We start from the raw sequence: 57,671 nt of genomic DNA, 5'->3' as shown, positions 1-57,671 counted from the left end.
ATGATCAAGGAAATGACATTGACATAGATCACGATGGTATCAAAGATAGATTTTGAGAATTTTTTATACCTTATTATACTCAAGATAAAGTTATTGCCTATACAATAGGAGACTATCAAAAAGATGAAAAAATAGTCAATTTACGTCAATTTATGAACAATTGAACTACTAAACAAAAAGATGAAATTCAAAATCAAGGTATTAAATTTGATGATCAAAGTTTGAAAGGAATTGGTCAGTCATTGCGAAACAATGGTTATAGTTTTTTCGAATGAACTGAAGCCATGCGTGATAATTTGCTAGTTGGACAAGAAAATTTTGGTAACTATGGTGATGTAATTGACGAAAATAATTATCAAAAAATTGTTGACAGTTTTGTTAATTATATTAGTGAAATTAGTGGCTATCCTTATACAAATTTAAAGCATAATGTCTTTAAAACTTCAGGTCTCGATCTTGCTAATTCCTTAATTGATCCAAGTCTTAATCAAGATGTTGGTTATTTATACAATGGCGATGCTCTTGATGCTAATTATTCCAAAGATAATTATGAAATTTTAGAAGAAGAAAAAACCATTAGAATTATTAGACCAAAAAATAATTTAACTTTATTAGATGGTTGAATAATTTTGCAATCTACTCCACAAGAAACTACTGATAAATTTTATACTACTTTATATAATAGTATCTTCAAAGGTGAAGAATATAGTCTAGATGAAAAGCTCAAAGAATTATTAGTCGATGTTGAATACAATTATCTTTTAAACAATGAGAGTGAAAAGTATGAACAAAAACAAGGAAAAGGCTACACTTTTGATTTTGATACCATCCCTTTTGCTGCCAATTTTAATTTTATTAATTACACCCCTACTTTTCAAAAAAGTTTTGAATTTTTTAAAAAATTCTATTTTAACGATGAAACAGCTACTGTGAAAAAAGCAAAAGATGATGAAGAAATTAGCATAATTTTAAATCAAGATGGCAATATCATTAATGATATTGAAAATTTAAAATATGATCAAGTTGCTGGTAAAACCACAGATGTCAAGACATTGAGATCACTCAATATTTATTTAACACAACAAGAACAACAAACCCTTTATGGTAATATGCCAACTGAGGATAATATTGATGAAGGTAGATATAATATTAATTATACTTTTATCAAACCTTTTAGTGAACGATTAGAATCACTTATTCGAACATATTATAATTTAAAAACTAAAAGCTAAAAATGTATAAATTTATAGACTTTTTGCAAAGTTTGTACAATTTAAAAATACAAAAAAGTGTTTATTTTTAAACACTTTTTTGTATTTTAAGAGCTTTATTTCTATTATTCTGGTCAGTAAGATCTTTTGACTGGAAATTCTTTGGTAAGAGCTAATACTTTTTGTCTATAATCTTGAATTTGTTTTTTGTTTAAATCTTTAATTTTGAGTACTTCATCAATAATTTGAGCAATAATTTTAAACTCTTTTGTTGTAAAACCACGTGAAGTCATTGCTGCAGTACCTAATCTAAGACCTGAAGTTACAAAAGGACTTGCTGTATCATTAGGAATAGTGTTTTTATTGGTAGTAATATTGATTTGTTCTAAAATATTTTGTGCTAGTTTGCCACTTATTTGATAAGATTTTTGCACATCAATTACAAAAAGGTGATTATCAGTTCCTCCTGATACAACTCGGGCACCTTTTTTGATAAATTCTTTTGCAAAAAAATCGCAGTTTTCTACAATTGCTCTTGCATAATCTTTAAACCAAGGTTGCTCTGCTTCGTAAAAACCGACAGCTTTGCCGGCTATGCTGTGAAATAAAGGTCCGCCTTGAGTTCCTGGAAAGACAACTTTGTTAATTTTTGTTATCATTTGCTCATCATTTGTCATAATTAGACCACCACGAGCAGAACGCAGCGTTTTTTGGGTAGTTGCTGTCATGACATGAGCAAAATTAACAGGTGATGGATGCACACCTCCTGCAATTAAACCAGCAATATGGGCGATATCTGCTAATAAATAAGCTCCGACCTTATCAGCAATTTTGCGAAAACGTGCAAAATCAATAAATCTTGAATAAGCTGAGTAACCACAAATAATTAAATTTGGCTTTACCTCTAAAGCTATTTTTTCAATTTCGTCATAATCTAGTAAATCATTTTCATCAAGTTTGTAAGTAAAACCTTTGTAAAACATTCCACTAAAATTGACTTTATAACCATGAGTGAGATGACCACCACTTGCTAAATCTAGGCCTAAAATTTTGTCACCGGGTTTTAAAAGTGCGGCAAAAACAGCTGCATTTGCACTTGAGCCTGAATATGGTTGAACATTTGCATATTTTACTTTAAAAAGATTTTGTACACGCTGAATTGCCAAATTTTCTATTTGGTCAATAAATTCACATCCACCATAATATCTTTTACCAGGATAACCTTCGCCGTATTTATTGGTAAGGCAACTCCCAGTTGCTTTTAAAACATCTTCAGAGACATAATTTTCACTAGCTATTAGTTCAATGTGATCTTCTTGTCGCTTGGTCTCACCATTAATTGCTTTTTGAATTAGTTTATCACGAAGAACGATTTTCTTATTCATTATTGGATTTGTTGCCTATCTTTTAAATTTGTTAAAAAGTTGCTTAAAAGAAGCACTTTTGTCAACTTGTAATTTTAGAACTATTTGTCAAAATAAACTAACTGAAATTGGTATTAAAAAAGCAATTAAGAAGATTAGAATATCTAAAATTATAATAAGAGCTAAGTTAGATCCATTGTAAAAAAATGGTCTTTTAAAATTAATAAAGTTATAAACAACAGCACCGTCATAGATAGTTTGTCCACTAGGATAGTGTTTACCTTCTGGATATGTATAAAGTTTGTATGTCGAAAAATAAAGGATTAAAAGCGCGAAAAAGTAACCAAAAATATATAAACTTAATTTTAAATATAATTGTTGACTTACTATAAATTCTCTTCTAAAAACAATGAGTGCTAGAAAGCCTATAACTGGGTGAATTAGATGTAAAAAAATAGATTCAAAAGCTGCTGCTACATGTGATCAGGCAGAAGTATTTCAAGATATTAGTGCCCAATAAATTACAAAAGTGATAGAGATTCATATGATTGATGAAAAAAAGAAGTTTCTTGCAACCCTTTTATTTGGTCATATTCCTAAAACTAGAAAAGCTAAAGCTAGAATGATGTTTGACTGATTTGTAAAGTATGTGATAAGGCTAAAACCCTTTAAAATATGTTTAAAACTAACATATGTCCCAGAAAATGTCTTTTCAATTTCATTGGGTAATTTTACAATAGCATCCATAATTAAAAATGCTAATGTAGTAATTAGAATTATTATACCTATTACAATAAAAATGTTTTTAATATTTTTATCTTCAAGATTTTTACTAGGGTTTAAAAATTTCTTCATAATAATTCCTTTCAAGTTTATAAAATTTTAACAAAATATAAATTTTTTTATTAAAATATTAAATGTTTATTAACTAAAAAGTGCCTAATAAATTTTCTAATTTTGAAAATTAAACAGTTAATAAATATAAAAAAATTAAAAATTTTAGTATAATTATTTTTTTATTTAATAAGAAGGAGGTATAACAATGAAAATTCGTAATTTTTTTAAATCAATTTTTAGATTAAATACCTGAAAAAAAATTTTTGTTGCCCTCTTTAGTGCATCATTACTTTCAATAGGCATAGGTTTTGTTGCTAATTATTACATTGCACAAAATATAAATCGTTCTATAGAATACGGTGGTGGAGCAGAAGTTTTAGTTCAAGTTAAAACACTTGATGAAAAAGTTCCAAATAACAATATTGTTAAACAAGCTGATTCAGCAATTTTTCAACGTTTAACAGGTGGAGCTAGCTTAAATGGTACCTCTGTTTTTACAGAAGGTGGGGGAAGAATTAGAATTTCTAGGAATAAAATTTCTGATAATAGAGAATTAAATGATTTTATTAACGAAATTGTAACTAAACCACTTTTAGTTGTAACTGATACAAATAATAAACCACTTTTTTATGATGGTGTTTTTAATCCAAATATATCATTAAAAGATGGCGATGAAACTAATTGATTGGTTCCTTTTGCACCTGATTCTGCTGTTTCACAAACAGATCCAAATCAACCCCAAGCTAATCAAGTACGTATTAGTCTTAAAGACAAACAAGCTCAACTTGAGTGAACTAAAGCCACAGAATATGTTTCTAAAAAACCTTTTGGTCAAAATCGCATTCGAATTTGATCAAATATTTCTGAATTAATTAATTTAGCAAAAACTAAATTTCCAAATGAATGACAAAATTCTGGAGAAAATATTTACAACTTTATACATGTTGGTGAAAGTGTTCAACCTACACCACTAGGTCAAAATAGATTTTTGCAACCTAAATTGAAGGAATTTCAATTTGATGCTAAAAAGTATTTAATTTCTGAGGCCACTGTTTCTAGCCCTCTAAATGGGTCTTCTTTTGTAATTAGTGGTAATTTTTCCTCACAAGAAGCTAAACAATTAGCACTTAATATTAATTATGGAATAGCTGACTATAAATTAGATTTTCTTTCTGCTTCATTTGTTAGTAAATCTAAATCTGATTACGCATTTCTTGCAGGGTGGATAGCTATTGGAATATCATTAGTTATGATTGCTATTTTTATGATTGTTAATTATGGGGTTTTAGGAGTTGTATCTACAATTTCTTTAGCTTTGTATGTTTTTTTAACTTTACTTTTTTTCACAATAGTTCGTGGCGAATATTCACCTATCACCATTTCGGCCTTAGTCATAGGGATTGGGATGAATGTCGATGCTAATGTTATTAGTTTTGAAATTTTTAAAAACAAAGTTTATAGTGGTCAGAGTGTTTTAAAAGCTAATAATCAGGCTAATAAATTATCTTTGAAAACTATTATTGACTCTAATGTAACTACATTGATAGCCGCACTTGTTTTATTCTATTTTGGTACAAAAAGTATAAAAGGTTTTTCTATAACACTTATTTTTTCAATCATTTTTACACTAATTGTAACAGTTGCATTTACTAAATTTTTTGTTAATTTTATTTTAAAAATTCCTTTTTTACAAACAAAACCACAATTATTAGGTGTTAAATCAAAATATATTCAAAAATATAGCCGTGGTTATCAATCAATTTTTAGTAAGACTGATTATTTTAAAATATATAAATATAGCAAATGAGCACCATTGATAATTTTAGGAGCAGCAATTATAGTTTTCATTGCCTTTGCAGCTAGTTATAAAAATCCAGCTTCAGGTCTTAATTTATCAATTGATTTTAGCTCAGGAACTAGTCTAACAATATCAAATAATGATCAAAATTTTGATCTTATTGATGCTAAAAAAGGACAAAAAATCATTGATTATTTAAATACTCAAGGATTAAATTCTTCAAATTCACAGATTTTATTAAAACCACTAAACGAGCAATCAAGTCTTTATAACATCGAAGTTCGAACCCAAAGTGATATTACAAACCAATTGAGGCAAATCACTAATAATTTAACAAATAATTTTTCTAATTTAGAAATAACTACTTATAGTATTTCTAATGAAGAAGCCAAAAAACTAGTTGAAAATGCTGTGGTTTCAATAGCAATTGCACTTCTCTTTGTAACTATATTTACTTTATTAAGATTCAAATGATCTTATTCATTATCTATTATTTTATCTTTACTTTTTAACATTGCTATGATTTTCCTTTTGATGATTATTGCTAGAATTCAATTTTCACCAACAGCAATTATTGCATTCTTAACATTAATAGGTTATACAGTTAATGATACTATTGTTATTTTTGATAAAATCAAAAATATTTTTAAAGAAATTCCACATAACGATATTTATACCCCAGAAAAAATTAGACAAGTAGCACACAAAGCTATTAAAGATGCTATAAAACGTTCACTTTTAACTTCACTTACCACTTTATTTACCATTATTATTCTTTTAATTTTCTATCAATCAATTGATATCATCTTTAGTATTACAATGTTGATTGGTGTATTAATTGGTTCTTATTCATCACTATTTATTGCAACTAATTTATGAATTCGTTTTGAAATAATTAGAAACAGAAGAAAACAAAAAAGGATTGATAGCCGTTTTTGAGGTGTTCAAAAAGTTTATGAACAAACTTTTGCAAACATAAATGATTTTGAAAAATAAGGCTTAGTAATGAAAAATATTAATATTAGACCCAAAGGAACATATGATTTATATGGGCAGCGTGCAAATTTATTTTTAGAAATCAGAGATAAAATTTTCTTAGTTTCTAACTTATTTAACTATAAATATATAGAGACACCTATTTTTGAATTTAGTGAAGTTTTTTTTACATCAGGCGATGAATCTGATTTAGTAAGTAAGGAACTCTATGAATTCAAAGACAAATCAAATCGAAGTTTGTCATTAAGAGCAGAAGGAACAGCTCCTGTAATGCGGGCACTTGTTGAAAATAAAATTTACCTTGAAAATAAAAAATATTTTTATTTTGGTCCAATGTTCCGCTATGAAAATCCGCAAAAAGGTCGTAATCGTCAGTTCTATCAAGCAGGTTTTGAATTTATTAATTTAAGTGAAGATTTTCGCAGTTCAGCATATGAAAAAATTGAAGTACTACTTTTAGCTATCAAAATGCTAAAAGAACTTAATTTTTCTAATTATAAAATTAAAATTAACTTCTTAGCAAGTCGAAGCACAAGAAAACAATACATTTTAGCACTTAAGCAATATTTTTTAAAATACAGTTCGCAATTAAGTTCTACCTCACAACAAAGATTAGCTAAAAATCCATTACGAATTTTAGATGATAAAATTGATGCTGAGAAAGAATTTGTTAAAAATGCACCAAAAATTAATGCATTTTATACACCTGAAGAACAAGAAGAATTTAATTTTATTAACAAATTATTAAAAAGTAATCAAATTCAATTTGAAATTGATTATAATCTTGTTCGTGGATTAGATTATTATGATAATTTAGTCTTTGAATTTATTGCTGATTCACCATTTTTAGGTACAAAGTCCACTATTTTAGGTGGTGGCTGTTACAATAATTTGATTGCTAATTTTGGTATGCCAGCTGCCAAAGGCATAGGTTTTGGCTTTGGTGTTGATCGTTTTTTAGAAATTCAACTTCCTAACTATAAAAAAGAACATCAAATAGATTTTTATTGCCTTTCATTTAACTTTGCTGAACTTGAAAAACTAAATGAAATTGCCCGAATCCTTCGGGATAACAATTATGTTGTTGAATTCAATAAAAAACCCACTTCTTTTACAAAAGGCTTTAAAAAAGCTTTAAAAACAAAGACAAAATATTTATTATTTTTTGAAAAAAACCAACTAGAAAACACTATTACATGTAAGAAAATTGAAACTAATGAAAATAAAGTTTTCAATATTAGTGATCTTTCTAATTTAAAAAACTTTAATTTCTAGGAGAAAAATGGTAATCACTAACCAATCGTTAAGTCAATATTATATAAACCAAAAAGTTAGAATTTTTGGATGAGCTTCAAATTTTCGTAAGTTTAAAGATAAAACTTTTATTGAATTAAGAGATTATTGAGGTATTGTTCAAGTTGTTGTGCCCAAAGACATTGCTCATTCTGAAATTAAAAAAGAATCTGTCATTTCTGTTTATGGTACAGTTGTTATTCGCAGTAATATCAACAATAAAATACCAAATGGTAATCTTGAAATCATTGCCGAAAAAATAGAATTAATTTCTCCAGCAAATGAACTACCCTTTGAAATTCAAGATGATATAAATGCTAATGAAGATTTACGTCTTGAATATCGATTTTTAGATTTAAGACGTAACGAAATGAAGCAAAATCTAATTTTTAGATACAAATTTATACACCAGATTCGTCAATTTCTCTATGAAAATGATTTTGTCGAAATTGAAACCCCAATTTTATCCAAATCAACACCTGAAGGAGCAAGAAGTTTTATTGTACCAACTCGTAAACAAAATCATTTTTTTGCTTTACCACAATCACCACAATTGTATAAGCAATTATTAATGGTTTCAGGTTTTAATCGCTATTTTCAATTTGCACGCGCTTTTCGTGATGAAGATCTTCGAAAAGATCGTCAATTTGAGTTTACTCAATTAGATATGGAATTTGCTTTTCCAACAATTGAGAGCATCCAAAAAAATATTGAGCAACTTGTAAAACACAGTCTTAGAAAATTTGATTTTCAATTTAATGAGGATTTTCCCCAAATTAGTTACAAGGAAGCCATTGATAAATACGGTTCAGACAAACCTGATCTTCGTTTTAAAAATTACCTAATCGATGCTAGCGAATTAGATGATGATCAAGAATTTTTGTTTAGTGGTAAAACTAAAGTTGTTTTCTTAGAAAACAAACACATTTCTAAACAAGATTACAAGATTTTATCTGAAATTATTGTTCAAAATAAAGCAAATAGACTCTTATATATCCATATAAAAAATGCAAATGTTGATTTTTATTCATTTAAAACTCAACCTAGTTTGGTTGACAAAATAAGCAACTTTGTAAGCAAACACCAATTTCAAAATGGAACACTTTTCATTGTCTCAGATAGTTATGAAAAAACCACTCAATCACTTGGTGCTCTCAGAAATAAAATTGCACAAATGTATGACTTAATTGATACAAGTTCTTTAAAATTTGCTTGAATTATTGACTGACCAATGTTTGAAAAAGATGAAGAAACTCAAAAAATATCAGCTGCCCACCATCCTTTTACAATGGTTGACAAAGAATCTGTTTATCTTTTAGATTCTAATCCTTTAGCGGCACGCGCACAAGCCTATGATCTTGTTCTAAATGGTTTTGAAATAGGTGGAGGTTCTATTAGAATTGTTGACAAGAAAATTCAAGAAAAAATTTTTAAGATTATAGGTCTAAGTGAGCAAGAAGCAAAACAACAATTTGGTTTTTTACTAAAAGCTTTTTCATATGGAGTACCGCCACATGGTGGTTTTGCTTTTGGTCTAGATCGATTCATTATGATTCTACGAAATGCTAGTTCGATTCGAGATGTAATCGCATTTCCTGTCAATTCTAAAGGTCAAGATATGCTTTTATCTTCACCTACTAATTTAACAAATCAACAATTACAAGAATATTTTATTCAAAATATCAAGGAGAAAATAGATGAATAAAACATCAAAAAGCACTCATGCTTTAACCGAAAAACAATTCATTCTTTATGGTCTAAATTATGTTATCGGTTTTGGTTTTATTGCAACAATTTCAAAGGTAATTAACATTGGTGTCTGAGGTATCTTAGTTTTTGTTTTAACCTCTCTTATTACCCTAGCAGTTATTTTTGCTTTTGCGCGAGCAGGCAATCGCTATAAAAATGAAGTTGGTGGCTCATATGCTTATGCCAAAAAAACTTTTGGTAAACACATGTCATTTTTTCAAGGTTGAAACCAAGCTAGTCAAATGATTTTATTTTCAGCTACTACCCCACTTTTTCTTTCTAGATTACTAACAAATATTGATCCAAATCGTAGTGTGCTATATATAATTTTGTCTTTAGTTTTATACATAGGTTTTATTTTACTTGGTACTTTTGGACTTAAGTCATCAAAGAAATTTATTTTGCTAACTGCTATTATAAAATGACTAACTTTAGGTGGTGGTTTTGCTTTAATTATCTATATAATTGCCACTTCAGGAAGTTATGGAGATACTTTTAGAAATATTGCCCCAATTAGTGTTAGTGCCCTTGCCTCAACAGTTTTGAGCTTTATTTATGCATATGGTGGTTTTGAAGCACTTGCAACAATTTCTAAAGAAGTTGGAACCACAAGATTTAAAAAAACTATGATTTTTATGTTTTTAATAGTCATTTTTTCATATTTTATTTTCTATATTATTTTTATAGGTATCAGTCAAAAAGAGCTTGGTTCATTTAACCTTGAATTTGTTTATAAATTTGTTTGAGGAATTACCGGTTTTGCTATTTTTTCAGTTGGAATTACCTTCAATCGTATCTCAGGTATATTGGGTAATATTGCACCCCAAGCTCGAATTATTGCCGCACTTTCAAACGATGGTTTTCTACCTCACAAATTAGCATATCTTAACAAACACAACGAATATTCTCGCGCCGTTATTACTTATGCTCTTGTTGGAACAATTTCTAGTTTGGTTTTTACTATCATCCCAACCGCTCTTGGTGTCAAAGATACTTTTGGAAAAATTTTAGATAGTGGAAATATTGCTTTTTTGATTCAGTACTTTTTAACAATTATTACTGTTTTAACTTGAGCTTATCGCAAAGAAGAGAAAATTCCCCTTTGAGAACAAATTATTTACTATATTGGTCTAATTGCCATTGCTTTTACTTTGATATTTTCGCAAATTATTATCGTTGGTCAACAAAAGCTGTCTATAGAACAATTTTTACCACTAATTGCCTACATTTCTGTAATGCTGCTAGGTTATATAGTTTGATTCCTAGTTAATTTATTTGATCACAAAAGCAAAGAGCTAAATAATCAATTAAATAAAAAAGTAAAAAAGTAAACTCAAAATAAAGGAAAATTAATGTCAAAATTCATCTTCATAACTGGTGGTGTGCTCTCTGGAGTTGGCAAAGGTGTTGCAGTTGCTTCACTTGCTAATTTGCTCAAATCTTGTTCTTTTTCCGTCTTTATTGTTAAGTTGGATCCTTATTTAAATGTTGATCCGGGAGTACTCTCACCTTATGAACATGGTGAGGTTTATGTCACAGAAGATGGAGGTGAAACTGACTTAGACTTAGGTCATTATGAACGTTTTGTAAATCAAAATTTTTGAAAAGATTCCAATCATACTAGTGGTAAAATATTGCTTTCAATTATTGAAAAAGAGCGTCAAGGCTACTACAATGGTAAGACAGTTCAATATATTCCCCATGTAACTGATGAAATTATTTTAAGACTAAAAAATATTGAAACTAAATATCAACCTGATTTTATTTTAGTAGAAATTGGTGGCACAGTTGGCGATATTGAATCTAATCCTTTTTATTATGCAGCAAGTCAATTATCAGTTGAATCTGAATTTGAATCTAAAGAACAAAAAGTCTTCTTTATTCATACAACTTATGTTCCTTTTTTGGCCACTTCAGGAGATTTTAAGACTAAACCAACACAATTTTCAATTGCTAATTTGTCTTCCATGGGTATCAAACCCAATGCAGTTTTCTTGCGTTTGGATAGCAAAAATATTGACGAAAATGTTACCAAAAAAGTTGCCAATTCTTCATTTTTAAACACAAATCAAGTCATTGCTATCCCTAATTTAGATACCATTTATAAATTACCACTGATGTTAAGTGAGACAAAAATTTTAGATTTAATTTTTGATCACTTTAAACTTGATTACAGAAAACCTAACTTAGCTTCTTGGCAAACTTTTTACCAAAAAGTTGTTGCCAAGAAGCAATTTCATGTTAAAATAGCTGCTTTGGGTAAATATACACAATTTTTAGATGCCTACAAATCAATTATTGAAGCTTTTAAAATCAGTGGTGCCTACCAATCAACTGAAGTGCAATTAGAATTTTTTGACACCTCAGATGACAATACTGAATTTAATATCACTGATTTGAACAATTATGATGGGGTAGTTATCTTACCAGGTTTTGGTGCTCGCGGCTTTGAAAATAAAGTAAAATCGGCTCAATTTTGTCATGAAAATAACATCCCTACCTTCGGAATTTGTTTAGGAATGCAAGCAATGAGCGTTGCACAAGCACGCCGTCGTGGAATTAAAAATGCAAATTCTGCTGAATTTATTCAAGAATTTCCCAATCAAGTGAGCATATTAGATTTTAATCGCAAAGATGGAGCTAATTTATCAATAGGTGGAACCCTTCGTTTAGGTGGACACCGAATAAAATTTGCTAATAATAGTAAAATTAGACAAATTTATGGTAGAGAAGAAACAATTGAGCGCCATCGTCATCGTTTTGAAATTGTGAGAAAGTTTATTGATCAAATTGAAGATCAAAACTTTAAATTTAGCGGTCTAGAAGCTGAGCAAAACCTAGTTGAAGCTTGTGAAGACAACTCAAAATCCTTCTATATAGGTGTTCAATATCATCCTGAATTTGTAGCTCGTCCTTTAAAATCACATCCACTTTTTGATGCCTTTATTAAAGCTGCAATTAGTAAAAAATATAAACAAAATTAGTAAAAATAAAAAGACTATTACCATTTTTTGTATAATTTATAAATATAATATTTCAATACATATTTTAAAATTAACAAAATTTGAGGTGATATGAAAATAAAGAAAGTAAAATGATTTTTCAAACTTTTTACATTTGCCACTATTGCCACGCTATCATCAACATATATTATTTTTAATGTAAATAGCACAAATTTTAGGCAAACTTTGACTCCCTTACAATCTGCATTTTTAGATTTTAAAAAAACTAATAACAAAGTGATTATTCGTAATAATAGCTCACTTTATAGTAGTTCTTCGATAAACAGTTCTACTCAACCAACAAAAGATGTAAGAAATAGTTTAAAAATATTTTTAGATTATTCAATTCCATCCGCCAAAAGTACAATCCATGAAGATGACATATTATTTAGTAAGCAAAATCAGTATTATATGAATTTGATTAAGCACAAGATTTATGAAAATGACATAGTTTTGTCAGATTTCTATTTGAGTCGTTTGTCACCAATTATATGGTTAGAAATTGAGCCAAAATTTTTAGATAAGGCATTGAAAATTTTGAACAATTTGGATTTTATTTCTTTAATTATTCAAGATCAAAGGACAACACAACCTATTAAACTCCAATATAAAAGTGTTCAAAACCAAACTACAAATATTAGGGATCAATTTTTAAAATTAGAAAAAGAAATTGTTGATTACAACGAAAATAACAATAAAAGTAGTACTAAAATTGGTATATTAGAAACAGATATGAAGTTAAAATTGAGTGATGACGATATCAAACAAGCTGAAATTGACAAAGAAAATATCACTCAATATGACTTTTCTGAATATAATAATCTACCACTAAATCGCAAGAAAAATCTAAACAATGATCATGCAATTTTAGTGTCTTCAATAATAGGTGGAAAAAGAGGTTTTGCTAGTTCTTCACCCATATTTTTGGCAAATATATCAGGCTTAAGTGATTCTGCATGATGAATGAAATTGTTTGAATCGCTTATTATCGATAAAAATTTTAATGTCATTAACCATAGTTATGGTTTCAATCTTGTTTTGGAAGAATTAATAAATCTCGGTTCTACAGATTTTTTTCAAAATAATGATAAGAAAAGTTCACTAAAAAATGTTTATGGTTATTATACTGATTATATTTTTTATTTAGATTATTTATCTAGAAAATATGGAGTTATCAACATTTTTGCAGCAGGAAATGGTCACAATAAAGACAATTCAACAAATAGTAATTTTGTATCAGGATATATAACAGGCAATCAATCATCAATAAATTCAATCATTGTTGGTTCTTCATATGGAAGCAAAGATAGTTTTATTCCTTCATATTTTAGTAATAGAAAACTACCAAATGCACTAGCTAGTTTGCTCAAACCAACAATTGTAGCTCCTGGTGAAAATATAGTAGATATATCAAAAAATTATGTAAGTTTTAATAGCGGAACTAGTTTTTCTGCACCAATAGTTACAGGTATTATTGCAAAAATACTTGATAAATACCCGCAATTAAACGACAGGAAGAATATTATTTCCTCTATCATGTCATTAATTACGTCATCTGCTATTGATAGTAAATTAGATTGAAATAAAATATCTAATTATTCAAAAAAATTAGATGAAAAGTATAATAAAATTTCAAGTTCACAAGTATTAACAGAATATAATAAAGATTCAGCCTATTGAAATGAACTATTAAAAGGTGAAGAAACTAAATCTAGTGGCTTTAAAAATGCAACTGGTGCTGGTTTAATTAACTACAAAAATATTGAAAAAGCTATTAAAAATTTAAAAACTATCAACGTTAGTCCTAAGAATAGTGATGACACTGTTTATACAACTCAGGAAATTAAACTTAAAAAAGGTGATCGAATTAAAGCTTCATTAGCTTGATTATTTAATGCAGGTATTCAAAAAAATTTACAAAATGACAAAAGATTTAACAATTGATATTTTAAACTTTTTCAATTTTGATATTTTGCTTTTTCTGGAAATGATATTTTAGAATTTCTAAATAAAACACCTGATAAAGTTGATGCATTTTCAAAGCAAAAAAATCGGTTATTTAGTGATTATGATTTATTTTTGGAGTACAAACAAAATGGCAGTGAGTACCTATCCATAATTTAACTGGTAAATCTGTAAATTCAAATATTGAGTTGATACAATATACTGCAACTAAAGATGGAAATTATAGATTAAAAGTTAAACAGTATAGTTCAGCATTATTTAATAATTCTATTGATGATAATTTAGCATTATCTTTTACTATTAATAATTAGGAAAACACTATGAAAATCAACAACAAATTTAAATTATTGTTTTGAATTTTTACTCCAATAACAATCATAACTACTATTGGACTTGTTATCAGTCTTAAAATAAATAAAAAAATAATCTCACCAACAAATAAAAAAATAATCTCACCAACAAATTCTATGATTTACGATTTTAATCAAAAATATGGCGATCTTAATAAATCAATTAAAAATATTATTAATAAAGAATCACAAACCCAAAACCGGCCATGACCCTTTAATTTTGAAGATTATTACTGATTTAAAAACCCAAAATGAACAAATATTTTCTTACAACATCCTGGTAAAGTTGAAAAACTTTTAAAACAATTTCCTTATTTAACATCTGATGTTTATTTTAAAAATTTTTTTTGAAATTTTTATGCTTCAAATTGGTATTTTAATAAAAATGTGTATGAACTCAATTTTGGTAATGACATGTTTGTTACAAAAGTGGATGCTAATTTAATTACAAATAAACTGCGAGATAATTTTTTTGTAGTACAAAATATTGATGAATATAATGCAATTTTTGAAGATAAAAATTTAAAATTTTTCCAACTTAATGGTGCAGTTTATAACTCAAAAATAGATGCTAATAAATTTAAGACAAATGATTTAATTGTATATATTAAAGAAGGTGATGGATTTTGAGAATCAATATTTGCAAACAGAACCACAGTTGACCAATCATTGTGACCTTTTAATATAGTAGAAAAAAATGGAGCTATTGTTTTTTACTCATTTAACAAGGATTTTAACAATTATTTTGAGTGAAATATAAATCCAATACCTCATCAAGTTCCTTTTAGCTATGAAAATATCCAAGAACTTAAAAATGAGAAAAAAATTCCAAAAGTACCTAATTTTCCAGAAGCATATCAATCCAATAAACAAGAGATATTTTTAGTTGCAAAGTGAGTACCAAAACTCAACACTAAAACACCTAAAATTGAGCAAATACATTTTAAAAATTCTGATGATTTAATTTTAAATAATGCACTTTTTTCAACAAATCGCTATGATGATTTTACTAATTTTATTTCTAAAAAAAATAAAATTCAATCATTATTAAATCAAAATTATACTCATCTTTATATAGATTCTGGCTACGAAAATATTAACCCTTCTTTATTCGAAGATAAAATTATTAAAAATTATGAAGATGCTAAGCAAATAGTTGATAATACTGCTGGAAATATTTGGTGAGCTCAAGCTTTTCATATAGCCAATTTATTTACACCAGATTCTAACTTTTTAGTCAACGATAAAGTTGAATTTAATGATTTTGTTTTGTATAACCAACATACCGAACAAATTTACAATGATGAATTTTTGTACTGAAAACTTGATGAAAAAAATAATAAAGTCATAATTTATACTTACAATTATCGAGATTTATTTAGTGGTGATTTAGCAAATTCTCCTCTCTATCGAGATATTGACCGTTTGCACATATATGTAAAAATTAATTTACAACCTAGTATAAAAGCTAATAATTTTGAGTTTAAAAAAATTAAGACCTTAGATGAGTTTGAAAAAATTTATCAAGAAATTACAAATTCTTAAAATTTTTTTTGAAAAATATTTTTTGTTTTAATTTTCTATAAGTAAAAATGCTGTATTTATTGCTAAAATACAGTCATTTTTTTCTTTGATTAATCTATAAATTTATATATTTTCTTTATTTAAATAGTATAATTATATAATCACAAATTAGGTAGATTTACTATGAAGTTAATAAAAATTGAAATAGAAGGTTTTAAATCTTTTGCAGATCCTGTAAGCATAGCTTTTGATGGTTCTGTCGTTGGAATTGTTGGTCCAAATGGATCAGGGAAATCTAACATCAATGATGCTATAAGATGGGTTTTGGGTGAAAAATCAGTTAAACAACTTCGTGGTTCTAACATGGATGACGTTATTTTTGCTGGTTCAAAAACTGTTAAACCTCTTGATAAAGCAATGGTGCGCTTAACTTTTGAAGACAAATCACTTGAAGATGAATCTTCACGTGTTTTTACAGTTGCAAGGGTTTTAAAACGAGGTCAAGGAAGTAATGAATATCTCTACAATGACCAACCAGTTCGTTACAAAGACATTCGTAATTTAGCAGTTAATGCAGGTATTTCTAAGTCATCACTTGCTATTATTTCTCAAGGTACTATAAGTGAAATTGCAGAGGCAACTCCAGAGCAAAGAAAGGCTGTTATTGAAGAGGTTGCCGGTACTGCTAAATATAAATTAGACAAACAAGAAGCACTAACTAAATTAGAGCAAACAAAAACAGCAATTGAAAAAATTGAAATTAAAGTTCGTGAATTAGAACGTCAAAGTAAAAATCTTGAAAAACAAGCAGAAAACGCTAAAATTTATCTTGAAAAATCAAGTGCACTTGAATCAGTCGAAGTTGCTCTTATTGTAAACGATTTAAACGATTATAATGCTAAATTAACAAGTTTAAAACAAGAAATTAGTGTTCTTTCTCAAGATGATAATAGCAATAATCTTGAATATGAAAAAAATCAGCAAGTTATTGTTGAAAACACTAATATTAAACAAGATTTAGAAAAGAAAATCAGTAATATTAAAAGCGAAATTTACGAAATTAAAAAAGAATTAGATAACATCAATATTGAAGAAGCTAAAGCACAAAAATTTCGAGAAATGGTTCTCTCAGGTGAGATCGAAGTTAATTTTGAACAAAAAATTGCGGCACTTAAAAGAGAATATGTGCAAATTGAAGAACGAATTAAGAATACAAATAGCCAAATTTTAACAATAAATGATCAAAAAACCAGACAACAATCACAATATAAAATATATAATGATAAACGTATTGAAATTGAAAGTACAATTCGAAGATTAATTTCTGAGCGTTCAAAAAATGAAGCTCAAATTTTACAATTGCAAAAAGTTCTTGAAACTAAAGCCTTTTTGTCAAAAGGTACTAAAACAATTATCGATAATAGTTTTTTATTTTCTGGTTTTTGTGGTTTAGTTACTGACTTAATTAAGTATGATTCGCAATATGCAAACGCTGTTGAAGCAGCTATAGGTCCTGCTCTCAAACAAATTGTAGTTGAAAAACCTGAAGATGCTGTTGAAGCTGTTAATTTTTTAAAGAAAAACATGAGTGGAACTGCTACTTTTATTCCTCTTACATCTATTAAACCACGCTACGTTCACGAGACTCATATGTTAGTTTTAAGAGGCCAAAAAGGCTTTATAAATATAGCTTATAATTTAATATCTAGCGAACCAAAATATACAAATTTAGTAGATTTTTTGCTAGCAACTATTATCGTTGTTGATAATATTGAAAATGCTAATCGTATTGCTAAAATTATCGATTTTAAGTATGTAATTGTAACTTTAGAAGGTGATATTGTTCGCCCAAGTGGAACAATTACAGGTGGTCATCGCCAAAAAGTAGAATCAAGCACAAACATTGAATTTCAAATTGATGAATTAAAGAGCAAAATTGAATTTTACAATAAAAAAGAACAAGAATTAGATCTTATTAAGCACAAAAATGAAACTGAAATTTCCGAGCTTGCTACTAATATTAATAATTTAGATATTAAGTTAAGCAATTTAAATTTTAGCCTTTCTGAATTAAAAGATAAACTTTATAAAATTCAAATAGAAAATAAAGAATATTTAAATATTCAATCACAGCACAATGATTCTGATTCCATCATTGAAAAAAGTTTTGAAGCTAAATTACAACTAGAAAATAAAATTTCTTTTTTAGAAATTGATCTAAAAACACAAAATGAAAAATTAGATCGCATTAATGAACAAATTAATCAATTATCTATTTTAAATCAGCAACTTGGTAATCAACAACGTAAGACCAATAATGCTTTAAATGAGAAGAAAAACGATCTAAATAAAGTTGAGCTTATCCTTGATAACCTTAATATTCGTCTTACTCAAAAATATAATCTTACATTTGAGGCAGCTTCCCAAAATTACATTTTAGATATTGAAATTAGTGATGCTCGAAAATTTGTTAAACAGTTAAATGATGAAATTAAAGCTCTTGGTAATGTTAATTTAGATGCTATTGATGATTTTCAAGAAACACAACAACGTTTTGAAAAACTCCAAGCTCATCATGAAGAACTTGAAACCGCTAAGAGTAAGATTTTGGAAGCTATTAGTGATTTAGATAAAATTATTATTAACAAAACTGTTGAGGTAGTAGATTTAGTTAATTCTGAGTTCAACCTAGTATTTCAAAATATGTTCGGTGGTGGATCAGCGAAAATTTTCTTTAGTGACAAAAATGATATTTTAAATTCTGGAATTGAAATAAGTGCGCAGCCTCCTGGAAAAACTATTAAGAATTTAAAACTATTTTCTGGTGGTGAAAAAGCAATTATTGCAATTTCATTGCTCTTTTCGATCATCAAAGCTAAACCAATTCCACTCTGTATTTTAGATGAGGTTGAAGCAGCTCTTGATGAGGCTAATGTTATTCGTTATGTTGAATTTCTAAAGCAACTCAAAGAAAATACCCAGTTTTTAATTATTACACACCGTCATGGAACAATGTCTCGTGTGGAACAATTATTAGGTGTAACTATGCAAAAACGTGGTGTTACCTCTATTTTCTCTATCGAGTTGTCAAAAGCTAAATCACTGCTAAAAGATGAAATGCAATAATTTAGGCCAACAGTTTTACAAATATTAAAAAAAGAGATTTAAAAGATCTCTTTTTTTAATATTTAATTTTTATAAGTTAGCTATTTTTCTTCAAGACATATATTTTGTTAATATCGTCTTGAGATCAAACATTTAACTTTTGTTTTTTAGCGTTTTCTTCAGCGCTTTTAAAGGTATTATAAAGTTTTTTGTAATTTGGTTGGTAGTATTTACTTTTCTTATTATCGATATCAAAGTAACGCATGATTGCTAGTCCGCGCGCTAATAAAATGAGGTTAATTATTTGGTCATTTTTTCTAATAATTGCAACATTTCTTCCATAATCATCTTTGGCTACAACTTCAATTTCTACAGTTGAGTTTTCAATATAATCTCTGAGAATCTTTTTTGCTTTTTCAGCATACAATCTAGCTAATTTTGGATCTAATTTTCTACTTTTCTTAGTATTTTTGATTTCTGGAGTATCAATACCAAAGAGTCTAATCTTGTTTCCAACATAATCGGTAAAAGTATCACCATCGTAAACACTTTTTACTTTTGTTAAATATTTATTACCAACTTGAATTCGAGTTGCTTTGTAAACAAAGGGTAAATTCTGATTATTAATAAAATCTACTTTTTCTTCATTTTTACAGACTTTTTGCTGATTTACAGAGTTTAGTGGACTACAACTAGCTAGTGATAAACTAAATAAAAACATTAATGGAGCTAATAATTTTTTCATAGTTTTTCAATCTTTCTTTTTTCATCTTTTTCTTTAATAGATTGGCGCTTATCATATTTAGTTTTTCCTTTTGCAAGTGCAATTGTTAGTTTAATTTTTCCATTTTTTCAACCAATATTTAAAGGAATAATAGTTAATTTTTGTTGAGTTTTTTGTTTTAGCAATTTATTCAATTGGCTTCTTTTTAAAAGTAATTTTCGCGATCTTGTAGGATCACCTTTGACATTCATATATTCACTGACGTGCATATTAGTGACAAAGAGTTCATTATCTTTAAAATAACAAAAAGAGTTTCTTAAATTAACTTGTCCTGCCCGAATTGATTTTACTTCTCAACCTAAAAGTGAAATTCCGGCAACGTAGTCATCAAGAATTTGGTAATCAAACTTGGCAATTTTATTATTACTAATAATTTTCATTGTTGACCTTTCAAAATTAAACTATTTTAATCAAGTGTGATTTTTGCATTTTTTATGTAGTTGACAAACCAATTCATAGCTCTATTATAATCATAGTCTTCTTTTGCTGTGCTAAAATTTTTACTTTTGGCCAATTTTTTTAGATTTAAATCAATTTCATTGTCATCTTGACTAGGTCTAAGAGCTAAATCGCTAATCAAGTTTGGATATTCATTTGATATTAGTTTGTAGGTCCTATTAAACAAGAATTTTAAAGGAAAAATTTCTTGTTTAATTGCCGAAATTACTACTAATTTAAAGGCATCTTCTTGGTTTTCTAGTTTTGGTAATAAAATACCTGGGGTATCTAAAAACATAAATCTACCACTGCTAATTCATTGATTAGTTTTTGTAATTCCAGGGCTATTGGCAGCTTTTAATTTTGCACCGGTTAATAAATTAATAAGGGTAGATTTTCCACTATTTGGCATGCCAACAACAAAAACTCTTAAATCTGAGTTTACATAACCTTTGTGTGCTTGTTTTTTTTGTTTTTGGTAAAAAAACATATCAAGTTTTTTCATTATTAATTTTTTACTACTATTTAACTTTAGATTTACAAGCAGAACATCAGTATTTTCATTAGCTAATTGCTTTGCTATTCTATTTAATTTAAGATGATCACTAACATCTATTTTGCTAATTAGTATTAACCTTGGTTTGTGAGGTGCAATTTTATCAAAATCCTTATTATAAGTTAAAAGCGGTGCCCTACCATCGAGAATTACTACAAAAAGATCTGCTAGAATGGCTTTTTCTTTAATTTGGTTTAAACCTTTGGCCATATGACCAGGAAATCAATTAATTATCATACTTAAATTATATATAAATGTTATAATATTGTGTTATGAATTTAAAAACTATTTTTGAAAAGCAAAAACAATTGGATTTAGCTTTTACAGAATATACTAGCAAACATGGTAGAATAAATCAGGAAAATGCTGTTTGAGAAGATCAAGTCATCATTGCTGCAATTGTTGAAATTGCCGAGTTTGCAAATGAAATAGAAAGTTTTAAATATTGAAAAATTAATAAAAAAAATAACACTGATAAGATCATCGAAGAATATGCCGATGCTATTCATTTTCTAACATCAGCATCACTGCATTTTCAGCTGGGTCATAATTTTCAACCCAAACAAGTTGAAAACTATGACATTAATAATCAATTTAAAAAGGTTTTTGTGTTGTCATCTGAGTTTTTATTGCACAAAGACAAGGATATTTTAAAAGAATTAATTAATTACTTTTTAGGTTTTATTAAGATATTAAATTGGGATGAAGAGATTATTTTTGATGCCTATGACAAAAAATATCGCACAAATTTAGAGAGAATTAAAAACAATTATTAAAAAAATTATATTTTTTATTTTGAAAAATTAAAAATCATATATAATTAACTATTGCAAATTACTTAAAAGCCAATCAAGCTCGAGTGGCGGAATGGTAGACGCAAGGGACTTAAAATCCCTCGGGAGCAATCCCGTGCTGGTTCAAGTCCAGTCTCGAGCACCAAGTGCGCCCTTAGCTCAGCAGGTAGAGCAAATGACTTTTAATCATTGGGTCAGAGGTTCAAATCCTCTAGGGCGTACCATTTCATTAAATGACCAGCTTTTAATTAGTTTGCTTTTTTTATAGTTTATAGTTAAATTTTAAGGACAATCATGGTTAGAAAAATTGGTATTTTAACTTCTGGTGGGGACTCACCCGGAATGAATAGTGCTTTAAAAGCGGTTGCCAAAGCTGCAATTAGCTATAATATTGAGCCTTATTTCATTTTTAACGGGTACAGTGGGATTATTAATAAAAATATTAAGTCAGCAAAAGAATTTGGTTATGACACCATTGGATCATTAGGTGGAACAGTGATTGGTTCTACTCGTTTTGTGGAATTTCGCGAGCTTGAAGTACAAAAAAAAGCAAAAGAAATTCTTGATGAGTTAGGAATTGAATCTTTAGTTGTCATTGGTGGTGATGGAACATACAAAGGTGGCTATAAATTACATAAACTAGGGGTTAAAGTTATTGGTTTACCAGGAACTATTGACAATGATATTCAATTTACAGATTACACAATTGGTTTTGACACTGCACTAAATACAATTGTAGAATCTATTGATAAATTAAGAGATACAGCAGCTTCTCATAAAAGAGTTTTTTTGGTAGAAGTTATGGGTCGACATTGTCAGGATTTAGCTCTTTATTCTGGAATTGCAACTGGTTCTGAAATTATTATTACAAATACTTTTAGACCTTCAGATGAAGAAATAGTAGAAATTGTTAAACAACAATTTGCAAAAGGTAAATCTAATGTCATTATTAATGTAAGTGAATATGTAATTGATGATTTAAAAGCACTAGCCAAATATATTGAAAGCTCAACAGGTTTTGTTACTAAACATGTTGAGTTAGCACACTTGCAAAGAGGAGGAAGGCCATCAGCTTTTGAACGTATCCTTGCTGCTCAAATGGGTGTATATGCAGTTGAGTTAATAGTTAATGGTGAATCTGGTTTTGCAGTTGGCCACTTAAATGGTAAAATAGAAAAGGTTCCACTCAAAGAAGTTTTTACAACTAAAAATGCAAATAGCAGTTTTCTAGTAGAAAAATATAATAAAATTAATCAAACATAACAAAAAGGATTTAAAATGCGTAAAATTAGAAGATTAGAAATGGCTAAAAAAAGAGAAGCTAGAAGATTAAAAACTTCTAAAGCTGCTAAAAAAGCTAATGCAAAATTGCTTCAAATGCAAAGCATTTCCAAATAACAATTCTATTTGAGGGTACTTATCTAAACTTTTTGATGAGTGCTTTTTATTTAAAATTTATAGTTTGAGTCATCAAAGTCAAAATAAATAATTAGAAATCTAGTAACTGGAAGTTTATAAAGACTTTTTATTAATAATTTTTAGGTTGTATAAAAAGTTGCTGTACTTTATTTGATGATTTTTACTTTGCAATCTTAGTTAGTATGCCCAAAAATAACTAATTAAAAGGATTATGATGGAGAAAAGTTTAAAACCAAAAATTCGTTTTAGAAACCATTTTGGTCTTTGAAGACATAGGAAATTATTTGAAATTGGCACAATAATAGCTGGCAATACACCTTCGACTAAAATTGCTGAATACTATGCCAAAAAAGGCTTGATGTGAGTTAACATTTTAGATATTAAAAGTGATATCACAATAGATACTCAGAAAAAACTTTCAACAAAAGGAGTAGCAGTTGCAAAGGTGGTGCCAGCAAATTCTATTTTGTGTAGTGTTGTTGCCATTTTGGGTAGAAATACTTTAATTTTAGAAAAAAGCGCACTAAATCAAGCACTTACAGCGCTGACCCCAAGCAAATTTTATGATCCTTATTTTTTATATATAGACAGTTTTAATTGAACAAAATCTATGCAAAATTTAGGTGCAGGCTCCTTATTTCAAATAGTAAATAAAACTGATTTTTCCAACATTACAACACTAGTTCCTGATTTGGAAGAACAGCAACTTATTGGTAACTTTTTTCGAAAATTAAATAGGATTTTAAACACTTATCAAGCAAAAATTACTAAGCTGGAATCAATCAAAAATATTTTGTTAAACAAAATGTTTGTCCAACCAACCAACCAACCACTAATTCGCTTTAAAGATTACAACTCTTTGTGAAAAATAAACATTTTAGCAGAATTAGCTAGTATCAAAAAAGGTGAGCAAGTCAATCGAAATGATTTTGTAAAAAATGGAAAATATCCTGTTTGAAATGGTGGTATTGAACCTTCAGGTTATTACAACAAGTTTAATACCGAAGAAAATACAATTTTAATTGCAGAGGGTGGCTCAACTGGTTTTGTTAATTTTAGTAAGCAAAAATTTTGATCTGGTGGTCACAATTATACGTTGCAAAATGTTAAATTAGATACTTATTTTTTGTTTTATAATTTAAAAAATCAGCAAGATTTTATAACTTCCTTAAAACTTGGAACAGCACTAACTAACCTTCAAAAACATCGACTTTCTAGAGTATTTATAAGCTTTTCTAGAGACTTTGAAGAACAACAAAAAATAGCCAAATTATTTAAAAACATCGACAATTTGCTAAATTTATATGAATTAAAATTGCAAAAAATTGAAATTATTAAAACATCATTGCTAGATAAAATGTTTATAATATATTAATATTTATCATTTTTAATTAACAAAATATAATAAATAATTTGTAGTAACTCTTAGAAAAAAAATTAAAATATAGCAAAAAATGGTAAAATTTTATAAATAAAAATATTTATAACTTTAAAAATCGTTTTGGTTTATAAATTTTCGCAAAATAAAATAAGAAAGGAGTTATTTATGAAATTGATAAATTTTTTTAATTTATTTAGTTCTGTAATAAAAGAAAAAGCTAAAAAATTTGTTAATTTATTTAATACTAATAAAAATAGCTCCATTAAAACAAATTTATTAATTAAACAATTTATATCTCATTTAGTTTTATTTCATTTAAAATGAATTTATTTTACCAATAAATTTTTAGTTAATACAAGTTTTTTAAAACATAATTCATATCTTTATTTTCAATATAATTACATTCAATTCTAACGTTAAAATTATTAATTTTTACTTTTTAAAAAATAAATTTTATCTTTAGAATTTTATGTAATTTTTTTGTTTATCAAACAAAAAAGATAAGGAGAAAATATGGCTAAAAAAGCTTTTATTTTTAATAATTCATTAAAATCATTTACCGTTTCAACTATTGTGGGAATTACATCACTAACACTTGCAGCTTGTTCTCCTGAATTAGCTAAAAATCCACTTCAATCTACTAACCACAATCTTGCAAAATCCAAAAGAAAAACAACACTTTTATCCAAAGTTAAATATTTAGCAATTGGTGATTCTGTAACCGCTGGTTTCAACTTTGATTATTTTTTAGATCTTCGTGGGAAATTAGAAAGTGGTAAAATTAGCGGGCTTTCATACCCAGCGTTTTTTGCTCACTTTTTACAACAAGTAAATCCTAATTCTTTAGTTTCCTTTGACAATTTAGCTCTTTCAGGTACAACAATTGAAGATTGATTGTATCTTTTAGATGCAAGTAATCCAAAATATGCAAGTTTAGATAAATCATTTTTTAAATTTAATACTAATTTAAATCAGGTTACTAATTCACCTTTTGGACAACAAATTAGTGATACCTTTGGCGACTTTAGTGCTACTAGTTACCCTAAATTTATTGCAAAAATCAAAGATGCTAATTTGCTAACTTTAACCTTGGGAGCAAACGATTTTATTCAAAGTCTTGATTTTAGTTTGCTTTCAAAAACACTAGGGGCAAGCCAAGCAGAAAAACAACAACTTGGTAAATTGTTTGTCAAAAATATCGAGCTTTCGCTCATCAAAATCAAAGATAATCTAGCACAATTAGTTGGTAAATTATTAGAAATTAATCCTAATTTACACATTAATTTACTTGGTTATAATCATTTAGGAAGCACAACTGTTAAATTTTTAGAGCATCTTTTAGTTAATGAATTAGCACTGGAAGACAATTTTAGCTCAAAAACAATTGATCAACTAAATCAAATTATTCAAGAAACCGCTCTAAATTATGGATTAAATTATGTCAATGTTTTCAATGATGAGCTTTGATTAGATGCAAAAAATAGCTTTGCCAAAAATGAGTTTGATATTCACCCTTCAACTAAAGGTTACAAAAAAATGGCACAAGATCTTTTGTTAAAATTAGCTCTTGATCAAGATAATTTAGGACAAAAAACTTTCAAAGACATTTTGCCAACTTGAAACAGCAAGTACATCAATAAAGATCTAGATAGCTATTCTCGTGATTTAAATGTTGCAACAAATGAACAACTTTTGGCATTTTTAACCAACCAACAAAAGAATGATTTTGTAGCTAAAAACTCAAAATATGAACAAGAAAATGAGAAAAACTTGCAACCTTTTGCAGCTTCTAATAAAGATGCCATTCTCTCATTTGTTGACAATGGAAATTTCTTATTACAACGTTTTGTAAGCATTTTAGGTCAAAACAAGCAAATTAATGAAATTTTAAAGCAATTAATTACTAATTTTTTCAAAAAAGAAAATCATGGTAATACCAATTTTGTAGAATTTCTAAAAACATTTGTTAACTCAAATTTTTTTAGCAAATCTTTATCAAATATTGCTACTTATATAAAAAAAGTTGTTGACAATCAAGACTGAAGTGAGGCAACTATTTCCAAGTTGTTATCATATATTCAAGAAAATTTACTCACTGAAGAAAATCTAGTTGAGGCTTATAAAGAATTTATTAAAAGTGATGTTATTCAAAAAAATGAAACAGAAGTGAGATCAATTTTATTTGCTAGCTTATTTGGTCAAAGTGCTATCCAAGATCTCTTAATCGATAATCTTTTTAACCTCGAAGATCAAGACAAATCTAAACTATCAGTAATTTTTAATTTCCCTTCACTACGTAAATTTGTCAATGAAGTTTTTACAGAATTTATTCTTAATTATCAAAAATACAACGATGCTAGCACTTTCGGTGAGATTATTTCAATTTTTTTAAGCCGCGAAGACAATCAACGCAATGTTATTAATTTTACCCAAAATTTCGCCTCTGAAGCCCTAAGACAGCCAATTTTTACCTCATTTTTAGTCGAGGGAATCAACAAAAGATTAGAACTTAATTTATCAACTGAAGATAAAAAGTTAGCTTCTGATTTTCTTTTTGGAATTTCTGATACACTGGTGCGTAGTCAAACAATTAGTCAATTTATTCGCTCCGCGAGCATCTCCCTTGCTAATAGGTTAAAAACTATCAAGTTTGATAAGCAAAACATTGCTGCTTTTAGTAAAATTTTTATAACTAAATTTGAAGAATCATTTAAAACTTTCTTTAGTGAAAAAGATCATATTTTCCTTGTAATTCAAGATTTATTAGATTTAAACTTGGATGAAAATCAAGTAAATATTATTGAAAATCTTATTCAAAAAGGTTATCCTTTATTAAAAACTATTGATTTTAACTCAATTATTTCAGGTAACCAAGATCTAGAAAATTACCAACCAATTTTTGAAGCTGCAAAAGAATTTTTAACAAAAGAAGACTATAAAAATATAGACTTTTTGGTTAAAAATATTCTCAATGATTTTTTTATAACTCATAAAAATGAGTACCAAGCTTCTCACAATATTGATAGTTTTCTTTTTGAATTATTAGGCTACAATGTTGAAAAATTTAAATCACTTTTGTATGATTTTATATCTACTAATGGGCGCAATGAACAAGTCTTGTCAGCAATTGGTAAAATTATTGCAAGTTTTTTCAAAAATAATAATTTATCAGATAGATCTATTACAACAACTTCTAAAATTATAAGAGAAATTCTTCAAGATTTTGCAACCAAGTGAGTCGCAGAAACTAATAAATCATCAACAAAAGCACAAGAAATATTAAAAGGTAATATTTTAGCAACTTTTATTGAAAAAAGTGCTCAAGCTCTAAAAGAATTTGTTGCCAACAATGCCCAAATTTTAAAACAAGAATACCAAAATTACCAACAAGCATTAAAGGATAACAATTCTACCGCAGCACAACAAGCTCAGCAAAAATGAGTTACTGCTAAAAATGAATTAAGCTTTAGTGCTTTTCAAAAAGCATATAAAACTAACTTATTAACGTTAGATAATGCATACCAATTCTTAAAAGATTTTACAACCGTTTTTCAAACTATTGATCAAAAAGATAAAGCTGAACCTAATGAATTAAAAAATGTAAGTATTGCTGATTTGAGCTTATTATTACAAGATATATTAAAATCACCTTCTATTGCTAACAAAATAATTTCAGCACTTAATTTAGATAAATTATTTAAAAATCCAACCACTAAAGAATATATCAAACAACTATATAGCAAATTTATCAATGCACCAGAAACAAAAATACTATTAGAAGGTTTTTTACTTTATATATTTAATTCTGAAAACCAAGCCAAAGCTAATTCATTGCTTGAATTGTTTGCAAACTTTCTAAAACAACACCATAATTTAGTTGTTGATGCTTTAACTATCTTTGCAGACAAAGAAAATGCTAAAGATACTATTAAGTCAATTTTAAAAGAATTACTTGATTCTGCAGGTATTAAACTGGATGATCAACATTTTACAAGCTTATTTGAAATAGCAAAAAAATTAATTAGTAAATCTGCAGATGTTGCTAAAAAACAACAAAATGGCCTTTTTGTTAATTTGGATAACCAAGAAGAACATCAAACTAATAGTAAAATAAGAAGTCTTATTGAAGAAAAAGTTCAACAAACTACGGATCAAATAAAAGTAGATAATGGAAGACCACTAACTATTACCAGTTTAATAAACGTTTTGTCTCAGTTTTTATCTAACTCATTTGACTTAAAATCAGTAGAAGTTAATAAAGCAATTGATGGATTAGTAGGTAATTTAATTTACGATATCGCTGAGTTGTATTATAAAGATAAAAGCACAGAAGGTAAAACAACAGAAGGTAAAACAACAGAAAATGATAAAATTGCTAATCTTATAATTGCAATTTTAAATAGTGATTTTATTAAAAATAAAATAAAAGAAGATCTAAAAACAACAAATCTCTCAGAATTTAGTAGTGAAATAGTTGACTTATTTTCAAAACTTATTTCAAGTGACAATACTAAAACTTTTGTAAACCAGATTTTCGTTGCAATTAGTAAACAAAATAAAGAATTTAATTCTTCAGCATTATCAATTCTTAAAAAAATAAAAAAAGATGCTACCTTTAAAAAGAATTTAGGGGATTTTATTGGTAATATTTCAACTGTTGAATTACTATCTCAGACTTTATCAAAAATTTTAAATAGAGTTTTACAATTAGATTCAACTGGTCAACAAGGTGATCAAGCAATTACCAAAGAAGAAGTGTCCTCAGTTGTTAAATGGATAAAAGAAATTTTACTAGATAATGTTAAAGAAGGACAAAATAATAAACATTCTTATGAAGACAAAAACAGTGTAATTTCAAAATTACTAGATATTTTAGCTAAATTTTTAGATTCTTCTATAAATAAAAACGATTTTAATGTATCAAGTTTAAAAAATGAGCTTTTAAATGAAGAATTTATTGTAGATTTTATTAAACAACTAGCAGCAACATACAACTTAATTAAGGAAGATGATAAAACTAATATTACTCAGTTTTTTGCTAAATTATTAGGATCTAAAGTCATCTCTAGTTTGATAAATAACCTTGATTTTAGTGCAATTAATACTGAAATTGGTGTTGACGGTGCTGATGAACATGTCAAAAAATTTATTGCTAATCTCATTAAGCAACCCGGACACGCAAGATTTTTGTTTGATTTATTAGAAACAATTTCGAAAAAAATTACTGATTTAAAAGGTGAAAAAACCTTCCCTACTTTACTTAAAAAATTGACTGAATCTAATGGTGAAGGTCAAAAACTTAAAACTTCATTTAAACAATACTTGTGAGAAATCATACAATTTGGAATTAATGATGAAAATTTAGTAAAGGTTATCGGTCCATTAATTGCTAAAGCTTTGAACTTGCAAAAAGATGGTCAAAATTATGAAAAAATCACTAATTTTCTCAAAGAACTAATTAATTTAGGTCCAGAAGGAAAAATTTTTAGTTCTTTATTTGACAAACTAGTTGATGAATTTTTAAAGTTAAACAAAATTGATAACGATAGTTTAACAAAACTGTTTAAATCTTTAAATTTTAGTAGCATATTCCAGGATGTAACATTCCTAGGTGTTCTAAATAGTTTAGTTTCTGAAAAAAAACAAGCTGATGTAGAAATTGCACTTACTCAAAAGGAGCAAAAACAAAGAAGAGTAGCCAGATCACTCCCTGAAACAATTACACCGCCATCAACCATTTCTGTTGAAACATTTTCTCAATTTTTTGACACTATTTTTAGTCAATCAAGCAAGTGAAATAGTAATTCAAAAGATTCAAATGAAGCTTCACCTATTTTAAAAGAATTAAATAACATAAAATATGAAGGTATCAGTTTTTCAGATATTTTTGGTTCATCACAAGCAAGTGGTGCGCAATCTTCACTTGAAGCTATTTCTCAATTAGCTGCCAAACTTTTTAAATCTAAATCAGGTACTATTACTAAAGATAACTATCATCAATCAGAAGAAGGACGCAACATTTATCGTTTAGTCTTTGTAGCTTTATTCTATGGTTATGAATCTAAATTAAAGGATTCATATTTGAGAAGTAGTGGTTTTTACGGTGGATGATTATCTAGTAAAACTTTGAGTGAGCAGGTGCGGAATGCTTTTCATGCAGCAATTAAAAGTGATACCAATGCAGAAAAATTTAAGAGCTTAATTAATGGTTTAATTGGCGATCCAGTGAAAGAACAAGGTTGGTTCCGTAACACTTATTATGGATCATCTGATTTTAAAACCACCGATATGATAACCATGATTTATTATAATAAAGATAAATTATCTTCAAATTATACCTATAAAACTCAAGCAGAAACTGATAAATTAACAACACTAAAAGATTTAATTTTAGAACTTATTCGCCGTGGTGATCACAAGTGGCCTGAAAATAGCAAAAAATAAAAAAACCTATAAAAATAAAGGATTAAATCAGGATTTCCTGTTTTAATCTCTTTTTATTTTTTGTATACTATATAATATTTAAATAATAAAAGGAGCAATTATGAAATCAGCTACTAATTTTTTTACTATGTCTTCGGAAATGAGACTGGCATATCGCCTATTAAAACAAATTAATAACAAAAGAGCATATTATGCAGCAATGAGTGATGATCAATTAGCAAATCAAACTTATGAACTAAAATTACGACTTTCTCGAGGTGAAAAACATGAAGACATTCGAGTTGATGCTTTTGCTGTTGCCAGAGAAGCTACTAAACGGGTTTTAAACAAATATCCTTATGATGTGCAAATTTTAGGTGGTTTGATTTTAGACATGGGTTCAGTAGCTGAGATGAAAACCGGTGAAGGAAAAACAATTGCTGCCATTGCTCCAGTTTATTTAAACGCTCTAAAAGGTGAAGGTGTAATTGTCTCAACTGTTAATGAATATCTAGCCGAACGTGATGCTGCTGACAATGGAAAAGTGTTTAATTTTCTTGGTTTATCAGTCGGCGTTAACCGCGCGGGTATGGATAGTCGAACTAAAAAAATTATGTATTCAGCTGATATTACTTACTCAATTCACTCCGAGCTTGGCTTTGATTATTTAAGAGACAATATGGTCTTTAATAAAGAAGAAAAAGTGCAACGTAGTCTCAATTTTTGTTTACTAGATGAAATTGATTCTATCTTAATTGATGAGGCCAAAACCCCTTTAATTATTTCTGGTGGTCAACAATTAAATCCTGGAGATTATTATTCAGCCAACCAATTTGTACAAACACTAGTTGATGATGATTTCTATGTTGACGAAGAGACCAAAGGTATTAAATTAAATGATCAAGGAATTGATAAAGCCAATGCTTTTTTTAAAACCAAGAACTTATATGAAATTGGCAATTCTGAACTAGTCCACCGGATTCAAAATGCTTTGCGTGCTAACAAAGTTATGAAAAAAGATGTTGAATACATCGTTTTAGATGACAAAATTGAATTAGTTGACCAATTTACTGGTCGAATTATGCAAGGTAGATCTTATTCTGAAGGTCTTCAGCAAGCTTTGCAAGCTAAGGAAAATCTCGAAATTGAACCAGAAACTAAAACACTAGCTACTATTACTTACCAAAATTTTTTCCGTCTTTTTAAAAAATTATCAGGTATGACAGGAACTGCTAAAACTGAAGAACAAGAATTCATCGATGTTTATAATATGCGTGTTAATGTCATCCCTACTAATAAGCCAATAGCCCGCCTTGATGATAGTGATCTCATTTTTGGCACATTGCATGCCAAAAATCAAGCAATTATTGCCGAAGTTGAACGCGTTCATAAAAAAGGACAACCCATTTTAATTGGAACTTCACAGGTTGCCGACTCAGAAACCTTGTCTGATATGCTGCGTGAAAGAGGCCTATCGCATACAGTTTTAAACGCAAAACAAAATGAATACGAAGCTGAAATTATCTCCAAAGCTGGGGTTAAAAACGCCATTACTATTGCTACTAACATGGCAGGTAGAGGAACTGATATTAAACTAGATTCAGAGGTAATTGACCTTGGTGGACTCTATATTTTAGGAACTGATAAAGCTGAATCAAGACGAATTGACAACCAACTTCGGGGGCGTTCTGGCCGTCAAGGCGACATTGGTTATTCAAGGTTTTATATTTCCATTGAAGATCCCTTATTACGTCGTTTTTCTAATTTTGAACAAATTCAGCAAGTTTATGGTAGTGACAAATCGCTTGAGCCAATCAAAGGTAAATTTATTAAAAAAACCTTAATTAATGCACAAAAAAAGATTGAAGGTTTCAACTTTGACATGCGTAAAAGTGTGCTCAGTTATGACGATGTTATCAGACAACAAAGAGATCTAATTTATACACAGAGAAATATTTTGCTCGAATCTGATAATTTTGACCATTATATCAAAAGAATGATTATCAGAACTGTCGATATTATTTTAGGTTTTGACTTTATAAGCCTACCTAATCAAGAAATTCACTATACTAATTTGGTAAACTATTTAAACGATAATTTATCAAGAATTACACATTATGATTTTAGCGAGCTCAAATTGTACAACTATCCTTATGATGAAGTAGCAAAAGTGATTATTGAACAACTAGAGACTATTTATTTTGAGCAATTACAGCCACAATTAAAAGAAAATCTTGGTGAGACATACTATGAAAATGAACGCTATATCATTTTAAGCTCACTTGATCATTATTGACAAAGTCACATCGATACCATTGACAAATTAAGATCATCTGCTAATTTAGTTCAGTATTCACAGAAAAATCCTTATCAAATATTTATAGAAGAGTCTACTAAAAAATTCAATATTTTAATATCTGAGAGTGCCAACCAAGCAATAGTTTCTTTATTTAATAACGAGAATGCTCGTAAAATTGTTTACAATGAATATACGCTATCTAATGGCCAAATTCTCAGTTTTGCTGAGGATACCCCTATTGAGTTGATTGAACAAATAATTAAAAATAATGAAGAGCGTATTGAACACGAAAAACAATTAGCTATATATAATTCTGATGAATTTATTTATAAACAGTTAGAAGATTTAAACATTAAATTAGTGCAAGATGATTTAGAATCTGATTTTCAAATATTTGCTTTATCTAGTGGTAAGCAAATTCAGATTAAAAGATCATTTAGTTTAACAGATAAGCGCACTATTTTAGTTTCAATGAATGAAGATGAGCTAAAAAATCAATTAGAAAATGACAATCAAAACTCCTCTTTAGATTCTCAACAGCTATCATCTGAGCTTAGTCAGCCAGAAGACTTGAGTAATCAAAATAGTTTTACAGAAAAATCTGTCTATGAAATTGAACAAGAAAATTTAGCCAATTTTGCAAACCCGAATTTTTCAGAAGTTAATGAAAATAATTTGCAAGCTCCAGTTGAACAAAATTTTGATGACGAAATCGAGACTTTTTTCAATCAAAATGAAAAGGAAAAACAGCAAAATAGCTATAAAAATATAGACAATTTGTCTGATTTAGACAATAGAGATATTTTTTAATTATTCATACATGAGAAAAGCAAAATTTTACTTTAATCTTTCTTTTTTAACATCAATTGTTGTCTTTTTAATTGCAATTTTGGAATCTAGTATTTTTTATCTGAGTTTAAAAAAGTTAGAATACCATATTTTCATTATTCAAACAATGGTAAGCGCGCTTTTTATTCTCTTTTTGTTAATTGCTATTACAATTGATAAGTTATTTCCTGTTTACTGAAGAACTAGCTTTTGAAATGACAAGCGCTTTGCCAATGATGTTTGCAAAATTCAGGCTAATTTTTCTAAAAAGAGTTTTTTAGCCTTTGTTATACTTACTCTTTTGATCATTGGTATTAGTTTTTATACCGCTTTTATCAGGCATAATTATAATCTTAATTTTAGCCAGATAATTGCACTTTGTCTTCTTTTTTGAACAACTTTTTTCGCTTTAAAAAATTTTTGTAAAAAAATAAATATCAAAGATTAAAAAACAAGTAAAATTATTTTTAATTAACAAAACAAACTAAAGGAGAAAAAATGACACCACATATTAGTGCCTCTAAAAATGAAATTGCACCATTGGTTTTAATGCCAGGTGACCCATTACGAGCTAAATTTATTGCAGATAATTTCTTAGAAAATGCAAAATTAGTATCAAGTGTTCGAAATATGTTTATTTACACTGGTAGTTACAAAGGAAGAGAAGTTACCATTGCAGCATCTGGAATGGGTAGCGGTTCAATTGGAATCTATGCTTATGAATTATTTAAGTTTTATGATGTTGAAAAAATTATCAGACTAGGATCTGCTGGTTCTTATACATCAAAACTTAATGTCAATGATCTAATTATTGCTAAAAGTGCATATGCTGATTCTTGTTCGTTTGCTAAGTTAATTAGTGGTAAACCACTTCATAATGCATATGCTGACAAAGATATTATCGTTGATATTTTAGCCTCTGCGCAAAAACAAGGAATAAAAATCACTTTAGAAAATGTTCACTCAACAGATGTTTTCTATTCAATTAGAGATTTATCAAAAACAATTGAAATTACAAAAGCAAGCGCTGTTGAAATGGAATCCTATGCTTTATTTACTGTAGCAAATGCTCTTAATAAAAAAGCAGGTTCAATTCTAACTATCTCAGACAGTTTGATAACAGGTGATTCACTACCTTCAAGCCAACGTGAACAAGGTTTTCGAACAATGATTAAATTAGCACTGGAAATCAATTAGTATGAACGTTTTAGATCTAATAGATAAAAAAGTTAATAAAGAAAAACTTAATCAACAAGAGTATGATTTTCTTATTAGTCAATACTTAGAGGGTAAAATTGCTGATTATCAAATGTCTTCTTTATTGATGGCTATTTTGTTAAATGGTATGTCAGATGAAGAAATTTTTTATCTTACTAAAACTTTCATTGATTCAGGACTAACAATTGATTTATCAGAAGTTGAAGGTATTAAAATTGACAAGCATTCAACAGGGGGAGTTGGCGATACTGTTTCGATGATTATTGCCCCAATTTTTGCCGCCCTTGGTTATAAAGTTTCCAAAATGTCAGGTCGTGGACTAGCACACACTGGCGGTACACTTGATAAACTAGAATCTATTGATGGTCTTTCAACATCACTGACTGACACAGATTTTGTTGAACAAGTTAAAAAAGATGGTATTGCTATTATTTCGCAAAGTGAATCTTTAGTTCCTGCAGATAAAAAAATCTATGCCTTGCGTGATGTAACAGGCACTGTTGGTTCAATTCCCTTAATTGCTGTTTCAATTATGTCTAAAAAAATAGCAACAGGTAGCGATGTAATTATTTTAGATGTTAAATGTGGCAATGGCGCTTTCATGAAAACACTAAAAGATGCCAAATTACTAGGTCAAAAAATGCTTGCTATCGGGAAGTATTTTGGTAAAAAAACTATTGTTCAAATTACTAATATGTCTGTGCCGCTAGGAAGAATGATAGGTAATAAAAACGAGGTTTTAGAAGCTATTTCAGTTCTTTCAGGAGAAACTTCACCGATTTTATCACAGCTATGCTTTGGTATTGTTGAAAAAACTTTAATTGAGGTAGCAGGTATTAGTGCAACAAAAGCAAAAGCAGAAATTAAATCTGTTATTAAATCAGGAAAAGCACTTGAATACTTTAAGAAAATGATTGCATCTCAAGGTGGAGATATTAAAAAAATTGAGTCTTCTGAATTTTGAACCCCTACCCACTATTATGATGTAAAATCTACTCAAAGTGGTTATGTTAAATGAGAATCAGCGCTTGCTTTTGGAAAATTATCCTCACTTTTAGGAGCTGGCAGAATGACAAAAGAAGACAAAATTGACAATGAAGCTGGTATTGAATTGAAAGTTGAAAATGGCGAATATGTTCAAGAAGATCAAACACTTTTTACCCTATATTCTTCCCAAGCAATTGATGTTAATAAATATAAAGATTTAATTTCTGAGACTTACTCTATTGTTCCTCAACCACATAAAACTAAAGTATTTTTAGCAAGAGTTGAATAATATAAAATATTTAAAAAATCTTTAAATGCCCTTTATTTTAAAGATTTTTTAATATTTGCATTAAAAATAATAAAAACCATTTAAAATTTAAAATAAAAGATATTATTTAGATTATATTTGTTGATTAAATAAGATGGAAATCAACAAATACTCAAGATGTAAGAAAGTTTTGCGAAGATAAAAAAATATTTACTTTTTTCTATCTAATAAAAAAGAAAATATTTACTTATTTGCTTCAAAAAAGTCTTTTTTTAGTAAAATATATACAAATTTTATAATGAATGGGAGGAAAAATATGTCAATAATTGATCTAATTGAAAAGAAAGTAAATAAAAATTCATTAACCCAAGAAGAGTATGATTTTGTTGTACAAAATTTTATATCTGGGGAGATTAAAGACTACCAAATGTCTTCTTTTTTAATGGCTATCAAACTTCAAGGCATGAGTGATCAAGAACTTTTTTATTGAACAAATTCCTTCATAAATTCAGGTGAAATTCTTGATTTGTCAGCAATTGAAGGTATTAAAATTGATAAACATTCAACAGGTGGGGTAGGGGATAAAATTTCATTAATTCTTTGCCCCATTTTAGCCGCTATGGGTTATAAAATTCCCAAAATGTCAGGTCGAGGTTTAGGACACACAGGTGGAACTATTGATAAATTAGAATCCATTCCCGGCCTAAATACAGATTTAAGTATTTCTCAATTTATTAATCAAACTAAACAAATTGGTTATTCTGCTATTTCGCAAAGTGGATCTTTAGTTCCAGCTGACAAAAAAATCTATGCCTTGCGTGATGTAACAGGAACAGTAAATTCAATTCCTTTGATAGCATCATCAATTATGTCTAAAAAAATAGCTGTTGGCGCAGATGTCATTTTAATTGATGTAAAGTGTGGCAATGGTGCTTTTATGACTAATTTAAGGGATGCCAAATTACTTGCACAGAAATTAATTTCAATTGGAGAACACTTTGGTAAACGAACAATTGTCGAAATTACCAATATGTCAGTTCCACTAGGAAAAATGATTGGTAACAAAAATGAAGTTTTAGAAGCCGTTGATGTTTTATCAGGAAAAGGTTCTACCTCACTTACTAAATTTATATATAAATTGGTAGAAAATTTTCTTGTAAACGTGATTAAAAAGAGCCCAAGTGTTGCAAGAAGAGAAATTAAAGATGTAATTGAGAGTAAAAAAGCACTTAATAAATTTTTTGCAATGGTCAAAAGTCAAGGTGGAAATGTTGATTTAATTCAAGCTGATTCCTTTTGAAAACCAAAATATTCATATGATGTTAAATCTGAAAAATCTGGTTACATTAAATGAGAATCAGCACTTGCTTTTGGAAAAATATCTTTACTTTTAGGAGCAGGACGCCTTAAAAAAGAAGACAAAATTGACAATGAAGCTGGTATTGAATTAAAAGTTGAAAATGGCGACTATGTTGGTACAAACCAAACACTTTTTACCCTTTATTCTTCTAAACCAATTGATCGACGAAGCATGAAAAATCTTATCGAACAAGCATATACAATTTTGGAAAAACAACACCAAACAAAAATGTTTTTAACAAGGATGACTAATGAATTTTAGAAAATTAATCGACCACACTATGCTTCGTCCAGAGGCTACATCCAAGGACATCGAAGCTTTAGTTGCTCAAGCAAAAGAACACCAATTTGGCGCAATTTGTCTAAATTCTAGTTGAATTAAATATGCCAAAGAACTCATAGGTGATGATCCAATTGATATTGTAGCTGTTGTTGGTTTTCCTTTGGGTGCCAATATTACACAAAATAAAGTTCATGAAGCCGAACTTGCAATCAAACATGGCGCATCTGAAATTGACATGGTTATAAATATTGGCAAATTCAAAGAAAAAAATTATGAATATATAACTAATGAAATCCAGCAAATTAAAAAAGCAATTGGCAATCATGTTTTGAAAGTAATTGTTGAAACTGCGCTTTTAATTACTCAAGAAATTGCAAAAGCAACCGAAATTGTTGTCAAGGCCAAAGCTGATTTTATTAAAACATCAACAGGATTTTCTTATCGCGGAGCTAGTTTTGAAGATGTCAAAATTATGGCTGAAGTTGCCCAAGGTAAAATCGCCATCAAGGCGGCTGGGGGAATAAAATCAATTTCTGATTTAGAAGAATTCTACCGTCTTGGTGCAACTCGTTTTGGTACTTCATCATCGCTTGCTGTTTTTGGTTTAACTAAAACCAAAAAAGGAGATTCTTACTAACATGATTACAAAACTTGATCACCCTTTAATTGATATAAAAGTTTCTCAACTAAGAAATCGGGATACCCAATTTAGTGATTTTCGTAGAGCTATGTATCAGCTATCTGCATTAATGGTTTATCCAATTATGCAAAATTATCAAGTTAAAAAAGAAGTCCAAATTAGTGCCACCGGAGCACAATTTGATGCCAGTTTAAAAGAAAATGAAATTTTATTGGTACCAATTTTACGTGCTGGACTTGGAATGTTAGAAGCATTTTTAGATTTAATACCTTTTGCTCAAGTTGCCCATATTGGCTTATCTCGGAATGAAAATTTAGAAATTCAAGAATATTTTTATAAAGTACCAAATGTTTCTAAAAATGCCAAAGTTATAATTTTAGATCCCATGTTAGCTACTGGACATTCGCTCAAAGTTGCAATTGACAGATTAAAAAATGATGGTTTTTCCAATATAAGTGCCGCTAGTATCATCGCTGTGCAAGAAGGTGTAGATTACATTGAAAAATATCACAAAGATGTACAAATTTATACAGCAAATTTTGATCATCACCTTAATGAAAAAAGTTATATTATTCCTGGATTAGGTGATGCTGGTGATCGCCTTTTTGGAGAAAAAAATTCTCACTAATTTTCAAAATGAAATCTCTTTATTATAAAAATAATCTAACATTTAAGCTTTCAATTACAGGTATTTTATTATCTATTTCCTTATTAGCACTTTATTTTTCTCATACTTTATTAAATTGACCTATTTTTACACTTGGTTTAAAAGTGGATTTATCTACTTTATTTATTCTACCCATTTTTATGGTAAGTGGTATTTATTTTGGAATCCTTGCTTTAATTATCAGGTTTGTTTTAGGTCCTTTTATAATATTTCAAGGAATTGAGTCTACTAGTCTTCAAGCACAATATTTTTCTCATTTTATTTTTCTGTTATCATCGATAATTTTTTTATTTACTTTTACTTTTTTAGATTGAATAGCCAATAAAAAAGATCTTCAAGCTAAAAAAAATAAAAAGAAATTATTTTTGCATTTGTTAATATCAGTTTTAACAACCACATTTTTAATGTCAATTCTTAATGGTTTTTGAATTACCCCTACTTATTTTTATATTTTTCGACTCACTGAAAGTTCTAGCTATTTTGCTACTCTTAACAAGTGAAGTCAAATAGCAGACAATTTTGGTGCGAAAAACTTTGATTACTGAGGTTTTATAGCACTAGCTTATATTCCATTTAATCTTTTAAATTTTGCAATAACATCACTTCTTTCTATACCTCTTTATTTTGTTATTACTAATTTTTTTAAGAAAAATGGAAAATAATAGTCTTTTTTTATTATTTTTCTACTTTTAAATAATTTTTACTGATTCAAACTAATTTAAGGTGTAATTATAAATATTTTTTTATATTAATTATTACGCTTGTTTTGGTATAATTTTATATTTGCAACACAAAACTAGGAGGCATTTTATGATTTATCGATTCATCCCTATTAACAATAATATTTTCTTTTCACATTTAACAAAATCACAAAAAGTATCAATTGAAGATCGCAGCTCACTTGAGACATTGATGGCTATTTTTCACAATAGTCCAACAAAACCTACTCTTAAAGATAAAGAGTTAGTTTTTGCTTATTTCCAATCATGAGCTGATTTTCCTTTAGTAGATGTCGATGATTTAAGAGAATTTGCTACACTAGTTAAAATTAAAAGTTTTAAAATTATCCAAAATCCTGGTGATGATAGTTGAAAAAGAGTTGATTTGACTTTCGATGCTGTATCTAAAGTCAAAATCGTTGCTGTTAACAAAGATATTAATTTAACTCGTTTTATTGAAGTAGAAGTTAAAAAAACTCGTGAAACAGTTGAAGAAGAAATAATAAGTAGTAAAGTTTTAAATCAAATGCTTGATTTTATGTCAAAAACAACTTCAAGTCATTCAACCATTGATCAAATTGGCGAAATAATTAATAATTTTAAAGAAATTATGGATCTTCCAGATTGGAAACCTACCGAATATGTCAAAAAAATGGTCAACACAGTAGCAACAAATACAATATTGGATGTTAATGAAAAATATAAAATTTTTGCCCTTAGCTCATATTCAGAAAAGATTAAAAATATCTTTAAAGTATTGCGTGTTATAGGTAAATCACAACAATTAGAAGATGAGATTAATTTAATTTTAAAAACCAATCTTGATCGTCAACAAACAGAATTTTTACTACGTGAAAAAATTAAAGCTATTCGCAAAAAACTTGGTGAAGATAATAAATATGAAGACCGAATTGATGAATTTGTCAATTCTGATCTTGCTAAAAAACAGCTTCCAAAAGAAGTCATTGAAGTTATTAAAAGAGAATCTGCTAAACTAAAAGGAATGATGGCTACCTCACCAGAGAGTAACATTTCGAAAAACTATTTAGATTTAATTTTTCAACTTCCTTGACGTCATATTTCTCAAGATAAACTGGATTTAAAACAAGCAGAACAAGTTTTAGAACAACACCATTTTGGTTTAACTGAAATTAAAAAGCGAATTATTGAATATCTTGCTGCTTTGATTCATCGTCGTAATTCGCAAGAAGGTATTTTAAAATCTCAAATTGAAGTAATTGCAAAAAAAATAATTGACCATTCTCTCTTTGCTGAAAATCAACAAACAAACAAAATTGGTAAAACTTTTTCAATGCCAATTTTAACTTTAGTTGGTCCTCCAGGAACAGGAAAAACTTCTATTGTGCGTTCAATAGCTGATGCTATTGGTAAAAAATTTGTTAAAATTTCTCTCGGAGGTGTCAAAGACGAATCTGAAATTCGTGGACACCGCCGCACTTATATAGGTGCTATGCCAGGAAAAATAATTCAAGCTATTAGAAAATCAGGTGTTTCCAACCCTTTAATTTTATTAGATGAAATTGATAAAATGGGTGGGCCAGATTTTCGCGGTGATCCTTCTGCTGCAATGTTGGAAGTGCTCGATCCTGAACAAAATCGTTATTTTCAAGATCACTATCTAGAACTTGAATATGATTTATCCAAAGTTATGTTTGTAGCAACTGCTAACGACATTGGCGATATTCCTGAACCACTTATGGACAGGGTAGAAATTATTGAGCTATCTTCTTATACATTTTTAGAAAAAATTGAGATTGCTAAAAATTATTTAATTCCTGAAATTTTAAAAGAAAATTCTCTAGATGAAAAATATTTTCAAATAGATGATGAAACCATTGATTTTATTATTAAATCCTATACTTTAGAAGCTGGTGTTCGTGGTCTCAAGCGACTATTTGATAAACTAGCTCGCAAAATTATTGTTATGCTTTTAGATAAAAAAATCAAAACTAATGAATATCTTTTAGACAAGAAAAATGTCAAAAAATTACTAGGAGTTGAAAGAATTGATCCCGATTCTGTTGATAAAAAACCACAAATCGGTGTTGTTAATGGTCTTGGATACTCCCCAGTTGGCGGTTCTACCTTACAAATCGAGGTTACCACAGTTCCAGGTCGTGGCGAACTTAAACTTACAGGTAGTCTTAAAGAAGTTATGCAAGAATCTGCGCGCATCGCACTGACCTATGTCCAATCACGGGCAAAAGATTTAAACATTGATTTTGATTTTGAAAACAATCAAATTCACATTCATGTGCCTGAAGGTGCTGTGCCAAAAGATGGGCCTTCTGCTGGTATAACATTTACTACCGCCATCATTTCAGCTCTTGCTAACAAGGCAGTTCCACAAGATATTGCAATGACAGGTGAGATTACCTTGCGCGGAAAAGTTTTAGCAATTGGTGGTCTGAAGGAAAAATCACTGGGAGCTTATAAAAACGGTATTAAACGAATTTTTATCCCACAAAGCAACGAAAAAAATCTAGTTGATATTCCACAAGAAGTAAAAAAAGCTGTAAAATTTATATCAGTTAAAACATATCAACAAATTTACGATGATCTTTTTAAATAGTTTGATTTTTTGTAATAAAAGTCAAATTTTTTGGTAAAATTTAATAGACTTTATTTATTACTTTTAGTTTAAGTTAGTTGGATGGGAAATAGCTGAAAGACTATTCGTAGGTGGGTTTGAGCGCTTAAACTATTTTAAAAATAAGTATTGAAAGGAATCAATATGGCAAAACAAGATTTTGACCGTAGTAAAGAGCACATCAATATTGGAACCATTGGTCACGTTGACCATGGTAAAACTACTTTGACAGCTGCTATTTCAACAGTATTATCAAAAAAAGGATTAGCAGAAGCTAAAGATTATGCTTCAATCGATGCTGCTCCTGAAGAAAAAGCACGTGGAATTACTATTAACACTGCTCACATCGAATATAGTACAGACAAGAGACACTATGCTCACGTAGATTGCCCAGGGCACGCTGACTACATTAAAAATATGATTACAGGTGCAGCACAAATGGATGGGGCTATCTTAGTTGTTGCAGCTTCTGATGGACCTATGCCACAGACTAGAGAGCACATTTTACTTTCTAAACAAGTTGGTGTTCCAAAAATGGTTGTCTTCTTAAATAAAGTTGACTTACCAGATGTTGATGACGAAATGATTGATTTAGTTGAAGTTGAAATTAGAGAATTATTATCTTCATACGACTTTGACGGTGAAAATACACCAATTATTCGTGGTTCAGCTCGTGGAGCACTTGAAGGTAAACCAGAATGAGAAGCAAAAATCATCGAACTTATGGATGCAGTTGATAATTACATTGACTCACCAGCTCGTGAGATGGACAAACCATTCTTAATGGCAGTTGAAGATGTCTTTACTATTACAGGTAGAGGGACTGTTGCAACCGGTAAGGTTGAAAGAGGACAAGTTAAACTAAACGAAGAAGTTGAAATCGTTGGATATAAACCAGAACCTAAAAAAACTGTTATTACTGGAATTGAAATGTTTAACAAAAATCTTCAATCAGCAATGGCTGGAGACAACGCCGGAGTTCTTTTACGTGGAGTTGATCGTAGCGAAATTGAAAGAGGACAAGTTATTGCAAAACCTAAAACTATTGTTCCTCACACCAAATTTAAAGCTGCAGTTTATGCTTTAACAAAAGACGAAGGTGGACGTCACACACCATTTTTCAAAAACTACAAACCTCAATTTTACTTTAGAACAACTGATGTTACCGGTGGAATTGAATTCGAAGAAGGAAGAGAGATGGTTATTCCAGGTGACAATGTTGACTTAACAGTTGAATTAATTGCACCTATTGCTGTTGAACAAGGTACTAAGTTTTCTATCCGTGAAGGTGGAAGAACTGTTGGTGCTGGAACAGTTACAGAAATTATTAAATAATTAACGACCTAATTATAAAAATTAATCATAAAACCAAAATAGTCTGCCAACTATTTTGGTTTTTTATTTTATCTATATAAAATTTAAAGCGGATTTAATATTTTAGTTATTAAATATTAATAAATTTATTAGTCCTAGTTTGATGGCGAAAATTACTTTTTAATGTATATAAAGAGCCAAAAAAACCCATAATCCGGGTGTTTTTTTGATCAAAGAATCTTATTGTTATTAATTTATAATTAATTACTGATTTTTAAGTAATTTCATGCTGTAATATAAATTATGAAAAGCAAAATTTGATCCTATTTAATGGAAACTTCAAAAAATAAAATATACAAATATGTGGGATGAGTACATCCTAGTTCATACATTTTTGTGTTTATTTGGCTAGTGGTTTTAAAAACTATAATTTTCAGACTTAAGCAACATATTATTAATAACAAATTTTATGAAAACTATTTATTAACTGAAGTTAGTTTAGTAGCGATGTTGCAAAAATTGGTGCAAAGGGTTGAATTTAACACTTCAAATCAGCAAATGATGTTTAAAAACCGCGGTTGTGTTTCTAGTGATCCAGATATTTGAAATAAATATAATTTCTACTTTGATATTTTAATAAATCAATAAAAAATAGGTAATTAACTTTTGCTAAAAAAGTTAAAAAACTGCACAAACCAAACACTTTTTTAAGATTATCTCATCAAACTGGCAAACTTGAAAAAAAATATCTTACTTGTGATTAGAATAAGATATTTTTTATTTATTAAATGTTTTGTGCTACTCAATAAAAGTTATTTTTATACTTTTATTATTTAAATAAATTTTTCGAAAAGAATTGTTCTTCTTTTGTTAACAATGCTTTAATATATTTTCTCATAAATTGATAGTCTGGTTTGCCATCTTTGTCAATTGGTAATTTTAATCTTGTATTTGCAATATTTAATTGATTAAATGCACGGCCATAATTATAGCGATTCATTTCCTTATCTAACAAGGTTACAAAAAATAAGCCAAGATATCTATCTAGTGCAAATTCTTTGAGTTTGATTTTAGTAATATTGTTACCGCTGATAAAATTAAGTGGTTGATAAAAACTTTTAGCACTTTCACCGCCAATGGTAATCACATTTGCCTCTTCTTCTGCAAAAACAGATTTTTTGACAAAAAAGATTATTCCATTATTATTTTGGGTTCGAGTAACATAGGCAACTTCACTACCTTGTTCTCTTTGTGCATCTTCAATAATGACATTTTTAGCTTTTTTAACTTCGAATAAGTCACTAATTTGAAAATATTTTCACTCTTTGACATTTAGTTTTAAATTATCTTGAATAATTTTGTTGTCACTTATTTTTTCTAAAATGCCATTTTTGAGTTTAAAAGATAAATAATCACGAATAGTTTTACTAAAATCTCAAGCTTGAAGTTGATTATAATCAGTTTCCATATAAGCTTCTGCTAGTCATTCATCATTATGGTCAACATTTTCTAATACAGAAAATTCAGGAATTTCTTTGGATTGCAAATATGTTTCCAACCAAAGCTGCTTAGTTAAGTTTCAATCCTTTTTTTCTACTCTACCTAAATTTTTCTTTTTAATAAAGCCATCGTCTTTATAATAACCAAAAAATGTTGCATTTCGTTTAATGTGTGGTTTGTTTAACTCAAACAACATAATACAAACAGAAGCTGAGGCTCCAGGGTGAAATAAATCATTTGGCATACTAAAAACAGCTTTTAGTGTATGTTTTGCTAACATTTTTTTCTTATATTCTTTAATAATTTGATCTCTTCCAATAGCAGTTGCTAAAGGTAAAATTGTAGCTAAAAGCGCACCTTTAGTTTTAACAGAATTAGCAACAAATTCTACAAAAGCTAACCCTTTGGTTGAATCCATCCCGGTGTTTTCTTTGACGGTAAAATCACTTGGCATATTCTTACCATTAAATGGCGGATTCATTAAAACTGCATTAATGTTTTTAGATTCAATTCATTCTCTTCTCTCAAAACAGGAATCTAAAACTATATTTGATAAACCATCATCATGAATGAGCATATTTGTTGAAGCTAAACTAAAAGCGATATATTCAGATTCAATTCCAAAAATTTGTTCTCTTTTAATTTTTTGTTTGAGTTTGGGATCATCAATATTTTTAATCATTTGACTCATTGCTTGAACAAGAAAAGAACCTGATCCACAAGTGGGATCTAATACCCTAGAATTTTCATTAATTTGTACTAAACTTGCCATAAAATCTGTAATATGTGAAGGGGTAAAGGCTTGATTTTTGTCATCTTTTTGTACATACTTATTAAAAGTTGTAAAAAATAGATTCAAAAGATCTTCACCATAGTTAGATTTTTCATCTATAAAAGGTATTATTTCTTTTTCAATAAAATAAATAATTCTTTGCAAATTTTCGTATTTTAAATTTACTAGCTGCATGTCATCTAGAACTGATGAGGTAACTTCTAATTTTTCTTTTGCATTTTGATCATCATTGATTTTATTTTTGATAATATCTTTTATCAAGTTTAGAATATCTTTAGACTTCCCATTTACAGAATCAATTTTTTGAAAAATTTTATTTTTAGATTTACTATTGATTGCTACTAAAAGTGAACCAATAAATTGTGCTCTAATTCGTTCACTAATGTTGTATTTGTGCAACATTTTGTTTAAATTTATAGTATTTTTTGTTACTAGTGATCGATCATTACTTTTAGATGAAAATAGGTTGTGATAGTCATAGATTTTCTTAATTTTCTGCTTGTAACCTTCAATAATCTTTTTAGACTGGGCATCATAAACAATATATTTATTATCTTTGATGTCATCCAATCTTACGAGAATGGCAATTATATTATTATTTGGCCGATAAAGTCTCTCACTATTGAAATAACATTTTAATTGATTATAAGAAGATGGTTTATCAAAACTTTTTTCATCTGGCTTAGTTTCAATAATTAGAGTTAATGCTTCTTCTGGATATTCGAAACGTAGGTCAAGCTTATAATGTTTACAATTGATTTTGCTTCTATCAATACCAACACTTTTGTATGAAAATTCACCATTTTCAATATTGCTTGTCCAATATGATCTACCAATTTTTTCTACTAATTCATCTCTTGTAAATTTCATTATTTTCCAATCTTATAATTTGCATGGTAACTTTTTAAATTGTACACAAATACATACTTTTTAGTTAGCAATATGTATTTTTTTCTTGCTATTTACAAAAAATATAGAAATTTTAAAAGCTTGAATTATTTTTTATTATTACCACCTACAAAAAAATAAATTAAAATCCGCATTAAATATGTTAATTTGAAAGTTTTAGCTATAATTATTTATATAAGCAAATAAAGTATATTTTCATAATATATCAAGCTAAAACAATTGGTAGAAGGAATTTAGTTGTGAATAGCAGTAAATTAAAGCCAAAAATTAGTTTGGTTGGAAGTAATTGTAATTGATTAGTTCATAAATTAGTTGATATTGTCTCATACCACACTTCTAAATTAACATTTAGTGATGTCGAGCGCAAAGGTCGATATCCACTTTATGATGCAAACAAGGTTATTGGCAAAACCAATAAGTTTTTTATGAAAGATGACTACATTGCCATAGTTAAAGATGGCGATGTAGGGCGTCCAAGATTTTTACCAAAAAATAGTGCTTTTATAGCCACAATGTGTGCGCTTACTTCCAAAAATTTTGATATATACTTTATTTATAGCTTATTAAAGTTAAATTTTCCCATTGAAAATATGAAAGTTGGCACAACTATTTACCATATTTATTTTAAAGATTATGGGAATATACAATATTATTTCCCATCTCTTGAAGTACAACAAAAAATAGCAAAAGTGTTTAAAAATATAGACAATTTTATCAATTTGTATAAAATTAAACTTGAAAAAATAAGTGTAATTAAGCAATTTTTGTTAGCTAAAATGTTTGTCCAACCAACCAACCAACCAACCAACCAACCAACCAACCAACCAACCAACCAACCAACCAACCAACCAACCAACCAACCAACCAACCAACCAACCAACCAACCAACCAACCAACCAACCAACCAACCAACCAACCAACCAACCAACCAACCAACCAACCAACCAACCAACCAACCAACCAACCAACCAACCAACCAACCAACCAACCAACCAACCAACACCTCTAATTCGCTTTGCAGATTATAAAAACCTTTGAAAATGAACACAATTAAAAGATATTGTTGAGCATCACACTTCTAATTTAACGTTTAGTGATGTTAAAAAACAAGGTAAATATTTTTTGTATGATGCCAAAGAAATTATAGGCAAAACCGATAAATTCTTTATGAAGGAAGATTACATTTCCATCATAAAAGATGGAGATGCTGGTCGCTTGAGATTTTTGCCTACAAATACAGCATTTTGTTCGACAATGTCAGCTTTGACTAGTAAAAATAATTTTGATATTTACTTTATTTATAGTTTGTTATCCTCTTATTTTCCAATAGAGTCAATAATTAGTGGGACAACGATCAAACATATTTATTTCAAAAATTATGGTCAATTTGAATATTTTGTGCCTTCTATCAAAGAACAACAAAAAATAGCAAAAGTGTTTGAAAATATAGACAATTTGCTAAATTTATATGAATTAAAATTGCAAAAAATTGAAATGATTAAAAAATCATTGTTAGATAAAATGTTTGTACAAAAATAAACTATGTTTCTAAAAAATAAATATAGTTACACAATTTAGATAATTTAACAAATATCTCTAAAATTTTAAATTTAATAATTATAAAAAAATTTTGAAAAGGAATAATATGAAAAAAATTAACTGAAATTATCCTTATATTATTAGTGAAAGCAAAGAGAACAAAATTAATTTAGTATTTTGTCATGGCTTTAATTCTAATCATAGTGTTTTCTACCAACTCATATCAAAAATCCCAGGTGTAAATTATTATTCTTTTACATTGCCAGGATGCAATCTTACACCAGCCGAACCACATCAATTAAATATGGAATATTATGCACAAGAAATTGTCAGATTTATTAAAGAACTTAATTTAGACGAAGTAGTTTTAGTGGGTCATTCAATGGGAGCGGGGAATGCAGCACTAGTTTATAAATTGATACCAGAGAGAATTAAAAAGATAGTTTTTATTGGTCCTATGAACAAAGCTAATATGCCTTTGGCAACACTTTTTTATAATAAATTTTTTCCAAAAACCCCACAAGAAATGTTGGATTTTTTTACTATTTATGAATATGACAAAGAAAAATATCAAGATCCAAAATGACTTGACTGAGCAAACAAAGTCTTTGATTATGAGTATTTTAATAATGAAAATATAGTCCAACTTGGTAGCACATTACCACAATATTACATAATGGATAAAATTGAAGAAGGTTTAAAAGAAGTAAAATGTCCAGCAATGTTAATTTTAGGTGAACGTGATGGAATCATGATGAAAGAAGAAACTATTCAATATTATCTCTCAATTATTGAAAATATTAGAGTTGAGGTAATACCTTATACAGGACATCTTATCTATACAGAAAATGAGGAAGGCTTTCTGCAAGTTTTTAAACCTTTTTTATTAGATTAGTTTAACAAAAGATTTTAAGTCTAGTAAAACTTTAAATTTCAATATTTATTAAAAGTTTTAATCAAATAAACATAATCTGCAAATTTTTGCCTATCTAAATTAAAATAACTAATAATTTCATCTTTATCAATGTTCATGTATAAATAAAGACAAACCAAATCAAAGTATTTACTATTGTATCTAACTCATTCAAAATCAATAAACTTAATTTCTTTGGTTTTTTCATTAAATATTATATTTTTAAAACATAGATCACCATGATTTAGTACAAGTTGTTCATTTTGATATTTTTTAAGAATATTGCAATATTTTTGATCTGTTATATTTAAAATATTTCAATCAAATTGTTCAATATTACTAGGTTTTTGTTCTTGAAAATCTAAGATCTTTTGAAATAATAGTCTTTGATTTTCTTTAGCAATTGTCTTATTTAAAATATTACCTTCGTATCATTTTTTAATAAAATTTCCATTTTTGTAAAAAATGAAATCGGTGTTGCCTTCAAGATAAATAGATTCATTTTTTCAATTTACAAAATTATTTTTAGCAATTCTTATTTGAACTTTTTCGTCTTTATAAAATGCGCTGTAGCTACAGTTGTGGTATCCGCAGTAAATTAGTTCTATTTTTCTTAGGTGTTTGAAAATATAAGTAGGTATTTTTTGTTCTATTTCTTTAATAAACATAACTACAAAATTTATAAATTTTTATAACCTTTCTAAAAAATAAATTATATTTACTTTTTATAAAAAAGCACTAAACTGTATTGCTAATAAATAAAAATACAACTTTTTGTAGAAAAAAACAAAATTTTGTTTTAAAATTTAAGATAGATTTTCGATTTGACAAAAAGGTTGTCTTATAGATGCAACCTTTTTTGTTTTAATTAAAATAAATTTCTTAAGCATACTATTTATAAAGAGGTATAAATTGGATATAGAACAAAAAATAGTGGAAAATTTTCCAGAAGTAGCAAAAGCTGAGTTTATTTTAGAAGATGGACACACTTTTTTAAGAATTTACACAACTCTTACAACTATGAAAGATATTGAAGACATCTCTAAAAAAATATCAGATTTTATTGATAGAATAGAATTAAAATATAATAATTTTTTCTTAGATATATTATCAAAAGGAGTGGATGAATAGTAATATGAAGAAAAAAAGCAAACAAGTATCATCTATTGAACAAAAAACTACTACCAAACTTATATTAGAGTCTTTAAAAGAAATTGCTCAACAAAATCAAACTACAATTGATATTGTGCTTGAAACTTTTTCTAAATCAATTGAAAAAGTTATTAACAAAAAAATTGATCCTGAGGCAGAATTAGAACTAGAAACTGATTTTGATAAATTTATTTTTAAAGTTTATAACATTAACGGTGAAATAGTTGAGGATACATATTTTGATAATCTTGATGATCTAGCTAAGCATGAAGCTTCTTTTTCATTTATAAGTATTTCAGATGCAATTGCTAAAAAAATTGCTAAACCTGAAGATTTACAAGTGGGAAATAGAGTTAAAATAGAAATTGATATCACAACTTTTGATAAATCTATTTTTCAGTCTGCAATTCAAAATTTTAAACAAACTAATTCTGAAATTAATAGGCAAAGAATTTATGACAAATATTTACCACTAAAAAATACAGTTATTTTAGCTAAAATCACAAACAAAATTCACTCTGGATATATATTTGAACTTGTTGAAGACAAAGTTGCAGCTTTCATGCCCAGCCATTATTCCATTGGTCAAAAATTAAAGGTTGGTGATATTCTCGAAGTTGTTATTGAAGATGTTAATAAAAGCTCTAAACAATCACAAATTATTGTCTCCAGCAAATCAATTCAGTTAGTAAAAAATAAAATTATAAATGCAATTCCTGAATTACAAACTAATAATCTAGAAATTGTTAGCATCGCTCGAATTCCGGGGGAAAAATGTAAGGTTGCTGTTAAAAAAACCAATCTACCAGGATCAGATCACATTTCTGAATTAGGCGCAATTATAGGTGAAAAAGGAGTTCGGATTGAATCTATTAGCCAAGATTTAGATGGTGAGCAAATTGAAATTGTTAAATATGATGAAAATATTTTAACTTTTGTTGCCAATGCAATTGCCCCAGCTAGAGTAGTTTGTGTCAAAGAATTCAAAATAAACAATAAAAATAAACACTATACAGTTGTAGTTCCTGATTTTCAACACACTTTGGCAATTGGTAAAAAAGGATCAAACGTTCAACTTGCAACTGATCTAACTCGAATTAAGAAATTAGAAATTATACCTTATTCAAGAGCACTAAAAGATGATAAATTCGAAATTGAATGAAATGGTAATATTGCTGATGTAGAAGAAATGAAATCTTTACGTCAAAATTATACAAATAAGAAAGAATCAATTAGACGTCAAAGAAACAAAAACTACAACGATAACTTTAGCACTATTTTAGAAGAATTTGAAAAAGACATCCAAAAATATAAAGAACCATATTCTTTCTTAGATGAAGACAATATTGAAATTACTTATTCTAATAAGACATCTAAAACCCCAAATTCTTTAGATAATTTAGCCAATGGGCAAACTCAGGAAAATGATTTAAACCTCGATTCTCAACAGCAAGATAATCATATCGAGCAAAAAGTTAATTTCCAAAACACTAACCAAGATTATCGAGAAAATCAACCACTTTTTGATGCTGATTCTCTAATTAATAGTGCTCTTAGTGAATCTATAAAAGAAAATGCATTAATAGATCAAGCAGAAGTAGAAAACGAACAACAAAGAGATCAAAAAAATGATAAGCAACTAAGTTCTAGCTTTAAAAATGAAGCTCAAGAGAGCAAAAAAATTGCAGATAAAACCAAACAACAAGACAATAATGAAGCTAAAACTCCAATTTTAAATCGAAAAGAAGCTAGGCAAATTCAAAGAGAAATTCAAAATTTTAAATCTGATAATGATTTAGTTGACTACTCTGGTGTCGATGAAATCGAAATTGATCTAGATGAGTTTGATTTTTAATTACTTATGTTTAAAAACTACCACCGAAAATGTATTGTTTGCCAAACTTCTAGACCAGTTGAACAACTTCTTCGCTTTAGCAGACAAGAAGAAAATATTTTTTTAGATCTTATGGAAAATGAAAAAATTGCTGGCCGTGGAGCTTATGTGTGCAAAAGAGATGATGAAATTGCTATAATATTTAAGAAAAAAATGTTAAATCGTGCATTTCGTCATAAATTTGAAAATAAAGTGTATGAAAATATAGAAAATGAGGTAAAAACAAAATGGCTAAAAATGAAAAACGAAAATCAAATGTAGCAGAAATTAAATCCCAACTCAATGATGTCAAAGTTGAGGTTAACAATGGTGTTTTTATCTTTACAGGTGCAATGTCAATTGCAGAAATGGCGACCAAAATTGGAAAAAGTGTTAACGAAATTATTACATTTTTCTTTAAACAAGGTAAAATGTATAATTTAAATCACACCTTAAATGAAGAAGAAATTGCTGAAGTTTGCATTGAGTTTGGTCTTGATTTTCAACAAACTAAAGAAGTCAATGCCGCCAATTTTATGGAAGCAATTGAAATTATTGATGATCAAGAAGATCTTACAACTAGACCTCCAATTATCACGGTGATGGGCCACGTAGATCATGGAAAAACTACGCTGCTAGACTATATAAGAAAAACCAATGTTGCAGGCGGTGAATACGGCGGGATTACCCAACATACAGGTGCATATCAGGTAGAAGTTGATTCTCAGATCATCAATTTTATCGACACTCCAGGTCATGAAGCTTTTACACAAATGCGCGCGCGTGGTGCTAAAGTTACTGACATTGTTGTTTTAGTAGTAGCCGCTGATGATGGGGTAATGCCACAAACCAAAGAAGCTATTCATCACGCCCAAGCTGCTGATGTGCCAATTATTGTTTTTGTTAACAAAATGGATAAAGCTAATAAAGACCTAGATAGAATTAAAACCGAGCTTAGCACACTCGATGTTACTCCAGAAGAGTGAGGGGGAAATAACATCTTTGTCTATGGATCAGCACTTACAGGTCAAGGAATTGATGAGCTTTTTAAATCAATTTTATTGCAAGCGGAAATTTTAGAATTAAAAGCCAACAAAGATCGCTTTCCTATTGGAACAGTTTTAGAAGCTAAATTGCACCAAGGCAAAGGTGTAATGGCTACCTTGATGGTACAAAATGGGACTTTGAAAATTCGTGATTTTATTGTTGCTGGTTACCAATATGGTAGAATTCGTAGTTTAGAATCAACAACTGGCAAGCCAATTAATCAAGCGCTACCGGGAACTCCTGTAGTTGTCAGTGGGCTCAATTATGTGCCATTAGCAGGTGATAGATTTTTTGGTTTTCATGAAGAAAAATTTGCTAAACAACTAGCTGAAGAAAAAAAAGCTATTGAAAAACAAAACAATGTCAAACAAAAAACATTAGCTCAGGTTGATAATCAAAAAGATAAGCAAATCAACATCATTATTAAAACAGATGTCCAAGGTATTGCTGAAGCTTTGGAGACTACAATTGAGAAATTATCTTCTAAATTTGTTCAGGTAAACGTTTTACACTCTGGTGTTGGGGCAATCAACAAAGCAGATATTTTATTAGCACAGACTTCCAATTCGATTATTTATGTTTTTAATTTGCCAACTAATAATCAAATTAAAACACAAGCTAAACAAGCTGGTGTTGAAATTCGTGAACACACAATTATCTATAAAATTATTGATGAAATCAAGCAAAAAGTCAAAGGTCTGCGTACTATCAAATATGAAGAAGTTGAAATTGGAGTTGCCAAGGTAATTAAAAAATTTACTTTCTCAAAAGTTGGAACCATTGCTGGTTGCAGTGTTTTAAGTGGTAAATTCGTCGCTGAGTGTAAAGTTGAAGTCTACCGTGATAATAAATTATTGCACAAAGGTAGAATTGAATCACTTCAGAGAGATAAAAATAATGTAAAAGAAGTTGTCATGGGAAATGAATTTGGAACCCATGTTTACAAATTTAATGATATTGAAGAAGGTGATACTATTAAAGCTTTTGAAGATGTAGAAATCGAGGATTAAAATGTCTATTAGTCACGAAAAAAGAGAAACACATTTTCTATATTTAATTAGCGAAATTTTGTACCAAAATTTTGCACATCGTTTTGATTTAAATGTCAACTGAGTTAAATTAAGTGGGGATTATTCACACTTAAATATTTATTTAGAATTTAATGAAAATGAAGATTTTTGTCTTGAACAAATAAATAAAGCAAATAAATTTATTCGCTTTAAATTAGCAAAAATATCTGTTGGCTACAAAGTACCACAACTTCATTTTTACATTGATCATGTTAGCAAACGTGTTGAAAATATTGATAAAATTTTATCAAGGATTACTAATGAAAAATAAAATTTTAGTTCGACTTTTACCTTCATTTTTAGTAGCATCACCAGTTTTTTTGGTAGCTTGTGCGGCTAATAATGATAGCTTTTTGTTAGAAAATTTAAAAAACTCAAAAAATCAACAAGAGGTGACTCCAATTAAAGCAGCATTTTTAACAACATCACAATCAAATAGCGATTTAGATCAACAAATTATTACTAGTTTAAAGCAATTTCTCAAACATGAATCACAAGTTGAAAATTCTCCTTTTTCTTTGGTAGAAAAAAATTTTTTTTCAATTTTAGAAAACAACCAAGCTAATAAAATTAATGAACAATCTATTCAATTTATTGAAGAGTTTAATAAAATATACAATAGTAACAATGTTATCTTTTTGACAAGTGATTTTAATTTAGAGTTTCTAAATCGTTGATTATTTGAAAAAATCACCACTGATAGTAAAAGTTTTTTTGAGACTTTGGCTCAAAAAAATATCTTTGTTGTCAATCCGGATTTTAACTCATTTAATGATTTTGTTTGAAGTAAATTTCCTGAAACTAAAAAAAATATTCTTCCAATTACCATTCGCTCACAAGATATTAATTGAATTATAGGGTATACAACTGCTTCTTATCTAGCTCAAAAATTTCCAAAAGATCCCTTTCGTCGTAAGGTGAGTTTTATTTTAGATTCTAACAACGTTGATGAAACTAATAATTTAGTTGGCTTTTTATCTGGGATTGCAGAGTGAAATAATAAAAATGCTAATAATGAAGTAAAAATTAATAACTTGGATTCACAAATTATTTTGTCTTTAAACAAGGTTGATATTGAAGAACAAATTCGCCAAATTACCACCCCTGATGACACAACATACAAATCAGAAATTATCTTCCTTGCATCACCTAAACTCTATAAAAATGTAGAAAAACAACTTCAAAAAGATCAAAAATTAATAACTAATAGTTTCGATTTTGAAGCTAAAAGCTTTATTAATATTAATCAAAAAGTTTCCAGCTTTTTAAACGATTTGTTATTAGATATTTATGGTAATAAAATTGGAACACCTAAGGCTCAAATATTTAAAGAAAGAGTAGAAGGCAAAAGAATTTTTATGCATCTTTTAAACAAAAAACAAATTTCATATCGTTATTTTGATGTTCGTTTAGATAGTGAATTGAAGGATCTATTTACAAATGCTCAAAAAGTTTATTCACCTGCTAAACAAGATGAAAGTATCTCTGATGTTATTTTAGGTGCAAATCAGATTGAAAAACAAAATAGTTTTATAGTACTCAAAAATATTGTTGAAAAAATACGATAATATATGCAATTAATAAATTTACATACTAATAGTGAATATTCTTTTTTATCTTCGACAATAAAAATTGATTCCTTGATAAATTATGCAATTCAAAACAATTTATCAACACTTGTGTTAACTGATATTAATAATTTGTTTGCTGTTCCTAAGTTTTATCACCTGTGTAAGAAAAACAACATTAATCCCATTATTGGCTTGCAATTAGAAGCTGAAAATTACCATTTTATTCTTTTAGCTAAAAACTATTTAGGATATCAGCATCTTTCAGCTTTGAGCTCCAAAAAGATGCACAATCAAGAAATTAGTATTTTGGAATTAAGTAATGAAAATGTCATTATCATTGATCACCCAGAGCTTGGTTTTTATACAAAAAACAAACAACAATTAAAATTAGATAACTATTATGTTGTCTCAAATGATGTCAATCTTGAAAATGCGGTTTTTGTCCAAAACCGTAGTGTTTTATACGCAAAAGAAGAAAAATATTTAAAATATTTGTATAAAATTAAAGGCGCTGACTGAGTTGATAAAAAGTTTTATGATTTTCAAGAATGATCAATTGATGTTGATGAATCAATTATTAAACGCACTAATGAGCTAGTCTCCAATATTCAAATTGAATTTCCTAAACCTTTTTTTAATCTTCCAGATGTCCCAAGTTTTACCTCAAGTAATGCAAATGATAATCTAAAATCTATTTTAGAAGACAGTGTCATCAAAAAGCAAGATGAACTCAAAAATTATCCACAAGTTCGCAAACGTTTATCAAGTGAATATAAAGTAATTAGTGAGCTTAATTTTTCTAATTATTTTTTGCTAATTTGAGATTTTATTAAATGAGCTAGATCACAAAATATTCTCATAGGCCCAGGTCGTGGTTCATCTTCTGGTTCACTGATTTCTTATTTGCTAGATATTACGCAAATCAATCCGTTAAGATATGATTTGCTTTTTGAACGTTTTTTAAATCCGCTACGGCAAACTATGCCAGATATTGACATTGATATTCAAGATACACGCCGTTCTGAAGTCATCGATTATATTCAAAAAACCTATGGATATGAACACACAGCGACAATTATTACCTTTTCAACTTTGGCTGCTCGTAGTGTTTTTCGTGATGTA

40 protein-coding genes, 2 tRNA genes and 1 pseudogene (2 of these 43 cut by a window edge) are annotated in these 57,671 nt (G+C 28.4%); 36 read left to right on the top strand and 7 right to left on the bottom strand.

Translation table 4 applies throughout. From position 1 onward, the window contains the following. Positions 1 to 1,232, top strand: partial view of a type 2 periplasmic-binding domain-containing protein gene (locus tag MCJ_RS02770; RefSeq protein WP_012751774.1) — the 3' portion only. The gene continues 478 nt to the left of window position 1, outside the view; 1,232 of the gene's 1,710 nt are visible here — the last part of the coding sequence; the start codon falls outside the window, past its left edge; its stop codon occupies positions 1,230 to 1,232. 104 nt (positions 1,233 to 1,336) lie between these two features. On the opposite strand, the gene glyA is transcribed toward MCJ_RS02770, so the two are convergent. Both glyA and MCJ_RS02760 read right to left on the bottom strand, forming a co-directional pair. After that, positions 1,337 to 2,596 (bottom strand): serine hydroxymethyltransferase, encoded by a 1,260-nt coding sequence (glyA, locus tag MCJ_RS02765; protein WP_012751773.1) that lies wholly within the window; start codon positions 2,594 to 2,596, stop codon positions 1,337 to 1,339. Positions 2,597 to 2,611: 15 nt separating this feature from the next. Beyond that, entirely contained in the window at positions 2,612 to 3,430 is an 819-nt protein-coding gene (locus MCJ_RS02760; protein WP_012751772.1) for an MAGa3780 family membrane protein, read from the bottom strand. 187 nt (positions 3,431 to 3,617) lie between these two features. Here MCJ_RS02760 and secDF point away from each other — a divergent pair, with 187 nt between their 5' ends. The 8 genes from secDF (at position 3,618) to MCJ_RS02720 (ending at position 19,215) form a co-directional block, all read left to right on the top strand. Then, entirely contained in the window at positions 3,618 to 6,206 is a 2,589-nt protein-coding gene (secDF, locus tag MCJ_RS02755) for a protein translocase subunit SecDF (protein ID WP_012751771.1), read from the top strand. Positions 6,207 to 6,215: 9 nt separating this feature from the next. Further along, entirely contained in the window at positions 6,216 to 7,481 is a 1,266-nt protein-coding gene (gene hisS / locus MCJ_RS02750) for a histidine--tRNA ligase (protein WP_012751770.1), read from the top strand. A gap of 7 nt (positions 7,482 to 7,488) precedes the next feature. After that, positions 7,489 to 9,204 carry an aspartate--tRNA ligase gene (gene aspS / locus MCJ_RS02745; protein ID WP_012751769.1) on the top strand — a complete coding sequence of 572 codons (1,716 nt, stop codon included), beginning with the start codon at positions 7,489 to 7,491 and terminating at the stop codon, positions 9,202 to 9,204. Further along, entirely contained in the window at positions 9,197 to 10,579 is a 1,383-nt protein-coding gene (locus tag MCJ_RS02740; RefSeq protein WP_012751768.1) for an APC family permease, read from the top strand. Before aspS ends, MCJ_RS02740 begins: the two co-directional genes overlap by 8 nt. Positions 10,580 to 10,600: 21 nt before the next feature. Continuing rightward, positions 10,601 to 12,232, top strand: coding sequence for a CTP synthase (locus tag MCJ_RS02735; RefSeq protein ID WP_012751767.1), 1,632 nt, complete (start codon positions 10,601 to 10,603; stop codon positions 12,230 to 12,232). Between the two features lie 90 nt (positions 12,233 to 12,322). Then, positions 12,323 to 14,374, top strand: coding sequence for a S8 family serine peptidase (locus MCJ_RS02730; RefSeq protein ID WP_012751766.1), 2,052 nt, complete (start codon positions 12,323 to 12,325; stop codon positions 14,372 to 14,374). A gap of 161 nt (positions 14,375 to 14,535) precedes the next feature. Further along, entirely contained in the window at positions 14,536 to 16,110 is a 1,575-nt protein-coding gene (locus tag MCJ_RS02725) for a hypothetical protein (protein WP_012751765.1), read from the top strand. A gap of 162 nt (positions 16,111 to 16,272) precedes the next feature. Next, a complete protein-coding gene (locus MCJ_RS02720; protein WP_012751764.1) occupies positions 16,273 to 19,215 on the top strand; it encodes an AAA family ATPase in 2,943 nt (980 codons plus the stop codon). A 76-nt stretch (positions 19,216 to 19,291) separates the two neighbouring features. Here the strand turns inward: MCJ_RS02720 and MCJ_RS02715 are convergent, their stop codons facing one another. The 3 genes from MCJ_RS02715 to ylqF are packed head-to-tail and all read right to left on the bottom strand — an operon-like array spanning position 19,292 to position 21,182. After that, complete coding sequence (locus MCJ_RS02715) at positions 19,292 to 19,939, bottom strand: thermonuclease family protein (protein WP_012751763.1); 648 nt, start codon at positions 19,937 to 19,939, stop codon at positions 19,292 to 19,294. Continuing rightward, the gene (gene smpB / locus MCJ_RS02710) at positions 19,924 to 20,358 is read right to left on the bottom strand and encodes an SsrA-binding protein SmpB (protein ID WP_012751762.1); all 435 of its coding nucleotides are present in this window, start codon (positions 20,356 to 20,358) and stop codon (positions 19,924 to 19,926) included. Before smpB ends, MCJ_RS02715 begins: the two co-directional genes overlap by 16 nt. A 26-nt stretch (positions 20,359 to 20,384) precedes the next feature. Then, positions 20,385 to 21,182 (bottom strand): ribosome biogenesis GTPase YlqF, encoded by a 798-nt coding sequence (ylqF, locus tag MCJ_RS02705; protein ID WP_012751761.1) that lies wholly within the window; start codon positions 21,180 to 21,182, stop codon positions 20,385 to 20,387. Between the two features lie 62 nt (positions 21,183 to 21,244). Here ylqF and MCJ_RS02700 point away from each other — a divergent pair, with 62 nt between their 5' ends. From MCJ_RS02700 to MCJ_RS02615, 17 genes and pseudogenes are all read left to right on the top strand, one after another. Further along, positions 21,245 to 21,748 (top strand): dUTP diphosphatase, encoded by a 504-nt coding sequence (locus MCJ_RS02700; RefSeq protein WP_012751760.1) that lies wholly within the window; start codon positions 21,245 to 21,247, stop codon positions 21,746 to 21,748. Positions 21,749 to 21,825: 77 nt separating this feature from the next. Further along, positions 21,826 to 21,911: transfer RNA gene (locus tag MCJ_RS02695), tRNA-Leu, on the top strand. A gap of 3 nt (positions 21,912 to 21,914) precedes the next feature. After that, a tRNA-Lys gene (locus tag MCJ_RS02690) sits at positions 21,915 to 21,990 on the top strand. A 70-nt stretch (positions 21,991 to 22,060) separates the two neighbouring features. Next, complete coding sequence (gene pfkA, locus MCJ_RS02685; RefSeq protein WP_012751759.1) at positions 22,061 to 23,029, top strand: 6-phosphofructokinase; 969 nt, start codon at positions 22,061 to 22,063, stop codon at positions 23,027 to 23,029. 367 nt (positions 23,030 to 23,396) lie between these two features. Then, on the top strand, positions 23,397 to 24,560 hold the full coding sequence (locus MCJ_RS03540; RefSeq protein ID WP_012751757.1) for a restriction endonuclease subunit S: 1,164 nt from the start codon (positions 23,397 to 23,399) through the stop codon (positions 24,558 to 24,560). Between the two features lie 519 nt (positions 24,561 to 25,079). Then, positions 25,080 to 31,010 carry an SGNH/GDSL hydrolase family protein gene (locus tag MCJ_RS02670; RefSeq protein ID WP_012751755.1) on the top strand — a complete coding sequence of 1,977 codons (5,931 nt, stop codon included), beginning with the start codon at positions 25,080 to 25,082 and terminating at the stop codon, positions 31,008 to 31,010. Positions 31,011 to 31,110: 100 nt separating this feature from the next. Further along, entirely contained in the window at positions 31,111 to 34,098 is a 2,988-nt protein-coding gene (secA, locus tag MCJ_RS02665) for a preprotein translocase subunit SecA (protein ID WP_012751754.1), read from the top strand. Positions 34,099 to 34,108: 10 nt separating this feature from the next. Then, positions 34,109 to 34,564, top strand: a complete 456-nt coding sequence (locus tag MCJ_RS02660) for a hypothetical protein (protein ID WP_012751753.1) — start codon at positions 34,109 to 34,111, stop codon at positions 34,562 to 34,564. A 50-nt stretch (positions 34,565 to 34,614) separates the two neighbouring features. Next, a complete protein-coding gene (gene deoD / locus MCJ_RS02655; protein WP_012751752.1) occupies positions 34,615 to 35,313 on the top strand; it encodes a purine-nucleoside phosphorylase in 699 nt (232 codons plus the stop codon). A gap of 1 nt (position 35,314) precedes the next feature. Then, entirely contained in the window at positions 35,315 to 36,610 is a 1,296-nt protein-coding gene (locus tag MCJ_RS02650) for a thymidine phosphorylase (RefSeq protein WP_012751751.1), read from the top strand. A 295-nt stretch (positions 36,611 to 36,905) separates the two neighbouring features. Then, positions 36,906 to 38,210 (top strand): thymidine phosphorylase, encoded by a 1,305-nt coding sequence (locus MCJ_RS02645; RefSeq protein WP_012751750.1) that lies wholly within the window; start codon positions 36,906 to 36,908, stop codon positions 38,208 to 38,210. Continuing rightward, the gene (deoC, locus tag MCJ_RS02640) at positions 38,200 to 38,868 is read left to right on the top strand and encodes a deoxyribose-phosphate aldolase (RefSeq protein WP_041594543.1); all 669 of its coding nucleotides are present in this window, start codon (positions 38,200 to 38,202) and stop codon (positions 38,866 to 38,868) included. Before MCJ_RS02645 ends, deoC begins: the two co-directional genes overlap by 11 nt. A gap of 1 nt (position 38,869) precedes the next feature. Continuing rightward, positions 38,870 to 39,499, top strand: coding sequence for a uracil phosphoribosyltransferase (gene upp / locus MCJ_RS02635; protein ID WP_041594542.1), 630 nt, complete (start codon positions 38,870 to 38,872; stop codon positions 39,497 to 39,499). An 8-nt stretch (positions 39,500 to 39,507) separates the two neighbouring features. Beyond that, positions 39,508 to 40,200: an MPN527 family putative ECF transporter permease subunit gene (locus MCJ_RS02630; protein WP_012751747.1), complete on the top strand. Its 693-nt coding sequence runs from the start codon at positions 39,508 to 39,510 to the stop codon at positions 40,198 to 40,200. Between the two features lie 148 nt (positions 40,201 to 40,348). Next, positions 40,349 to 42,850 carry an endopeptidase La gene (lon, locus tag MCJ_RS02625; RefSeq protein WP_012751746.1) on the top strand — a complete coding sequence of 834 codons (2,502 nt, stop codon included), beginning with the start codon at positions 40,349 to 40,351 and terminating at the stop codon, positions 42,848 to 42,850. A 162-nt stretch (positions 42,851 to 43,012) separates the two neighbouring features. Then, positions 43,013 to 44,203: an elongation factor Tu gene (tuf, locus tag MCJ_RS02620; protein WP_041594541.1), complete on the top strand. Its 1,191-nt coding sequence runs from the start codon at positions 43,013 to 43,015 to the stop codon at positions 44,201 to 44,203. Positions 44,204 to 44,549: 346 nt separating this feature from the next. Beyond that, a pseudogene (locus tag MCJ_RS02615) lies at positions 44,550 to 44,830 on the top strand (IS1634 family transposase); the annotation flags it as partial. Positions 44,831 to 45,011: 181 nt separating this feature from the next. On the opposite strand, the gene MCJ_RS03695 reads toward MCJ_RS02615, so the two are convergent. Next, positions 45,012 to 47,345 (bottom strand): N-6 DNA methylase, encoded by a 2,334-nt coding sequence (locus MCJ_RS03695; RefSeq protein WP_012751743.1) that lies wholly within the window; start codon positions 47,343 to 47,345, stop codon positions 45,012 to 45,014. A gap of 311 nt (positions 47,346 to 47,656) precedes the next feature. Here MCJ_RS03695 and MCJ_RS03690 point away from each other — a divergent pair, with 311 nt between their 5' ends. From MCJ_RS03690 to MCJ_RS02595, 3 genes are all read left to right on the top strand, one after another. Next, entirely contained in the window at positions 47,657 to 48,412 is a 756-nt protein-coding gene (locus MCJ_RS03690; protein WP_231833522.1) for a restriction endonuclease subunit S, read from the top strand. Further along, positions 48,393 to 48,923: a restriction endonuclease subunit S gene (locus MCJ_RS02600; RefSeq protein ID WP_041594618.1), complete on the top strand. Its 531-nt coding sequence runs from the start codon at positions 48,393 to 48,395 to the stop codon at positions 48,921 to 48,923. Before MCJ_RS03690 ends, MCJ_RS02600 begins: the two co-directional genes overlap by 20 nt. Positions 48,924 to 49,029: 106 nt before the next feature. Further along, positions 49,030 to 49,818: an alpha/beta fold hydrolase gene (locus tag MCJ_RS02595; protein WP_012751740.1), complete on the top strand. Its 789-nt coding sequence runs from the start codon at positions 49,030 to 49,032 to the stop codon at positions 49,816 to 49,818. Positions 49,819 to 49,838: 20 nt separating this feature from the next. Here the strand turns inward: MCJ_RS02595 and MCJ_RS02590 are convergent, their stop codons facing one another. Next, positions 49,839 to 50,504 carry a phosphotransferase gene (locus MCJ_RS02590; RefSeq protein ID WP_012751739.1) on the bottom strand — a complete coding sequence of 222 codons (666 nt, stop codon included), beginning with the start codon at positions 50,502 to 50,504 and terminating at the stop codon, positions 49,839 to 49,841. Positions 50,505 to 50,748: 244 nt separating this feature from the next. On the opposite strand from MCJ_RS02590, the gene MCJ_RS02585 reads away from it, so the two are divergent. The 7 genes in view from MCJ_RS02585 to MCJ_RS02555 are tightly spaced (at most 6 nt apart) and all read left to right on the top strand, a layout consistent with a single transcriptional unit that may run on beyond the window. Beyond that, a complete protein-coding gene (locus MCJ_RS02585) occupies positions 50,749 to 50,967 on the top strand; it encodes an LSm family protein (protein WP_050731554.1) in 219 nt (72 codons plus the stop codon). Continuing rightward, a complete protein-coding gene (nusA, locus tag MCJ_RS02580; RefSeq protein ID WP_050731553.1) occupies positions 50,960 to 52,843 on the top strand; it encodes a transcription termination/antitermination protein NusA in 1,884 nt (627 codons plus the stop codon). Before MCJ_RS02585 ends, nusA begins: the two co-directional genes overlap by 8 nt. A 6-nt stretch (positions 52,844 to 52,849) precedes the next feature. Further along, positions 52,850 to 53,143 (top strand): YlxR family protein, encoded by a 294-nt coding sequence (locus MCJ_RS02575; RefSeq protein ID WP_012751736.1) that lies wholly within the window; start codon positions 52,850 to 52,852, stop codon positions 53,141 to 53,143. Further along, the gene (gene infB / locus MCJ_RS02570) at positions 53,110 to 54,918 is read left to right on the top strand and encodes a translation initiation factor IF-2 (protein WP_041594539.1); all 1,809 of its coding nucleotides are present in this window, start codon (positions 53,110 to 53,112) and stop codon (positions 54,916 to 54,918) included. The genes MCJ_RS02575 and infB overlap by 34 nt, the downstream gene beginning before the upstream one ends. Before the next feature lies 1 nt (position 54,919). Beyond that, the gene (locus MCJ_RS02565; RefSeq protein WP_012751734.1) at positions 54,920 to 55,249 is read left to right on the top strand and encodes a ribosome-binding factor A; all 330 of its coding nucleotides are present in this window, start codon (positions 54,920 to 54,922) and stop codon (positions 55,247 to 55,249) included. Further along, complete coding sequence (locus tag MCJ_RS02560) at positions 55,239 to 56,546, top strand: hypothetical protein (RefSeq protein ID WP_012751733.1); 1,308 nt, start codon at positions 55,239 to 55,241, stop codon at positions 56,544 to 56,546. Before MCJ_RS02565 ends, MCJ_RS02560 begins: the two co-directional genes overlap by 11 nt. A gap of 3 nt (positions 56,547 to 56,549) precedes the next feature. Next, positions 56,550 to 57,671, top strand: partial view of a DNA polymerase III subunit alpha gene (locus MCJ_RS02555; protein ID WP_012751732.1) — the 5' end (the start) only. 1,815 nt of this gene lie beyond the right edge of the window; 1,122 of the gene's 2,937 nt are visible here — the first part of the coding sequence; it begins with the start codon at positions 56,550 to 56,552; its stop codon lies beyond the right edge, outside the window.

Origin of the sequence: Mesomycoplasma conjunctivae, from assembly GCF_000026765.1 — a bacterium.
GTDB lineage: Bacteria > Bacillota_I > Bacilli_A > Mycoplasmatales > Metamycoplasmataceae > Mesomycoplasma > Mesomycoplasma conjunctivae.
The sequence above is the reverse complement of the archived record's forward strand: the minus strand, read 5'-3'. Positions and strand labels throughout refer to the sequence as shown.